Consider the following 57,671-nt stretch of genomic DNA (forward strand, 5'->3'; position numbering starts at 1 on the left):
GGGCCGCCCCCGAGGCTTATTTCTGGATGCGGTAGATGTCCTTGGCATACCAGTCGTTCATCACGTTCTCGGTCGGCAGGCCCTTGATGTCGTCGCGGATCATGTCGACCTTGGAATATTGATAGACCGGGACCAGCGGCATGTCCTCGGCCAGGATCTTCTCGGCCGCGGTATATTGCGCGTTCGGGTCTTCCGAGGTCTTGGACTGATCCATCAGCCTGTCGAATTCCGGGTTGGAATACTTGCCGGAGTTCATGCCCGTGCTGCGGAAATAGTCGAGGAAGGTCGAGGCCTCGTTATAGTCGGCGCACCAGGCATAGCGGGCCATCTCGAAATCCTGCGACTGCATGCGGTCGGTATGCACCTTCCATTCCACGTTGTTCAGGGTCAGCTCGACGCCGATCTGCTTGTAGAACTGCTGCGCGGCGACGGCGATCTTCTTGTGGTTCTCGTCGGTATTGTATTGCAGGGTCAGCTTCAGCGGCTTGCCGGGGCCGTAGCCGGCCTCGGCCAGAAGCGCCTTGGCCTTTTCCAGCCGTTCGGCCTGGGACCAGCCCGCATAGTCGATCTCGGGCATCTGGAAGCCCTCGATGGCCCAATGCGACCAGTTATAGGCGGGCTTCTGGCCGCCCTGCAGGATCTGGTTCACCACCACGTCGCGCTGCATGGCATAGCTGAGCGCCTTGCGCACCCGCACGTCCTTCAGCGCCTCGGGGCCTTTCTCGCTGACGTTCAGCAGATAGGCATAGGTGCAGGAATAGGGAATCGAGATCGCCTGGTCGGGAAACTGCTCCTTGAGCCGCGGATATTGCCCGGCGGGGATCTGCACCCGGTCCAGCTCGCCCGCCTGATAGCGGGTCAGCGCGACGTTGTTGTCGTTCACCGTCAGGCCCTTGATCCGCTCCATCACGACATTGGCGGCGTCCCAGTATTCCGGGTTCTTCTCCATGCTGATCTGCACGCCCAGGTCGTGGCTTTTCAGCACATAGGCGCCGTTGCCGACCAGCTTGCCGGGCTGGGTCCAGTTGTCGCCCTCGGCCTCGACGACCTTCTGGTTGACCGGGAAGGTCGAGCCATGCGTGACCATCTTGGGGAAATAGGGCGTCGGCGTGGAAAGCCTGACCTCCAGCGTGTGGTCGTCCAGCGCCTTGACGGCCAGTTCCTCGGGCTGCTTCTCGCCCTTGACCACGGCGCTGGCGTTCTCGACGTTCATCAGCTCCATGAACCAGGCATATTCCGAGGCGGTCTCGGGATTGGCGAGCCGCCGCCAGGCATAGACGAAATCGCCCGCTACGACCGGATCGCCATTCGACCATTTCGCCTCGGGGCGCAGGTGGAAGGTATAGGTCAGCTTGTCCTCGGACAGGTCGAACCCGCTCGCGACGCCGGGGACCGGCGCGCCCTTGTCGTCCTCGTTCAGCAGGCCCTCGAACAGCTGGCGGATGATGTCCGAGCCCTCGACATCGGTGTTCTTCTGCGGGTCGGCGGTCTTGATCGCGTCCAGCAGCCAGAAGGTATAGGACTGGTTCTCGGCCAGCTTCTCGCCCTCGGCGGGCTGGACCGCCAGTGCGGGCAGGGCCAGGCCTGCAACCAATGCGGTCGTCAGGAACAGTCGGGTCATGGGGCACCTCTCTGATGATGCATAGCGCGGTTCTTGTCGTCCGTGCCGCGCGGATGATCGAAATTGAGCACAAAACCTGTAAGACAGCAAGTGCGATTTCCGGCTTTCGCAGCGCCCGCCCATGTGAAACAAGATCGACATGAGCAGCGATCCGTGCATCACCCTGGTCACCGGCGGCGCCCGTTCGGGCAAGTCCGCGCTGGCCGAAACCATCGCGGCCCGGCACGAGGGCGCGCGGATCTACATCGCCACGGCCGAGGCCCGGGACGACGAAATGACGCAGCGCATCGGCCTGCACCGCGACCGGCGGGGCAGCGGCTGGCGCACGGTCGAGGAGCCGCGCGATCTGGCGGGCGCTCTGGCGCGCACGGACGGGCAGGGCGCGCGGCTGGTCGATTGCCTGACGCTGTGGCTGTCGAACCTGATGGCCGACGGCGACGATCCCGGCCCGCGGGTCCGCCGGCTTTGCGAGGTGCTGGGCACGCAGGACAGCCCCGTGGTGCTGGTGACGAACGAGCTGGGTCTGGGCATCGTGCCCGAAAATGCGCTTGCCCGCCGCTTCCGCGACGAGCATGGCTGGATGAACCAGGCGGTGGCCCGGGTCGCTGACGAGGTCTGGATGGCCGTCAGCGGCCTGCCGCTATGCCTGAAACCGCAAAGAGGGACACCGTGAAAGAGTTCGACCAAACCGCCGCCGCCGCCGCCCGCGACCGTCAGGACCAGTTGACCAAGCCCCCGGGATCGCTGGGCCGGCTCGAGGAACTGGCCGTGTTCATGGCCGGCTGGCAGGGCCGCGAGCGGCCAAAGATCGAGCGCGCGCAGGCGCTGGTCTTTGCCGGCAATCACGGCGTCACCGCGCAAGGCGTGAACCCGTTCCCGGTCGAGGTCACGGCCCAGATGGTCGAGAATTTCCGCAAGGGCGGCGCGGCGATCAACCAGCTTTGCCGGCTGGCGGGCGCCGAGTTGCAGGTCATCGCGCTGGACCTCGACCGGCCGACCGGCGATTTCACCCAGGGGATGGCGATGGAGATCGACGACCTGGTCGCCGCCATCCAGACCGGTAAGAACGCCGTCGACGCGCAGGCCGACGTCATCCTGCTGGGCGAGATGGGGATCGGCAATTCCACCGTCGCGGCGGCGCTGGCGGCGGCGACCTTCGGCGGCACGGCCGAGGATTGGGTCGGGCCGGGCACCGGCGCCGACGACGAGGTGCTGGCCCGCAAGATCGGCGCCGTCGAGGCCGGGCTCAAGCGCCACAAGGGCGCGGCGACGGCGGCCTCGATCCTGGGCTCCTATGGCGGGCGCGAGCAGGCGGCGATCTGCGGCGCGGTGATCCGCGCGCGCGAGTTGGGAATCCCGGTGATCCTGGACGGCTTCATCTGTTCGGCGGCGGCGGGTGTCCTGCTGGTCAACGACCGCAACGCGCTGGACCATTGCCTGATCGGCCATGAAAGCGCCGAGCCGGGCCACCGCCGCCTGATCGCGGTGATGCGCAAGGAGCCGGTGGTGACGCTGGACATGCGGCTGGGCGAGGGCACGGGCGCGGCGGTGGCGCTGATGATCCTGCGCGCGGCGCTGGAATGCCACGACGGCATGGCCACCTTCGCCGAGGCCGGGATTGGCTAGGCCGCTGGCCGAGACGGCGCTGGCGCTGGTCTGGCTGACCCGGCTGCCCGTGGGGCGGCTGTTGCCCGTCCCGACGCCGGCGCTGGCGCAGGCGGCATGGGCCTTTCCGCTGGTCGGGCTGGCCGTCGGGCTGATCGGCGCCGCCGTGCTGGGGCTGGCCGCCCTTGCCGGGTTGCCGGCGCTGGTCGCGGCGCTGCTGGCGGTGGGCGCCATGATCCTTGCCACCGGCGGGCTGCACGAGGACGGTCTGGCCGATTGCGCCGACGGCAGCGGCGGCGGGACGCGAGAGCGGCGGCTGGAAATCATGCGCGATTCCCGCATCGGCAGCTATGGCGTGCTGGCGCTGGTGCTGACGGTCGGGTTGCGCGTGGCGGCCATCGCGGCGCTTGCCGGCGATCCGTGGCTGGCGGCGGCGGCCGTGACCGGGCTGGCGGCGGCGTCGCGGGCCGGCATGGCGGCGGGGTTGGGGCTGATGCCGCCGGCGCGGCCCGACGGCCTTGGCCATGCGGCGGGGCGGCCGACGCGCGGCGTGGTCCTGGCCGCGCTGGCACTGGGGGGTGCGGCGCTGCTGCTGCCGGCGCTTTGCCTGCCGCTTCCGGTCGCCGGCTGGGCGGTGCCGGTCGCGGCGGTGGCGACGGCGCAGCTGTGGCTTGCCCGCCGGGCCATGCGGGCGCTTGGCGGCCAGACCGGCGACGTGCTGGGCGCCATGCAGCAGGCGGGCGAGACGGCCGGGCTGGTCGTGCTGACGGCGCTCGTCTAGCCGCCGTTACGTCGCGTCGCGTTTTTCTTGACGGGTTTTTGCGGTTCACTCATACCCAACGGCTACATGAAGAGGTCTGGGACCATCTGCCGCGCGCCGTCGCATGAGGCGGTCATGGATTTAGGGAGGTTTGTCATATGGGTGCCCTGTTGGGGCTTTCTCGCGGCATTGACCGCGTCAATTCGGCCATCGGCCGAAGCGTGAGCTGGCTGATCCTGGTCGCCGTGCTGGTCAGCGCCGGGAATGCGGTCATCCGCAAGGTGCTGAACACCTCGTCCAACGCCTGGCTGGAACTGCAATGGTATCTTTTCGGTGCCGCCTTCCTCGGCGCGGCGGCCTATACGGTGAAGGAGAACGAGCATATCCGCATCGACATCATCTATGGCATCTGGAGTCGCCGCCGCCAGCACTGGATCGACCTGATCGGGCATGTCTTCTTCCTGATGCCCTTCGTCACGCTGATGATCTGGTATCTCTACCCCTGGGCGATGCGCTCCTATTACCGGGGCGAGGTCTCGACCAATGCCGGGGGACTGGTGCTGTGGCCCGCCAAGATGCTTCTGCTGGCCGGCTTCATCATGCTGTTCTTCCAGGGTATTTCCGAGATCATCAAGAAGATCGCCGTCATGCGCGGCATCATCGAAGACCCCAACCCCTTCGTCTCGGCGCATGAGGCCGCGGCGATGGAGGGCGACATCATGGTCCGCGAAATGGCCGCCGCGATCGAGGAAGACACCCAGGACGGAGAGACCCGCAAATGATGGTCTTCATCGCGCAGAACATGGCGCCGATCATGTTCGCCTCGCTGGTGCTGTTTCTGCTCTTCGGCTATCCGGTCGCCTTCGCGCTGGCCGCGAACGGGCTGTTGTTCTTCGTCATCGGCGTCGAGCTTGCGCCGCTTTCGGGCGGCAACATCAACCTCAGCTGGCCATTGCTGAACGCCATGCCCGAACGGTTATGGGGGGTGATGTCGAACGAGACATTGCTGGCCATTCCATTCTTCACCTTCATGGGCATCGTGCTGGAGAAATCCGGCATGGCCGAGGATCTGCTGGACACGGTGGGCCAGCTTTTCGGCCCGATCCGCGGCGGCCTGGCCTATGCGGTTATCATCGTCGGCGCGCTGCTGGCGGCGACGACCGGCGTGGTCGCGGCCTCGGTCATCGCCATGGGCCTGATCTCGCTGCCGATCATGCTGCGCTATGGCTATGACCGGCGCATCGCCTCGGGGACCATCGCGGCCTCGGGGACGCTGGCGCAGATCATCCCGCCCTCGCTGGTGCTGATCGTGCTGGCCGACCAGCTCGGCCGTTCGGTGGGCGACATGTACAAGGGCGCGCTGATCCCCGGCCTGGTGCTGACCGGGATGTACATGGTCTACATCTTCGTCATGTCGATCATCCGGCCGAACAGCCTGCCGGCCTTGCCGAAAGAGGCGCGGACGCTGGGCTCGGGCGTGACCTCGCTTTTCGTGGCGTTGGCGCTGACCGTCGGCATGGCTTGGCTGGCGTTCCGCTGGCTCTATCCGACGCATGGGCGGGATGCCGACATCCTGGCCCCGGCGCTGGCGGTGATCGTGATCTATGTCGCCGCGCTGCTGGACCGGGCGCTGAAGATCAACGTGATGTCGCGGCTGGCACAACAGGTCGTCATCGTGCTGATCCCGCCGCTGGCGCTGATCTTCCTGGTGCTGGGCACGATCTTCCTGGGCATCGCCACCCCGACCGAGGGCGGCGCCATGGGCGCTGTCGGCGCGCTGCTGCTGGCCGGGGTCAAGAACCGGCTCAGCTATGACGTGATCCGGCAGGCGCTGCTGGCCACGACGCGGCTGTCGGCCTTTGTCATGTTCATCCTGATCGGGGCGCGGGTGTTCTCGCTGACCTTCTACGGCGTGAACGGGCATATCTGGGTCGAGCATCTGCTGACCTCGCTGCCCGGCGGCGAATACGGTTTCCTGATCGCGGTCTCGGTGCTGGTCTTCCTGCTGGCCTTCTTTCTCGACTTCTTCGAGCTGGCCTTCATCATCGTGCCGCTGCTGGCACCGGCGGCCGAGGCGATGGGCATCGACCTGATCTGGTTCGGCGTGCTTCTGGGCGTGAACATGCAGACCAGCTTCATGCACCCGCCCTTCGGGTTCTCGCTGTTCTTCCTGCGCTCGGTGGCGCCGAAATCGCCTTATGTCGACAAGGTGACCGGCCAGACCATGCAGCCGGTGACCACCGGGCAGATCTATTGGGGCGCGGTGCCCTATGTCTGCATCCAGCTGGTGATGGTGGCCGTCGTCATGGCCTTCCCCGGGCTGGTCATGCATTACAAGGGCGCGCCCATCGACACCTCGAACGTCCGCTTCGAGATCCCCTCGGGCGGTGGCTTGGGTGGCTTGGGCGGTCTTGGCGGGCTGGGCGATCCCTTCGGCCAGCCGGCTGCGCCGGGAACCGCGGCGCCGAATGCGCAGGGCGGCATTCCCGCGCCGGGCGGGTTGGACAGTCCGCCGAATTTCGGCACGCCCGCAACCCCGGCTCCGGCTACGCCCGCCCCGGCGGATGGCGCCACGACGCCCGCCCCCGCCGCGCCCGACCTGGGCGGGCTGGGCGGCCTCTCCGGTCCGCCGCCGGGCCTGACGGCCCCGCAGCAACCGGCAGGGAACTGACAAGGGAAAGGCGGCCTTCCGGTCGCCTTTTTCCGTTGTCGCCGCCTGAAACGAAAAGGGCCGCCGCGATTTCTCGCGGCGGCCCCGATGCAATCCGGCACCGGCTCAGAGCGTGCCGTTGCGCTGCTGGATCATCATGAAGGTGTCATAGGTATATTCAGCGGTCTGGTTGTAGAGATACCAGTCGCCCCGTGCCACCTTGATCGAATCCCAGATCTTCTTGAAGGGTTCGTTCGAGGCTTCCAGCTCGGCATAGACCTCGTTCGCGGCCTTGTAGCAGGCATCCAGGATCTCGGCGCTGAACGGGCGCAGCTGCGCCCCCGAGGCCACCAGTTCCTTCAGGGCGATCGGGTTCAGGTGGTCGTATTTCTGCAGCATGTTGGCGTCGACCGCCTGGCAGGCGGTGCGCAGCAGCGACTTGTAGTTCTCGGGCAGCGATTCGTATTTCTCCTTGGCAAAGAAGAAATGCACCGTCGGTCCGCCTTCCCACCAGCCGGGATAGTAGTAATAGGGCGCGACCTTGTAGAAGCCCAGCTTCAGGTCGTCATAGGGACCGACCCATTCCGAAGCGTCGATGGTGCCCTTTTCCAAGGCCGGATAGATGTCGCCGCCGGCGATCTGCTGCGGCACCGCGCCCAGGCGCTCCAGCACCCGGCCGGCAAAGCCGCCGACGCGGATCTTGAGGCCCTGGAGGTCGCCCACGGCGTTGATTTCCTTGCGGAACCAGCCGCCCATCTGCACGCCGGTATTGCCTCCCGGCAGGCCAAAGATGTTATGGTTGGCGAGGAATTCGTTGTAAAGGTCGATGCCGCCGCCATGGTATTGCCAGGCATTCATCGCCCGGGCCGACAGCGCGAAGGGCACGGCCGAACCCAGTGCAAAGGTCGGGTCCTTGCCCCAGCTGTAATAGCCGACGGTGTGGCAGGCCTCGACCGTGCCGTCGGTGACGGCGTCCTGGGCCTGCAGGCCGGGGACGATCTCGCCGCCCGCAAAGACCTGAAGCTGGAACTTGCCGTCGGTGGCCTCGGCCAGCTGTTTCGACAGCACCTCGGCCCCGCCATAGATGGTGTCCAGCGACTTCGGGAAGGCCGAGGTCAGGCGCCATTTCACCTCGGGCATTTCCTGCGCGATGGCGGGCGCGGCCAGAGCGGCCCCGGCAGCCGCCGTGGCGCCGCCGACCGTGGCGCGGGTCAGAAAGGCGCGCCGGTCGAACTGGTTGGTTTTCTTCATGAGTTCCTCCGCATTGATCGACCGTTTCCCGGCGGTCGACGACAGGAATGTTGCACGCCCCCGCCACTCTGTCGAGACGGCAGCGCGGGTTTCGCGACCGATCCCGGCGCCGGACCAGGATGCCGTTGCGTCACCCGGATAACAGGCATGGCCGATCTTGTGGCTGCATCATCGGGCTACCCAAGCGGTTTGGGCTTGCCTATACTGGCAGGGGTCCGGGGCTTTGGGGGAACAAGGGATGCGCTGTCCTTTCTGTGGAAATGTCGATACGCAGGTCAAGGATTCGCGTCCGGCCGAAGACAACGTGGCCATCCGCCGCCGCCGCTTCTGCCCGGCCTGCGGCGGTCGTTTCACCACCTATGAACGCGTGCAGCTGCGCGATCTGGTCGTGGTCAAGTCCAGCGGCCGGCGCGAGGATTTCGACCGCACCAAGCTGGAGCGCTCGATCCGCATCGCCATGCAGAAACGCCCCATCGAGCCCGAGCGCATCGACCAGATGATCTCGGGCATCGTGCGCCGGCTGGAAAGCATGGGCGACACCGACATCCCCTCGAAGGTCATCGGCGAGATCGTGATGGAGACGCTGGCCCGGATCGATACCGTGGCCTATGTGCGTTTCGCCAGCGTCTACAAGAACTTCCAGGCGGCGGACGATTTCGACAAGTTCGTCTCGGAGCTGCGCCCGGGCCTGGTCGAGGAGTGACCGACCGGCATCACATGCGGCACGCGCTGGCGCTGGCGCGGCGCGGGTTGGGCAATGTCTGGCCCAATCCGGCGGTGGGCTGCGTGCTGGTGCGCGACGGCGTGGTGGTCGGGCGCGGCTGGACCCAGCCGGGTGGGCGTCCCCATGCCGAGGCGATGGCGCTGGCCCAGGCCGGCGAGGCCGCGCGGGGCGCCACCGCCTATGTCACGCTGGAGCCCTGCGCCCATCACGGCAAGACCCCGCCTTGCGCCGAGGCGCTGGTGCGTTCGGGCATGGCGCGCGTAGTGACCGCGCTGACCGATCCCGACCCGCGCGTGACCGGTCGCGGCCATGCCATCTTGCGTGCCGCCGGTATCGAGGTTGCCGAGGGCGTCTGCGAGGCCGAGGCGCGCGAGGTCCAGCGCGGCTTTCTAAGCCGCATCCAGCGCGGCCGGCCGATGCTGACGCTGAAACTGGCCGCCAGCTTCGACGGCCGCATCGCCACCGCCTCGGGCGAAAGCCAGTGGATCACCGGCGCGCAGGCCCGGCGCCATGTCCACGCCCTGCGCCTGGGCCACGACGCGGTGATGGTCGGCGCCGAGACCGCGCGTGCCGACCGGCCGGGGCTGAACGTGCGCGGTTTCGGCCCGGTGCGGCAGCCGGTGCGGATCGTCGTCTCGTCGCGACGCTTGCCCGACCTGCCGGGCGAGGGGCCGGAACACGGCCCGCTCTGGCAGGTCGCGGGCGAACCCGAGGCGTTCATGGCGGAACTTGGCACCCGTGGCCTGACCCGGGTGCTGTGCGAGGGCGGCGGGGTGCTGGCGGCAAGCCTCTTGCGGGCCGGCATGGTCGATCAGCTGATCGGCTATGGCGCCGGGGTGGTTCTTGGCGGCGACGGCCGGGCCGGGATCGGCGCGCTGGAACTGGAGCATCTGGCCGACGCACCGCGCTTCCGGCTGGTCGAGACGCGCCGGATCGGGTCCGACATCATGCATCGCTGGCTGCGCGACTAGCGCCGCCAGAGCCAGGCATGGCCGGTCAGCGCGCCCTGCGCCTTGGCCAGCCAGCGCAGCCCCGGGCCGCCTGCGGCGAATGCCGGATCGCGCAGCCGTTCCACGGCGATCTCGGGCGGGCAGGGCAGGCCGCTTGCCGGGTCGAAATAACGCGGATAGGCGATCAGGGCGCAATGGATCAGTCTTGCCAGATCGGCCCGGGCCTGCCGCCGTGCCGGCACCGGCCCAAGGTCGCGCGTCAGCCCCCAGCCGGCATAGAAGGGGGCGCCCAGCGTGGTCACCGGCAGGCCGCGCAAAAGGGCCTCGAAACCCAGGGTCGAGGTCATGGTCCAGACCTCGTCCACCTGACCCATCAGCGCATCGGCGGCGGTGTTGCGGGCCACGACATCCGCCAGCCGGCTCAGTTCGGCTTGGGGGATCAGGCCGGGGCGCAGCCCGGCCTCGACATCGGGATGCGGCTTGTAGATCAGCACGGCCTGAGGATTTTCCGCGCGGGCGCGTTCCAGCAGGGCAAGGTTCGTGCGCACATCCCCGGCGCCGAGGCGGATCGAGGCATCGTCCTCGACCTGGCCCGGCACCAGGATGCGATGACCCGGAGGCAGCACGGGCGGCGGGCCGGCAAGGTTGTATTTGGTGATGCCGGATTCGACGAGATGGCGGCCAAGCCGCAGCGCGCGCGCGTGCCCGCCGGGGGGCAGCGGCTGGGTCATCAGCCGCTCGAACCGGCTTTCGCGGCCGGGGTCGTAATAGATGCCCAGATCGTCGGCGACCAGCGACAGCGGCGGCACCAGTGCGGCGCCCAGCCCGCGCGAACGCAGGAAGCCGTCCTCGATGCGCAGCGCGCCGGAGGTTTCGGCCGCGCGGTTGGCCCAGGCCATGGTCACGCCCGGCCCGGGTTTCGCAGCGAAACGCACCCCGCCGCCGCAGCCGAAGAACCGCGCCATGAAGGGGCGTTTCCACAGCCGGATGCCATAGGCCAGATGCCCGGCATGATCCTGGCACCAGGCGCGGGCCTCGGCCTCGATCTGGTCCAGCGCGCCCTCGAAATCGGTCAGCCGGTCGCGGCACGGATCATACCAGACCGGCGCGAGCAGGTGGCTGGCGGCGAAAAGCTGCTCGATGCCGGCCGGGCTGCGGCGCGGCAGGGGGTGCTGGTCGTCCGAAAGCCCCCAGCCGGCATAGAAGGGGCGGCCGAAGACACGCGGCCGGTGGCCGGCCAGCATCGCCTCGTAGCCGAGTTGCGAGGACAGCGCATAGACCCGCGCCGCCCCGCGCAGCAGCGCCCAGGGCGAGACGGCACCGTCGCAGAACGTCTCGCCCGGGCGCAGGTCCTGCTGGGTGAAATGACCGGGGCGCAGGCCGCGCGCCGTTTCTGGATGGCTGCGGAGCACCAGCGGCAGGCCGGGGTTTTCGTCGCGCGCCGCGGCCAGCATTTCCAGGAAATCAGCGCGGCCGGCCCCCAGCAGCGAGGCGTCGCCGCGGGTCTGGTCGATGACCAGAACATAGCCGGGTGCGGGCGGCGCGACCTGCGGCAGATGCGCATTGTATTTCGACAGGTCCGCGGCGATCAGCCGCGCAATCCCCTGCCGGGCCCGGTCCAGATGCGAGCGGGTTTCGGTCGCGTGGACAAGGGTTTCGATCAGCGAGGGCGCCTCGGGGTCGAAATGCAGCCCGACGGGATCGATCAGCAACCCGATGGGACCACGCCGGGCCACCGGCCCGCGCGCCCGCCCCGGCAGGATCGAGCGCAGGAAGGCATCCTCGACCCGCACCAGCCCGGCACCGCGCCGGGCGGCAAGGGCCTTGCCGCGCCAGGCGACAGGGCTGTTGCCCCAGATGCCGACATGATCGCCGGGGCCGGGCAGGCCGATGCGCGGCGACCAACCGGCCAGTTGCAGGATGCGGCGCAAGCGCGGGCGGGTCAGGAAACCGGCGCTGCATATGAAAAGCCGCCGGGAATCCCCGGCGGCCCTGTCCTTGGGATGCATGCCTTTACTCGAAGGCGCTGTTGGCCGAGCCGACTTCGGCGGCGGTGCCCAGGATCGACTGCAAGGTCTTGCGCCATTGCACGAAGGGTGCCTCGGTCACATAGACCGTGTCGCCGTCGCGGATGATGAAATCGCGCGCCAGGAACATGCCGTCGGGCTTGGTCAGGTCCAGAACATAGGCGACGCGCTGGTTGCCATGGATGTCGCCGCGGCCCAGCACGGCGCGGGCCACGGTCTGCGGCTCTTCGCGCAGAACGAAGACGCCCTTGGGATCGGCCAGCGAGGTGCTGAGGCCGCCGACCATGGCCACGGCTTCGATGGCGTTGATCTGTTCGTTGCCCAGCGGCACCTTGGTCTGGCCGCCAAGCGCGCCGAGCGCGGTAAAGCTGCGCTCGTCCTCTTCGACCAGGATCACGTCGCCGGGGCGCAGCGCGATGTCGTTGCGCGCGCTGGAATACAGGTCGCGCAGCCAGACCTTGCCGCTGGAATTGCCGCGCTTGACGGTGATCACGGCGATCTCGGGCTCGATGGTGACGCCGCCCGAACGCGACAGCATCGCCGAAAGGGTGCGGGTCGGACGCTCGATCGGATAGACGCCTTGCGAGTTCACCTTGCCCATGACCGAGACGGTGGCGCCGTCGCCGGCGACGCGGGTCACCATGACCTGCGGGTCGGGGGTCTGGGTTTCCAGCTTCTGGGTGATGATGCGGCGCAGTTCCTCGGGGCTGTTGCCCGCCGCCAGCACCCGGCCGGCATAGGGCACGAAGATGTAGCCCTGGCTGTCGACCTGCAATTCGGTCAGCTGGGTCGAGCTCGACCCCATCGAGGCCAGCAGCCCGTCATCGACGTTTTCCCAGATCGACAGCCCCAGCACGTCGCCGGGGCGGATATCGTCGGCGGCCACCGTGCTGGCTGCGCGGAAATCGGCCGAGAAGCCGTAGGCGGGGGTATAGCTGGCGGCCCGGTTCACCCGGTCGTCGACATTGACGATATGGGTGGTGCCGCCCTTGGTCACCGAACTGGAAAGGATCTGGCCCTTGGTGGGACCAGAGCGCGGCAGCCCGCAGGCCGAAACCAGAAGCATCCCCCCCAGAATCATCGCCCGCGTCAGACGAGCGGCAAGGCTGCGCGTACGAATGGGTGTCGCGCCGGATCGAAGGGGCGAAAAAAGTGCTTGCGTCAAATTGTACTCCTGTCCTCTCGCGCGATTCCCCGATCGCAGGCCTTGTTTTGCGGGCACGTTACTCCAACGTCCGGTTGTTTTCCATATTTTTGCCCGGTTCAATCGTCATTGCCGCCCATCTGTTGCCGATATTTGCCACGTCCGGCGAAAAGCGCCTGATAGGGGTCCTCGGGCGCCAGGATCATGTCCACCACGATGCGCAGCGCATGGGCCCGCGAACGCGTGGCATAAAAGCCGCCGGGCACCTGGCTGCTTTCCAGCAGGAAGTCGCGATAGCGGCGATAGGCCAGCGCATGCGGCGGGCGCGGATCGCGCAGGAATTCGCAAAGGCTCTGGTCCGAGACGAGGCCGGGCTTGTCGAAGACGGCGCGGCCCATGGCCTTGACCGGCAGCCCGCGCCACAGCGCCTGCTGGGCGGCGGTGGAATTCACCGTCACGGCCGCATGGGCCTGGTTCAGCAACCGCGCCAGCTTGCCGCCGCGCACGAAATACACCCGGTGCTCGATCCCCAGTTCGCGGGCCTTTTCAAGGATGGCCTGGCGGATGCCGCCGCGCCCGTCCTCGAGAGGATGGGCCTTGAACACGATGCGGTGGTGGCAGGGCGCCGAAGCGGCAAAGGCCGCCAGCACCTCGTCGGTGAATTCCGACATGCGGCGATACGGCGAATGGGCGAGGAAGTTGGAATCGTGCTCCAGCTGCATCAGCACCAGCACATAGGGAAAGCCGCCGCGCCGCACCGCGCCCGCCTCGCGCATCCGCGCCAGCGCGTTGAGGGGCGTCAGCAGGAAGCGGCGCAGGTTCAGGCGGAACTCCTCGAACACGCCGATCTGGCGATGGGTGCGATAGCCGGGATAGCCGCCATTCGCCACCAGCACCAGGAAATGATAGAGCGCGCCGTAGAACTTGTGCTGGCGCATGTCGCCCCAGCGCGCCGGCGGGCGGTGCATCTCGGCGATGCGGTTGCGCAGCGCGTTGCGCATCTCGCCCACGGGGATGCGCATCAGCGCCGAATGGCCGTTCGAGCCGCCGCGCTCATAGGTGATCCAGAACGGGCGCAGATAGCCTTCCTCGAAGACATGCAGCACCAGGTCGTGGCGCTGCGCGGCCCGGCGCGCTGCGGCATGGATGGGGCGCACGTCGCCGTAAAGCATGATGTCGGTCACGCCCTTTTCGGCGATGATGCGGTCGAGATGTTCGGGCCAGTCCTCGGGGCCGCTGCCATGGCGGATGAACCGGGCCTTGTCGGACCAGAAGAATTCGTCGCCCGCGTTGAAGCCGACGCGCCAGACCTGCGCCCCGGTATCGCGCAAGAGCTGTCCGATCCGGTCGAAGAACGGGCCATGCGGACCTTGCAGCAACAGGAACACCCGTTTTGCGGCGGGCAGGGCGGTCGTGGCGGCCACCGGCGCAAGCGGGCGCATGGTGGCGCCCGGCACTGGTGCGGCCGCCGCCGGCGACGGCAGCATGGCGCCAGAATCACGAAGATGGCGGGTTCCGGTCAGGGAATGGTGCATCGGGACCTTGGTGTCGGATTCCTGTAGGATTTGGGCTTTTCGCTACAGGCGGGCCCTGCCACCGAGGTCTGGTTGCTCTAATTGCACAAAAGATCTGCCGCTGTCACGGGCTTTCCGGCATTCTTGTCCCAAAGGACGTTCGCGACTGTTGCGGCTTTGCTTGAAGATCGGTTGCCGAGGCTCTAGTTCTCGGGCAGCCAAGGAAAGGGAAGGTCCATGTTTACCGGCATCATCACCGATATCGGCGAGGTCTCCCGCGTCGAGATGCGCGGCGACATGCGGGCGCGGATCTCGTGCCATTACGAGATGGCGGGGGTCGACCTGGGCGCCTCGATCGCCTGCGACGGCATCTGCCTGACCGTGGTCGAGAAAGGGTCGGACTGGTTCGACGTCGACATCTCGGCCGAGACCATCTCCAAGACCAATATCGGCGCAAACGGCTGGGCGCCGGGCAGGCGGCTGAACCTGGAGCGCGCGCTGCGCGTCGGCGACGAGCTGGGCGGGCATATCGTCTCGGGCCATGTCGATGGCGTCGCGGTGATCGAGGAGATGCGCGACGAAGGCGACAGCACCCGCATCACCCTGCGCGCGCCCGAGGCGCTGGCGCGCTTCATCGCGCCCAAGGGCTCGGTGGCGCTGAACGGCACCTCGCTGACCGTGAACGAGGTCGAGGGCGACCGCTTCGGCGTGAACGTCATCCCGCATACCCAGGCGGCGACCACCTGGGGCGAGGTGCAGGCCGGCGACGAGGTGAACCTGGAAATCGACACGCTGGCGCGCTATGTCGCGCGGCTGGCCGAAGCGGGCTGATGGCCGGGATCGGCCATAACCGCGGCCCTGCGCTGGTCCCCGAGGCGGGTCGCGACTTTCGCGCCCATGCCTGGAGCGTCGCGCGGCGCGAGTTGCTGGGCGCGCGGCTGCCGGTCGAGGTGGTGCGCATGCAGGTCCGCCGGGCCAGGCAGCTGGGGCTGGACTACAAGACCTATGCCGGGGTGCGGGCGACGACGGGGCGCGACCTGGTGGCCTTTCTCTATTCGACGAACGCGCTGGGGGTGTTTCGCGACGGCCAGCCGGTCGGCGCGACCGAACGCCGGCGCATCGCGGAAAGTGCCGCCGCGCCGCATCTGGGCTGTGCGCCGGGGCTTGCGCCCGAGGCGATCGCGGTGCAGATCGGGGCTGTCTCGGCCGGACGCCTGCCGCCCTTTGGCGACAGCTGGTCGGCGATGCGGGACAGGATGAAGGGCTGGCTGCGGGCACAGGGCCTGCCCGGCGATGCGGTGCTGATGATCGGCGAGACCGAGCATGAGCGGGAAATGATGACGGCGGGCGGTCTGGCGGGTTTCGTCACCGGCCAGAGGTTCTTTGCAGGAGCGGCGGATGCAGTATGAAAAGCCGGGGCCGGTCGAGCGCGACTGGTCCGACGCGATCTCTCCCATCGAGGAGATCATCAACGAGGCCCGCAACGGCCGCATGTTCATCCTGGTCGATCACGAGGACCGCGAGAACGAGGGCGACCTGGTCATCCCGGCGCAGATGGCCACGCCCGAGGCGATCAACTTCATGGCCACCCACGGCCGCGGGCTGATCTGCCTGTCGCTGCCGGGCGCGCGCATCGACGCGCTTGGCCTGCAACTGATGAGCCCCAAGAACTCCAGCCGGCACGAAACCGCCTTCACCATGTCGATCGAGGCGCGCGAGGGCGTGACCACCGGCATCTCGGCCCATGACCGCGCCCATACGGTCGCGGTGGCCATCGACCCCAGCAAGGGCGCGGCCGACATCGCCACGCCCGGTCACGTGTTTCCGCTGCGCGCCCGCGACGGCGGCGTGCTGGTGCGCGCCGGCCATACCGAGGCGGCGGTCGACGTGGCGCGGCTGGCGGGGCTGAACCCCTCGGGCGTGATCTGCGAGATCATGAACGAGGACGGCTCGATGGCGCGCCTGCCGGATCTGATCGCCTTTGCCCAGAGGCACGGGCTGAAGATCGGCACCATCAGCGACCTGATCGCCTATCGCCGCCGCCACGACAACCTGATCGCCGAGCGCGGCCAGCGCGCCGTGCATTCGATCTTTGGCGGCGACTGGATGATGCGCATCTTTGCCGACGAGACTACGGGCGCCGAGCATATCGTGCTGACCAGGGGCGACCTGACCGAGCCCGGCCCGGTGGCGGTGCGCATGCATGTGCTGGACCCGCTGCACGACGTGCTGGGCATCGGCCGCGAGAACGCCGGCACGCTGGGTGCCGCCATGCGCGTCATCGCCGAGGAGGGCAGGGGCGTCGTGGTGCTGTTTCGCGACCTGGAACCGCGCCTGCCGCGCCAGGACGAAGTGTCCTCGCATGTGCTGCGCCAATACGGGCTTGGCGCGCAGATCCTCTCGGCGCTCGGCCTGTCGGAACTGGTGGTGCTGACCAATTCGGCGCCGGTCAAGGCGGTCGGGCTTGACGCCTACGGTCTTTCGATCCATTCCACCCGTCCGATTCCCAAAGAGTGACGACATGGCCGCCAGCATCGAACATGACCAATTGCCGCTGCCCAGGATCGAGGGCGGTGCGCGCCTGCTGATCGTGGTCGCGCCCTATTACCGGCAGATCGCCGACGGGCTGATCGCCGGCGCGCGCGGCGTGGCCGAAGCCGCAGGCGTCGCGGTCGATCTGGTCGAGGTTCCCGGCGCGCTGGAGATCCCCAGCGCCATCGCGCTGGCCGCCGGCCGCGACCTTTACGACGGCTATGTCGCGCTTGGCTGCGTGATCCGCGGCGAGACGACGCATTACGACACCGTCTGCAACGACAGCTCTCGCGGGCTGACGCTGCTGGGCCTGCAAGGGCATTGCATCGGCAACGGCATCCTGACGGTCGAGAATTACCAGCAGGCCGAGGTTCGCGCCGATCCGCAGGGCCAGAACAAGGGCGGCGGCGCCGCGGCGGCGGCGGTGCACCTGATCGCGCTCAAGCGCGGCTGGGAGACGCGGGCGCCGCGCGACAAGGCGACACCGCCCCGGGACGTGATCCGGCTGGCGGGCGAGATCGACGGGCCGGGCAGCGCATGAGCGGGGCGGGCGACAAGCAGGGCCGTTCCGGCGACCGGCAGGCGCGGCAGGCCCGGGCAGCGGCCGCGCGGCTTTATGCCGTGCAGGCGCTGTTCCAGATGGAGGCGGCGGGCCAGTCGGCCGACCGCGTGCAGCGTGAATTCCTGAACTGGCGCATCGGCCGCGAGGACGAGGACGATGACATCGTCTCGGCCGAGGCGGACCAGGCACTGTTCACCCGCATCGTGGACGATGCCGTCACCTGGCAGTCGAAAATCGACCAGATGACCGACCGCGCGCTGGTGGCGAAATGGCCCATCGACCGCATCGACCCGGTGCTGCGCTCGGTCTTTCGCGCGGCGGGCGCCGAACTGGTGACGCCCAAGACCCCGCCCAAGGTGGTCATCACCGAATATGTCCGCCTGGCGCAGACCTTCTTCGCCGAGGGGCGCGAGTCGAAATTCGTCAATGCCGTGCTGGACCATATGGCGCGCGAGGCCCGACCCGAGGCGTTCTGAACCCGAGCTTCCTGGGCCGAGGCATCCTGACGCGGGGCGCGGGGCGGCATTTTCCTTTGGGGTTGCCATCGACCGCGCTAGGATGGGCTGGTTCATCTGTTTTCGGGGACGCTCATGCCGCAACTCGTCCGGCTGTATATCGTCAGCATCGCCATCGGCTTTGCGCTGGCGCTGCTGTTCACCGCGCTGCTGCTGGCGCTGGACGTGGCGACGCTGCGGCATCTGGTGACCGCCACGCGCGGCGGCTGGATCGCAGTGCTGATGCTGGTCGTCTTTCACACCATCCTCTTTTCAGGGGTGCAGTTCGGCATCCGCGTCATGCTGATGGCCCGCAGGGACGGCCCGAGTGGCGGGTTGCGGCAGCGGATTCGCCGCCGCCCCGCGCCCGCCCTGGCCTCCGCCGCCACGCGCCGGCGCTGATCGCCGCGCCGGTTCGTGACCGGCGCTGCATTTTTGCGTCGCCACTGTGGACCTTTCGCAACAATTTTATCCTGCAAAAGGCAGTGATCGGCTGCCTTTTTTTTGTGCAATAGGCTTTCGTCATCCGCATGTTTCCAAACGCTCATCTTTCGTGAGCGATGTGGTGCCTTATTTCCAGCTGACCTCGCGCCGAAAATTCCCGTGCAACCTCCGGGTGAAATGGTTTCATCACGATTTCGCATGATCCGATTTCCGCCGATGCGTTGGTTCCCGGGGAATTTCACGTTTTTGCGAGTTCGAGCGCAGTTTTGCCGCCCCCTTTATCGGCGGGCGGACGGGTTCTACCTCTGGGCCAGCAGAGATGCTCGTGGCCTCGGAAGGCCGGCGCCACGGACACGAAACGGTTCGGAAAAGGACTGACAAAGATGAAGACGCTTGCTTACCTCGCCGGTGCCACGGCTCTGGCCGCCGCATTCTCGGCCCCCGCCTTCGCGCAATCCGAAATCGCCACGGGCGCCAACGCCACCGGCATTTCCTCGGTCAACGAACAGATGAAGGATGTCGAAGAATCGGTTCGCGACGATTTCGACCGCTCGTCCGACGCCTATCGCTTCGGCAATCCCGAGCGCCGCGAAGGCCTGTTCGGTTCGGTCGCGCTGAGCTATGTCGGCCGCACCGGCAACAGCGAGAACCAGGACTTCAGCCTGGCCGGCCGCCTGTCGTCGAACCAGGGCCGCTTCTCGCAGTCGGTCGGTATCCTGCTTGAATACGGCGAGAACAACGCCGGCGACACGGATACCGAAAAGACCTATGTCATCTACGAAGGCATGTATGACATCAACGACCGCTTCTACGGCTTCGCCCTGGGTCGTCTGACGACCGACGCGCTGGCCAACGATCCGGTCAGCCTGGGCACCGACGAAAGCTTCGCCGATCTGGACGGCCGCCTGAAGCGTGACGCCTATTTCGGCGTCGGTCCGGGTTACCGCGTGATCAACACCGACACCACCGCCTGGCGCGTGCAGGCTGCCGTCGGCGTGCGCTACACCAAGGCCGTGGACGTGATCGACCCGGTCGCCGAGTCCTATGAATACAACACGGAAACCGAAGTCGGCTACCTGCTGTCGTCGCGTTTCTACCACCGGATCAACGACCAGTTCTTCATCACCAACGACACCGACTACCTGACCTCGGACGCGAACGATACCGCGACCAACGAGCTGGGTCTGAACTTCAAGATGACGGACGCCTTCGCGACCCGGATCTCCTACAAGACGGAATATGTCTCGGATCGGGCGACCCGCACCGACAACACGCTGGGCGTGTCGCTGGTCTACGGCTTCTGATCGAGCAGAATATCCCTCCTCTCTCCAGGGCGGCCTTCGGGTCGCCCTTTTTTTATCGGTGGGTGAGGGGGAAAGCGGTGGCGGGAACCGCAGCGACCGTGGCGGCGCAGGTTTCCCCGAAAGCCTGGATGTCCAGGTGGGAGCCGGATAACGGGACCAGGGCCCCGACAGAGCCAGCCCCCTCGGTGAAATTATAGGCCAGTGAGAAAAATGGCCGCACACGAGAAGAGCAGAAACCCGCCAGCTCCCTAGATAGGACGGCGGCCGCTGCGCCGCAAGGGCGGCGCGGGCTTGCAAGATGTTTCCGTTTCGTTCATGGTCGGGGCATGAACAGCGCCGCCGATCAACCTGGTGACCTGCTGCCCGTCCTGCCGGGCCAACGGCTGGCGCGCGGCGTGGCGCGGCTGCTGGCCGGGCTCGGCCATGCGGCGCTGCCGGAATTCGTGCCGACGGGCGGGTTGCGGGTCGATGTCATCTCGGTCTCGCCCAAGGGCGAGATCTGGGTCGTCGAATGCAAGAGCTGCCGGGCCGATTTCGTCTCGGATCGGAAATGGCAGGGCTATCTGGAGTTCTGCGACCGCTTCTTCTGGGCGGTGGATGCCGATTTTCCCGAGGAACTGCTGCCCGCGGGCTCGGGCCTGATCCGCGCCGATTCCTGGGGGGGCGAGTTGATCCGCATGGCGCCCGAAACCCGGCTGGCCGGGGCGCGGCGCACACGGCTCTTGCGCGACATCGCCCGGGTCTCGACGGCGCGGCTCTTGGCGCTGACCGATCCGATGGGGATCAGCGGCGCGGCTTCTTGACGCCCTTGCCCGGCTTGGCGGGACCGCCGATGCTGCGCGCGGCCTCGGCGGCGGCCAGCAGTTCCTCGGCGATCTCCTCGGCCTCCTCGGGGTCGAAATCCAGCGGCAGCTCGATATTCTCGGCCTCGACATAGATCCGGACCATGCCGTGGTCGGTGGGGCCGATCTGAAGATTGGCGGCGATGTCGCTTTGGCTGTTGATGCTCATGCTGGTTCTCCTGGCGCCTGGCCGGTGGATCTGGGGATTTTCCTTAACCCGCATGCGAAAATCCGGCAAGACGGGCTTGCACAGGCCGGTGGCTGGCGCTAGATACCCGCCTGTGCCGCCTTAGCTCAGTTGGTTAGAGCGCTAGATTGTGGATCTAGAGGTCCCCCGTTCGAGCCGGGGAGGCGGTACCACCGTAATCAGGCAGTCGGAACCCATGGCCACGGTCCAGAACAATGGCATCGCGGATGCGGCGCGGCTTTCCGTCGCGCCGATGATGGATAAGGTGGATTGTTGTTGTAAATCAAATGTTTGATGGGTTTTGTGTGCAGTATTTGCACACGAGTTTTCGTGCTTTGTTTCCTTCTCATTCGCGCGATACGTCGCGATTCAGCCGCCGTAGCCGCGATCTTCATGCAACCCGCGCAGGCTGAATGAATTTCGTCTGAATGGAGTGTCCGTCCCGCCATTAGGTTGGACCGATTGTCACTGCCGATATGGCTTGCCGATCCACGATCACCAACTGGGGCTTGTCTGGAAATTCCCGACTTCGGTCGCCCGGTCACCCGACCAGAATGGCCGTCATCGTCCGGACATGGGCGTCGATGCGCTCCAGGACCGCGCCGGGTACGACGGCGCGTTCGGGCAGATCCCACCAATGCGCGTCGACCGCCTGAACGGTTTCGGCAACCGCCTTCAAAACGGCGGGTTCGGGGAGCTTGGCGCGGTTAGCGAAAGTCTTCCAGCGCGCCGAGGTCAGTGCTTTGAAGGCGCGCTCGCCGCCGAGCGATAGGGCTAGGTCGTCCGCAGGAAGATAAGGGATGGTCGAGAGCAGGTCGTAGACGGGCGCGAGGGCAGGGGCGTTGCCGTCCCCGGGGTAGATCAGCGACCAGTTTTTCAGGTGCATGTCGCCGTTGCCCATGATCACCGAGAGCGCAAGACGCCGGACGAACTCCAGCGCCGCCAACGGAGAAATGGCGATGCTGAGCGCTGATGCGATGTCGTGATAGGCTGCACCTTCGTATTTGCGCGCGGGAGGAATGCCGAACACCTGGGCGAAATCCTCGATATGGATGCGCTGGCCGCCCGGCCCGCGATCGAAGCGGCGCAGCAGCAGGACCCGCCCCTCGGTCATGGTCTCGAATTCCGCCGGGATGCCGTCGAACTGGTCGCGGGTGACAAGCTCGCGCTCGAGCACCTCCATGCCGATCGCTTCGGCCAGTGCGAGGTTGGCAAATTCGTTCTCCGACACCGCCGGAAACGCCGTGGAGGGGAACTTGGCGATATATTGTCCGTCGCCGTCGCCGAGCGGCACGGTCAGCCCGCCGCCCTTGCCGGTATTCTTCATCACCGAGAGCTTCATCTGGACGCCGGCCAGAGAGAAACGAGCTTTCGGCGCCGTCTGCGTGGGCTTCGCCGGGGCCAGGACAGGGCCGTCGCCCGGAAGGGCGCGCACCGCGCCGGGCAGATCGGCCCCGAGCGCTGCGAGCAGGTCGAAGTCATTCCCGGGACGGACGCGCCCGGCGTGATGCTTCTCCATCGCGTCGCGCAGCTTGTCCTCGGGAAGCAGGTTGGCGAAGAAGGCCGGCAGGGCACCTGCGATCGGCCGCGGATCCTTGCGCAGCCCGCCATTCGCCGCCCGGAAGGATAGACTGAGGATGGGGTATCCACCTGTCGCACGATAGGCAGCATCGAAGCTGAAAGCGTTGAAATCGCCCGGGGTTCGGACGATGGTGCCGACCTTGTGCTGGTTCAGGAAGATATCCAGCGCCTGAACGTTGGCGGCGGTGCGTTCAGCGCTCATCGTCAGGCTCCGGCTGGGGGATGAAAGCCGGGGCATCCTCGCCTGTCTCGGGGCTGAGCAAGGTGTTGACTGCCGGCACCAGGAACTGCGGAATCAACATCATCTCGAGCCCGAGCGCGCGCGCAACATTCATCAGAGTAGTGGCGCGCGCGGCGGCAGCGCCCGTCTCGATGTCGCGGTAGCGCGGGCGGGAAATGCCAGCCAACTCGGCGACCTGTTCCTGGGTCAACCCGGCGGCCAGCCGCGCCCGGCGAAGCTGTGCGCCGATCGTGTGAAGAGAGGTTGTTTCGGGCACCAAGGATACCTTTGCGATTCATGCGATCGATATTGATCTGAAAACATATCATCATCCCGCTAAAACAGCAAGAATATGATCTGTATCCATATCTTCATGTTGTCTGAAGATACGTATAGGTAACATTGATGTGGGAGCCAAGGAACGACGGCAAAACGCGCAATCCGGTCGCACATAAGGAGCGTATCTGATGGGGGGCGACCTTCAGACGTAGGCGACGATCTGTTTTACGATGGGATGCATCCAGGCGGGCACAGGGGCGATGCCAGAAATCTGAACAGCCGGGAGGAGGGTCATCCAGGCCCGCAGCACCGCCTTGAGGGCCAAGCCCTCTGCGCTCACCGACCAGAAGGCTTTGGCTTGGGCTGATGCAGGCGTCGGCTGGTGTTCTTGCGGAAGGTGTTGCGGAGATCCTTGTTGATCAGGTCGATGTCGAACCAGTCCGGATCGAAATGCCCGCCGGCCCAGTGAAGGTTGGAGCTGTGGTCCTCATGGTTCGGATCGCGGATGGTCTCGAGGAAATCGGCATAGGACCAGGGGCCGCCGACGTCCCCGGGCGGCCGAGCACGGGCCCCTTCGGTGCATTCTGCTTGGCGGGGCAGGGGATCGAGGGACAGCCACTCCTCGATCCGGATCACATGGGTCCAGTCATCGCCAAAGTCGTAGAGATAAGTGAAGGTCAGATCCTGGCCGGTGAAATCCGCCAGCCTGACCCCGGTGTAGTCGAAGGTCTGCGGGCCCCCGAAACCATCCTCCAGCTGATCGGGGTCGCCATATCGCAGCCCGCCGATCCGGAACTCATGCAGATGGCTGTCGGTCCAGCTGAACGCGGCCTGCAGCACCAGATGCAGCCTGTCGAGCGTCCAGTCCGACGGCACGACAAGTCGCCGCCAGATCGGCGGGTCAATCTCCGCCAGAGAGACATGCAGGCGGACGGCATTCGCGGGCTGGTACAAGGCAGGTCCTCCTGATCAGATCGCAAAATCCTCGAGCGATTTTCCCGAAGCCAGCGCCTCGGCGATCCATGCCGGTTTGCGCCCACGACCGGACCAGGTGATTTCGGCGTTTTCCGGGTGGCGGTACTTGGGCGCAGACGCCGTGCGTTTCCGGGTGGGAGCGGCTTCCGCAAGCTCGTCGAAACTGAAACCGAGTTCGCGGGCCAATTCGTCAACCTTGGCGCGGGCCTCGGCCTTGCGACGGTTCTCGAAACTGGCGATGGCCTTCGCAACATTCTTTTCCAGTTGCTTCAACTCGGCGAGCGACAAGGCGTTAAGATCGATATCCGTCATTTGGTCCTCTTTTATTGGCCGTTGGCTTTGATCCCGAGCTCTCGGGAAGGAAGGGGTCAGGCGCTGGAAAGCACGCACCGCGATTGCGTGTCAGATAAGCGCAGATATCCTGGGGATTACAACACGTCGGGGATTGGGGCTCGCGAGTGTTGGCTTTTGCCTTTTTCACGCTTGGCTCGGCTGAATGCGAGGATCGTCTGGGGGAAAGCCTTCCCCCTGGTCGTCACTGGCATTGCCGACACACCCCCATCAGCGGGGAGACCCCGCAACGCCCCCCGAGAGTGAAAGTGCGGGCGGGTTTTCCGTGACGGGTTGAGGGCTGGAGGAGAGGCCTCCGGCGCCTGTCGCGGAGATCATCCCGATGACCAGAGAACATCGCGCGGCCCGCAAGAGCGGCCCGCGTACCAACCTTTATGACGACATCACCGACAAGATCATCGCCGAGCTGGAGGGAGGCCGGCTGCCCTGGGTCCAGCCCTGGGGGACTGCGGCGGTGCAGGCGCCGCTCGCCATGCCGCGCAACGCCAGCACGGGTCGGCAATACTCCGGGATCAATGTCCTGATCCTCTGGGGCGCCGTCATCCAGCAGGGCTATCCAACCCAGCACTGGCTGACCTTCCGCCAGGCGCTCTCGCTTGGCGGCAATGTCCGCAAGGGCGAGCGCGGCACGACCGTTGTCTATGCCGACCGATTCACGCCTGAAGACGAGAAGCGCCGCGCCCGGGAGACCGGGGAAGACGCAAACAGCATCCCGTTTCTGAAGCGCTTTACCGTGTTCAACGCGGCGCAATGCGAGGGTCTGCACGACGGCATCGCCGTCGAGGCACCGCCACCGCTGCCCGGGCTGATTGAGCCGCAGGTCGAGGCATTGATCGCGGCGACCGGTATCGACTTCCGGATCGGCGGCAACCGCGCCTTCTATGTACCCGCGCTCGACTATGTGCAGGTGCCACCTCCGCAGGCCTATTTCGAGCCGATCAACTGGCACCGCACGGCGCTGCACGAGATGGGGCACGCGACAGGACATGCCTCACGGTTGGGGCGGGACTTCTCGGGGAATTTCGGCACGAGGAAATATGCTTTCGAGGAACTGATCGCCGAGATTTCGAGCGCGTTCTGTTGCGCCTCGCTCGGGATTCTCCCGACGGTGCGCCACGCCGATTACGTGGGCGCGTGGCTGGAGGTGATGCGCGAGGATTCCCGCGCCATCGTGCGTGCCGCCTCGCAGGCCAGCAAGGCTGCCGACTGGCTTCTGGCCCATCTGCCCGACGACAGCACCGATGTTGAGCGGCAGACCCCGACGGAAGGGAGGGCCGCGGCATGATCCTCCTGACCGACACACAGCGTGACCGTTTGCTGGCGAATGGCCGCGATCGCGATCAGGATCACATTCCGGTCGTGAAGTTCTTCAATCCCTTCGGCGCCGGTGTCTGGCTTGCGACCGAGCTCGACCTGGACGGCGACATCATGTTTGGCCTGGCCGACATTGGCTACCCGGAGCTTGGCTCCTGGAGCCTTAACGAACTGCGTTCCATTCGATTGCCCTTCGGCATGGGTATCGAGCGGGATCTGCTGTTCACGGGGGACTTCCCGATCTCGGTTTGGGCCGGCGCCGCCCGCGAAACCGGCAGCATTCGCGATGCCGAGCGCCTGCTTTATCGCTCGGGCCGCCTGTCAGGTGGGACACGACCCGACACGGAGCCTCCGCGTTCCTGAGGGGTTCTGCAGCTTCGGCGCCGCTCTCTTCGCAGGAAGAGGGCGGCGCTTCTTCTCGTGACGCGGTGAAAGCTCCGGCGCCCGGCCGGCTGCCCGTCGGAGAACAGCGCCATGACACGAAACACGAGAACACCCGCCATCGAAGCACAGCCGCACCGGTTCTCCGCTCAGGAGCAGGCCGTAGTCTACGAGGCCCGGCAGATCCTGCTGCGCCACCTCAATCAGAACCCTGTCCTGACGTCCTGGCAGGCGGTGCTCGACTATTGCGCGCTCACCATCAGGGGCGATGTGGAGCGTTTCCATGTCCTCTATCTCGATCGCAGGAACCGGCTGATCTCTGACGAATGCCTCGCCATCGGCACGGTCGATCATGTCCCGGTCTATCCCCGGGAGGTGCTGCGGCGCTGCCTGGCGCTCAATGCCTCGGCGCTGATCATCGTCCACAATCATCCGGCCGGCGATCCCGAGCCCTCAGCCGCCGACTTCGCGATGACGAAAGAAATCCGAAACGCCTCTGCGTCCCTGGGGGTGATACTGCACGACCACATCATCACCGGGGCTGGACGGGAGACAAGCCTGCGCGCCCGCGGCGAGCTTTGATGGGTATTCGGGATCATACTCGGCTCGGCCATGAGAGGGAAAGGAGGGTGGGGGTTTCGTGACGGGCTGGTTGCCGGAGAGAGAGGCTCCCCGGCGTCCGTCACGGAGACCCTGACATGGCCACTGCCACGCAGAAAATCACCCTGTCGTCCTCGCGCGACATCCCCTTCAACAAGCTGATGCTCAGCCAGTCCAACGTCCGTCGCGTGAAAGCCGGTATCTCGGTCGAGGAACTGGCCGAGTCCATCGCCCGGCGCGGGCTGATCCAGTCCCTGCATGTCCGGCCCGAGCTCGACGCCGACGGTCAGGAAACCGGCCTTTTCGAGGTGCCGGCTGGCGGCCGCCGCTATCGCGCGCTGGAGCTTTTGGTCAAACAGAAGCGCCTGAACAAGACCACGCCGGTGCCCTGTATCGTCTCGGAGGCCAGTGACGACATCCTGATCGATGAGGTCTCGCTGGCCGAGAATATCGAGCGTGCGCCGCTTCATCCGCTCGACCAGTTCCGCGCCTTCCAGGTCCTTCGTGAAAAGGGCATGAGCGAGGAGGAAATCGCCGCGGCTTTTTTCGTCGACGCCAAGGTGGTGAAGCAGCGTCTGCGCCTCGTTTCGGTCTCGCCGGCGCTGCTCGAGACCTATGCCGAGGACGGCATGACGCTGGAACAGCTCATGGCCTTCACCGTTTCTGACGACCACGCCCGCCAAGAACAGGTCTGGGAGGCGATCAAGGATAGTTGGCAGAAGGAGCCATACACCATCCGGCGCATGCTGACCGAGACCACGGTGCGCGCTTCCGACAAGCGGGCGCTCTTCGTCGGCATTGAGGCCTATGAGGCGGCGGGCGGCTATGTGCTGCGCGATCTCTTCCAGCAGGACGATGGCGGCTGGCTCCAGGACCCGGTGCTGCTCGACCGGCTGGCGGGCGAGAAGCTGAAGGCCGAGGCGGAGACCATCGCCGCCGAGGGCTGGAAATGGATCGAGGTCGCGGTGGATTTCCCCTATGGCCATACCAGCGGCATGCGCCGTCTGGCCGGCACCACCATCGACCTGACCGATCAGGAGCGTGCCGAGCGTGAGAAGCTCCGTGATGAGTTCGACGAGCTGGAGGCGCAGTATGCCGAGGCCGAGGAATTGCCCGACCAAGTGGATGCGCGGCTCGGGGAGATCGAGGAGGCGCTGGAGGTCTTCGAGGCCCGGCCGATGCGCTATGGCGCGGACCAGATGGCGAGGACCGGTGTCTTCGTCAGCATCCGCTACGACGGCCAGCTCGCGGTCGAGCGCGGCTATGTCCGCGCCGACGATGAGGCTGTGGAAGGTCAGGACGGGAAGGGGGGCGATGGTTGTTCTCCCGTGGGTTGCGAGTCTGCTGGTATGCAGCGCGCTGTCATCACGGTGGGCGGCACGGCGACCGAAGCCGAGGAGGACGAAGAGCTTGAGAGCATCCGGCCTCTGCCCGATCGGCTCGTCAGCGAGCTGACCGCGCATCGCACGCTGGCGCTCCGCGATGCCGTGGCGGCGAACCCGCATGTCGCCATGACGGCGCTGCTGCATCGGCTGGTCACCGATTGCTTCCTGCCGCATTCCACCAGGGGGTGCCTCGAGGCTCATGTCCGGGAGGTTCACTTCCCGGCGCAGGCCGACGACCTCGCCGAAAGCGTCTCGGCGCGCGCCATCGCCGAGCGGCACGAACGCTGGGGTGATCATATCCCGGCTGACGATGCGGCGCTCTGGGACTGGCTCACGGATCAGGACGACGACACCCGCATGGAGTTGCTCGCCCATTGCGTTAGCTTCGGCGTCAACGCCCTGCACGAGAAGCCCAACCCCTATGGCGGCATGGGCGTCAGCCAGCACGGGCTCGACGTGCGCCTGTCCCAGGCCGACCGGCTGGCGCGGGCAGCTGGCCTCGACATGGTGGCGGTGGGGTGGCGGCCGACCGTCGGCAACTATCTCGGTCGCGTGACCAAGCCCCGGATCATCGAGGCGGTGCGCGAGGGCGCTGACGAGCGGGCCGCCCAGCTCATCGACCACCTCAAGAAGGGCGATATGGCCAAAGAGGCCGAGCGGCTACTGGCAGAAACCGGCTGGTTGCCGGCGCCACTGCGCATGGTGGATCGCGATGCCGATATCGCGGTGGATGCCGGGGTCGACATGGAGGCGGACGATTTGCCTGAATTCCTTGCCGGCGATGGCGAGGATGAAGACGCCACGGAGGACGAAGAGCAGTCGATGGTCGCCGCCGAATGATGCTCAGGCGGGGTGGCCTTCGCTGCCCCGCCTCATCCCTTCCGTTTCCGCAACACGCCCGGTCCTCGTGGGAGCCATTCCGTACCGTAGGACACACGCCCTACTTGCCTGCCGACCAAGAGGTCGGCAGGCTTTTGTTTTTCCGTCTTAATTTCGTCTGATTTTTCCGCCATCAGGGTCGGAATGGCGGGAAGTTCGAACTTCCCGCGGCGTGGCGCTTTGGCGTCCATCTGATTTCGTCATTGGCCAGACTGGCCAATCTTGGAGGCGTGCGAGCTCTTGACACAGAAACGGACGAAAGGACCGAACAAGGTGAAGAGCCTGAAAAACCTCACGCTTGCGCAAATATACCCCCGCGTCTCGGGCGATACAAATTTCAACTGCTGTGGTGATCCCGACTGCGGGAACTATGGGATCGAACCGGCGCCTACGAGGCATGCCTTTGTCGGGCGCGGCGCGTCCGAGAAGCGGTTGAGGGCCGCCATGGCTGATCCCAAGATCGCGCGCGGCGTCGGTCGCTACAAGATCGAGGCGGAAAGCGGCGACAACCTCCATCGCGTGACCGATGCGTTCGAGTTCGCTGGCGATCCGTGCGCGTGGAATGACGGTCGGGTCCTGGTCTGTCAGCACCTCCGAGGCAACTCAGAATGCGGGGTCCGGACCCGGCTGATTTCGAACGAGGCCTACGAGGAAGAACGAAATCGACTTTGGGTCCAGAACGGTGCCCTGGAGGGACCAATCTGCGGCAACTGCGGCACTGCCTATCTGGAAAAGCCTGAGGAGTTCATCTTCAACGGCGCCAACGGCAAACCGTCGCGAAAGGTCGGCCACAAAAAGGGTTCTGTGCCCCGCGCGCGCTCCGTCAGAGTGATCCACAAGCCCTGCAAGGGGCTGCCTGGCGCCCGTTTCACGGTATCGAGCGAACATCGTCGCCAGAAGAAGCGCGACGAGAACATCGAGATCTTGTCCCTGCTGGCCAACGGCACCGGTCTTCACGACATCCGCCGTATCCTCCGGACGCCGAGAGGCGAAACGGAGCCGGGGATGTCCAGGCTCTACGATCGCATCTTCTGGTTGGAGCGGACCCTCCTCGCCTACGAACAGGCGCAACTCGCGGAATGGCGAAAGCGCGTCGAACGGCAGCGCATCAAGGACGGCAAGCCATACATCCATACCCGCATCGCCCACGACGACATCGTCGTCGGCGTGAACTGGCAGACGAAGATCGACCGTAAGATTACGCAGCTGAACTGCTCGGTCAGCGCCGACATTCGGTCAGGCTATGTCTTTCGCTGCGATGTGGATTTCGATCCGACCATCGACCCGCTTGAAGTGATCGAGGACGCCTATTTCGGCGTCGCTCGGGACTCGGCCCTCCGAAAGCAATACCGGAACTCGGACGGCATCTTCACCGCGCCACTGCTCCACTTTCAAAGGCCGACAGCGCGGTTCGACGAGCCGGCGCTCTTCACCGCTGCCGAGATGCGCCTGCACCACTTTGTGTGGCGGACCGCCAAAGCATTCGAGGCTGCAGGAGAGGCACTTTCGCCTGAGGCCCACATGGCGACGCAGGCCGCCAGCACTCGGGCAGACGAGATCGAACACCTGCGCGAGCACTGGTTCAACTTCGTGAAGCACGAGCGCGACAGCCGAAACGCCTTCGATGGGGTTATGACCCGTGATACCTACACGAAGGCGGCGTCCCTCGCGTGCCTCAAGTGGATGATCCCCAGCGGTAAGCTCACGCTCGTCGGCGAAAGGGAGGGGCAGATGGCCCGCGTGGTGCCGCATATTTTCCGTGAGGAGATCCTGGCGGACAGATTCGAATGGGCCATCATTGGGTTCACGAAGGATGCGTCGATCGACCATATCCGGGAAAAGCAGGCGGAGTTTTCGGAGAGCCTCGCGGAGTGGCGCAAGATACACCCCGACCTGACACCGTGGGACGCACTACAAAGCTGGACTTCCGCGAACCTGAGGCCTGCCTACCGCACCGACCCGAACGACCAGTCGAAAAGCCCGATCGTGGGGCCGAACCTTGCCTCCGCCGCGTTCCCGCGCTTGTGGGTCAAAAGCCCCATCCAGACGGCCAATGAGATCGACAAGACCGTGGGCTTCCCGATCCTGTCGCCGCGTTATCGCGCCGCCTATCGACGGCTGGGCATCGACGATGAGATAGACGATCCAGACCTTCGCGCTGCCATCACCCGAAGGGTCATCCACGCAACGATCCAGCCGACTTCTACCTTTATGAACGCCATCCGCGAGCGGGTCAGTATCATCCAGCGGGCGGGTGGCCGCAGTTCTCGTGTAGGCGCAAAATACATCAACGGTGCCGCCTACAATCCGCGCGTCCTGATCGCCCTGATGAACATATGGCGCGTGCACTACAACTTCTTCGACTGGCGGCCCTACCAGCAGCCTCTGGAAGAGGAGGCATCATCGCCAGAAGGTGCAGGGTCCGACGCAGGCGACGAGAATGTTGGTGTGGCAGAGAATGGCGAGCAGTTCAGGCGTCTCGCGGTGCCGGGGACAGACAAGGCGATCCTTGTTCCAAAAAGGCGAACCAATAAGATCGTCCGGACTACCCCTGCGATGCGGATGGGTGTCCATCAACCGTCGAAACCGAAGGACCCGGAGCAGGAAGCAGGCATTACCGAAGAGGCGGAAGCCCCGGGTGGAGCCAGCCAGAAAAAGCAAGACCGCCGACGGGACGACCGTCCTCACCTGCCCGACCTCGCCCGGATTCTCTACCAACCTTGGCTGTTTCACGGCACGCCGATGTGGGCAAAACTTCAGGGTCGATGACCGCTTCAAACAGAAAACGGGCGACAGTTTCCTGCCGCCCGTGTCCTACATCTCGGAATGGCTCCGTCCTCGTGACCGGGCTTTTTCTTTGGAGAAATCCGATGTCCGCACATGTTGATATCGACCAGGTCTTCCGCGAGGACAGTGCCAACCCGCCATCCGAACGCACGCTGCCCTGGGAGGAAACCTGCGACGGCATCACCGTAGTGGTGGAGCCGAAGCCGCATTGGGCGGACGACATGCGCGCCTTCCGTCTCGAAGCCCGCGAATATTGCCGCTATGCCGATTGGACCGCGAACGGCGGTCATGCCCGGTTCTACGGTCATATCGACACCAGCGGTGACGCCGTGATGATGAGCGCGCGCGCCATGATCGCCCGCGAGATTGCCGATGGGCTCTGGGACTGAAGGCCCGCTCATGTCTGACGGTAGCCGCCCCCGTCGTCCTGTCATCGGCCTGTATGGCTCCAGTTCCAGCTTCACCACGGTGCCGCTCATCATGTTCGGCATCGGTGTCCGCCCCCGTCCTCGAACACGCTCCTGATGCCAGCGCGGCGGCAAGGCTGGCCGGGCGGGGCATCTGCAAGGGGGTATCCGGCGCCTGTCGGATGCAAGACACCACCCCCGCTTCCATTCGCTAACCTTGGTCTGATCCGTCTCTTTGACATTCAACCCCGGAGGGGTCGGCTTACGCATACGTGCCGCCCTCGGGGATTCGGAGCTAGTCCGAATGCCCGAGGGTGAGTGCAGATCCGGTCAGACACGTCGGGCGCCTGTCGCGCGGGGGATGGTCCCCCGCCTCCAGAGACAGGAGCCAATCCCGATGTCCTATGCAGATGCCACCGCTTTCGCTGCCAGCCTCGCCACCACGCTGATGGTCGTGATCGTCGTGTTCCAGGCCGGGGACGGAACCCACGGCGCCATGCCCGCCGACGAGTTTGACGGCGATGAGGACATGGTGAAGCTGGAACTTGATCCATGGGCCTGAGGCGCGAAAGCGCCTCACCCCAAACGGCCCGAACGCGGAGACCCGCGCTTCGGGCTTCCAGTGCCTCTCGATGGTCCCCCGTCGTCGGCAGCGGAACCGGGAACAAGCCCGGTCAGAGAGGAAGAGTGCGGGCCTTTCGGCCGTGACGGGTTGAGGGCCGGAGAGAGAGGCTCACCGGCGCCCGTCATGGAGTGATCCCGATGACCTTTGCCCGTTCCGAAACCTTCTGCTCCATCGGCCAGATTCTGGCGGCCGATGTTCTGCCCGCGCTTTTTCGGTCGCATAAGCTGCCGCTACGCATCTCTTGCCTCGGCACCGCCAGCTATGACGCCAGTGACGCGGCGAATAGCTTTGATCGCGTGATCCCGCTTGGGGAATGCCCGTCACCGGAGGAGGCCATCGAGGCCGCAGCCTTGCGCCTGTCGCGCGGTGATATTTGCACGGGGCCGGACAGTTTTCCGTATTTCCAGCCGCGCATCATGCTCATTCAGGACCGCGATCAGCGTCTGGTCCTGGGCGGCGAAATCCGCGCCGGCATTATCCTCTGGCAACAGCCGGTCGCATCCGATGGCGAGGCACGCAGGATTGTGACCGAGGCCAGCCGACTGCGCGGTATGGCATTCCGAGCCACGGAGCCCGGTGATGCGAGACGGCTGCGTTACCGCGCCGCTGCGCTGGAGGCACGGTTGGTTGATCCCTTTTGGCGCGAGACCGCGGCCGATCTGCTCCGCCTGCCGCAGGCCGCCTGAGCTTCACCCTTTCCATCCCATCCGGCCCGGTTTCACGCCGGGCCATGTCATGCCCGGAGACCATCATGGCCGACTATTTCACCCATTTCTCCTGCCTGCTTGACGTGGGCACCCCCGAGCAGGCCGCCCGCGCGCTCGATCTCTACAATGCGCTCTCGGATGAAAATGGCGCTGAGGATCCCCCTTCGGACGGGTTTCAGCTTTCCATTCAACCCGAGCATGGTGGCACTCAGCTCTGGATGCGTGATGACGTCACCGGCGATCCCGAGCATGTCATCCAGTTCGTCAAACGCTGCGCCAGGGAGTTCGGGCTGACGGGTCTATGGGGAATGCAATACGCCAACACCTGCTCGAAGCCGCGTGTGGACGGGTTCGGCGGCGGGGCGCACGTCCTCGATCTCGCCACCGGCGAGACGGTGGACTGGATCTACACGGACGGCTGGCTTTCCACCGTGCTGGGGGGAGGCAATCCCTATGAGTGAGGTCATCGAGATCACTGTCTATCGCCTCGACGAGCTTTCCGATGCAGCCAGGGACAAAGCCCGCGTCTGGTATCGTGAGGGTGGCTTCGACGATGACTGGTACGATGCCGTCTATGAGGATTTCCAGCGCGTCGCCGAAATCCTCGGGCTGAACCTCAAGACCCGAACCGTCCGGTTGATGGGCGGCGGGACTCGGCAGGAACCCTGCATCTGGTTCCGAGGCTTCTGGAGCCAAGACGATGGCGCCTGCTTCGAAACTTTCTATGCCTACCGCAAGGGTGCCCCACGTCTGATCCGGGAATATGCGCCTAAGGACACCGAACTGCACCGCATCGCCGATGCCCTGCAGGCGATCCAGCGGCGCAATTTCTACCAGCTTCGCGCCGAGGCCGGCCATCGCGGCCATTATTGTCACGAATATTGCATGGGGATCTCGGTCGAGCGTGACAGTCCGACATATCAGGACATGACCGCCGATGCCGAGGAAGGCGTGATCGAGGCGTTGCGCGATCTAGCTCGCTGGCTCTACCGCCAGCTCGAGCGCGAATACTACTATCTGTCCTCGGATGAGGTCGTCGATGAGGCCATCATCGCCAACGGTTACACCTTCACCGAAGCCGGCCACCGGTTCGGGTGAGGAGTCTCGTCTCAGAACTTCTCCCGCAACTCCGCATAGATGGCTTCGATCCGGTCGGCCTCTTCGTCGGCCAGAGCGGCGAATTCCTTCGCTCTGGCGCGTCCGGAAAGCCTGCCACCGTTCTGGTGCAGGAAGCGAAACAGCAGGTCGAGCACGCGGTCCGGCATGTCGATCAGGCCCGAGACGCGGGACTTGAACCCGTCATAGGCACGCAGGAACCGGGTCTCTGCTGGCAGGTCATGGTCGATTGTCTGGGCCACGCAGGCGAAGAGGAATTCGGCATGGGGCGTGGCATCGAAGAAGCGATAGAAATCGCCGGTGTCGTTCAGCACCTCGACGTTACCGCGATCGGTTGGGCGCCAGCTGACATGGGTCAGTAGTCGACGCGAATAACTCTCGAGCACCTGTCGGTAGGCCTCGATCCGTTCGAGGATCACCGCCGACACCGGGAAGACTAGCCCGGGCGGATTGAAGCCGCGTGCAGCAAGCACGTGGTGGATCAAGTAGCGATGGAGGCGCCCGTTGCCGTCCTCGAACGGGTGGATATAGACGAAGCCGAAGGCGAGGCCGGCGGCCGCCAGAACAGGGTCGAGCCCCGGGGCGACGTCGCGGTCGAACGCTTCGAGCCCGGCGATCAGCACAGGCAGGTCTTCATGCCGGGCGCTGACGTGATCGGGGAGGGGCGCGCCGGTCGCGCGGTCGTGCTCGCCAATGAAGCCGCCCTCCTGCCGCAGGCCCAGATGGACGAAGCGGGCATCGCCGATGACGATGCGTTGCAGGCGTTCCAGCTCTGCCCGGTCAATCGGATGCCGCCCGGCTTCGCCGATGATCTGGCCCCAGCGCCGGATGCGATCCTGGGGCGGGTTCTCGCCTTCGATCTGGAAACTCGACCGTGAATCCTTGAGCAGCAGGAAGGCCGCCGTGCGCGCCAGCAGATCGGCGGGCACCTCGGCCAGCACCGCGCGGGCCTCGGCTGCCAGATCACGGGCGATGAACGCCTCGATTGCCGCTGTGCGGAAGATCATCGGGCAGAAATCCGGGTTGCCGGGCAGGTTGTTGCGGACCCGGTGGCGCGGCGAGGGGGCGCCCTCTGCATCCCATTGGAGCCTGGCATCGACCACGGGCGCGTAATTGCCGCGTGTGGCGTCGGGCAAATCCAATTCCCCGCCGAGGAGCCATTCGTAGAGGAACCAGATCCTGCGCGCGTAACTGCCCGTCGGGGCAGCCTCGACAATGGCCTGGATCGGCTCTGGCCCGGTTGCCTTGAACAGCCGCTTGAGAACTGCCAGATCCAGCCCCTCGTAGCGCAGCGCGAAGGTCAGATGACCGATGAGGCTCGCCTCGGGTTCATGGCGGGGCGTGTAGAGGCGCCAGCCGTCGGCCGCGTAGACCTTGTGACGTGGGCCGATGGCGGAAAGTGTCCGGGGCAGGGGCGTTGCGAGCGCATAGGCATCGATCAGCGCAGCATAGCCCGCAGGTGTGGCCTCCTCGGGGAGCCAGCGCTCGTGAAAAACGGTTACGGCACCTGAAAACGGATTCCTTTGCGCCTGTTCCATGAAATTCAGTTCTTGGCCCCGATGATTGATCTTAAGTCGGTGTATTTCATGAATATCGATTACGATCAATGAGGCCTTGCGAAAGTTGATGGCGGAGCGCTGTCGCCCCCCGCATGGGCGGGGCGATGGGGCTTGTGATGAAGAGTCAGAGAGGGGCCGGGACGGGTTGAGTCCGGGTGGTCGAGAGAGAGCACTGTCCGGGCTTGTCCCTCCCGCTCTCCGAGGATCCCCGACATGAACATCTCGTCTCCCGTGACCGATCCGGTCACGCCGCTCGGCGCCGCACCCGCGATCCTGGCCGCCGCCAATCTCCTCCTTCCCCATCTCGAACGCGGTCAACGCGTCGATGCTGCGATCCTGCGCAGCGCCATGGAAACCGCTTTCGGTGCGTCCGACGCCAGTGGTGCCTGGGACTGGAAGCTGGCCTACGAGGCCTGCGAAGTCGCCACGGTGCTGTTCCTGCGCAAATACGGAAAGGCGCTTTTCCGCAAAGCCGCCTCTCCGGTTTCCCGGCTCGCGCTGCTGGAGAAGATCGCGGGGTTGCTGCCCACGCAGACCCGTCGCTCCGACGAAAGCCAGAGCTTCCAGCAGTTCAGCACGCCTCTGCCTCTCGGCCTTGCTGCGCTGTCGGCGGCCGGGATCAGGCCTGATGACGTGGTGCTGGAACCCTCGGCCGGCACCGGCCTGATGGCGATCCTGGCGCAGGCTGTCGGCGGCTCGCTGATCCTCAACGAGCTTGCCGAGACCCGCGCCGATCTTCTCTCTTCCCTCTTTCCGGCCCTTCCCGTCACCCGGTTCGACGCCGCCCAGATCGACGATCACCTGGCCACGAACGCCGTGCCGTCGGTGGTGCTGATGAACCCGCCTTTCTCGGTCATGGCCAATGTCGAAGGGCGGATGGCGGATGCTTCCCTTCGCCATGTTACCTCGGCGCTGGCCCGGCTCGTCACCGGCGGCCGCCTGGTGACGATTACCGGGGCAAACTTCGGACCGGAAGCTCCAGCCTGGCGCGATGCCTTCATGCGCCTGCAGGACCGCGGCCGCGTGGTCTTCACCGCGGCGATCGATGGCGCGGTCTTCGCCAGACATGGCACCCGCATCGACACGCGGCTGACGGTGATCGACAAGCTGCCCGCCGACGATCCGTCCCGCTTCCCGGGCTCTCCGGGGATCGCGCCTGATGTTACCACGCTGATGGGTTGGATCGAGGCGCATGTCCCGAAGCGTTCGCCGGTATCATTGCCGAAGATCGTCGTGCCCGCTTCGACCATCGCACCGAAAACCGTGCGAGGCTATTTGGCCCGCGCGACAGCGGCGCGGCCTGCCGCTGCTCCTGCCAACGATCCCGAGGGCGTCGAACTCGCCTATGAGACCGTGGACTGGACGCCACCGGAGGGCGCTCGCCTGTCCGATGCCATCTATGAGGAATATGCGCTGCAATCGCTTCGCATTCCCGGCGCCGCGCCGCACCCGACCAAGCTGGTGCAGTCCGCCGCCATGGCCTCCGTCGCACCTCCGAAGCCCTCCTACCGGCCGATGCTGCCCGCCGACATCCGTACCCGACTCTCCAACGCCCAACTTGAAACGGTGATCTATGCCGGTGAAGCCCATGTCGATCATCTCGCGGGTGCCTGGATGGTGGATGAGCATCTCGACAACGTGAGCGCCGCCGCCGAGGATGCTGCCAGCGCTGTCCGTTTCCGCCGGGGCTTCATGCTCGGTGACGGCACCGGTGCCGGCAAGGGCCGCCAGTCGGCCGGCATCATCCTCGACAACTGGCTGCGCGGGCGGCGCAAGGCGGTCTGGATCTCCAAATCCGACAAGCTGATCGAGGACGCGCAACGCGACTGGTCGGCGCTCGGCATGGAGAGGCTGCTGGTCACGCCGCTCTCGCGCTTTCCTCAAGGCGCAAAGATCACGCTCACGGAAGGCATCCTTTTTACCACCTATGCCACGCTACGCTCCGACGACCGGGGCGAGAAGGTTTCCCGCGTCAAGCAGATCGTCGAATGGTTGGGGTCCGATTTCGATGGAGCCATTATATTCGAGGAAAGCCATTCCATGCAGAATGCCGGTGGCGGAAAAGGCGAACGCGGTGATGTCGCCGCCTCGCAGCAGGGACGTGCGGGCCTGCGGCTTCAGCACGCGCTGCCCGATGCCCGTGTGGTCTATGTCTCTGCGACCGGCGCCACCACGGTCCACAATCTCGCCTATGCGCAGCGCCTCGGCCTCTGGGGCGGTGAGGATTTTCCGTTCCAGACCCGCGCAGAGTTCGTCGAGGCGATTGAGGCCGGCGGTGTGGCGGCCATGGAAGTGCTGGCCCGCGATCTGCGATCTCTCGGCCTCTATACCGCCCGCTCACTCTCCTATGATGGCGTCGAGTATGAACTGATCGAGCATCAGCTCACGGATGAACAGCGGCGCATTTATGATGCCTATGCCGGAGCTTTCGCCGTCATTCACAACAATCTCGATGCGGCAATGCAGGCCGCCAATATCACCGGCAGTGAAGGCACGCTAAACCGGCAGGCCAAATCCGCCGCGCGCTCGGCCTTCGAGAGCACCAAGCAGCGTTTCTTCGGCCATCTGCTGACCTCGATGAAAACCCCGACGCTGATCCGTTCGATCGAAGCCGATCTGGCGGCGGGCCATGCGGCCGTCATCCAGATCGTCTCGACCGGCGAGGCGCTGATGGAACGGCGGCTGGCCGAGATCCCTGCCGACGAATGGAACGATATTTCCGTCGATGTCACGCCGCGGGAGTATGTCGGCTCGTACTTGCAGCATTCCTTCCCGGTGCAGCTTTATGAGCCCTTCACCGACAGCGAAGGCAATTTGTCCTCGCGGCCGGTGTTCCGGGACGGTCAGCCAGTCGAGAGCCGCGAGGCCGTCGCCCGGCGCGACGAGATGCTCGAACAGCTCGGCTCGCTGCCGCCGGTTCCGGGCGCGCTCGACCAGCTCGTGCAGCGCTTCGGCACCGACCTGGTGGCGGAGGTCACAGGGCGGTCCCGGCGGATCGTGCGCAAGGGCGATGGTCCATCGGCACGCCTGGCCGTCGAGAACCGCGCGCCCTCCGCAAACCTGGCAGAGACCTCGGCCTTCATGGATGACCAGAAGCGCGTTCTGGTCTTCTCTGATGCCGGTGGCACGGGGCGCAGCTATCACGCGGACCTTTTGGCGCGGAACCAGCGCCTGCGGGTGCACTACCTGCTGGAGCCGGGCTGGAAGGCCGATGCCGCCATTCAGGGGCTGGGCCGCACGAACCGGACCAATCAGGCGCAGCCACCGCTCTTCCGGCCCATCGCCACGGATGTGAAGGCCGAGAAGCGGTTCCTCAGCACGATCGCCCGTCGTCTCGACACGCTGGGTGCGATCACGCGCGGGCAGCGCCAGACCGGCGGCCAAGGCCTGTTCCGGCCCGAGGATAATCTGGAATCCGCATATGCCCGCGATGCGTTGCGCCAGCTCTATCTGCTTATCGTGCGCGGCAAGGTGGAGGGCTGCTCGCTTGAACGGTTTGAAACCGCCACCGGGCTGAAGCTGATGGATGCGAACGGCATCAAGGACGAGTTGCCGCCGATCACCACCTTCCTGAACCGTCTGCTGGCGCTGACCATCGAGTTGCAGGGCATCCTGTTCTCGGCCTTCGAGCAGCTTCTGCAGGCTCGGATCAACGGGGCAATTGCATCCGGCACCTATGACATGGGGCTGGAAACGTTGAAGGCAGAAAGTTTTATCGTCACCGACCGGCAGGTCATCCACACCCATCCGGGCACCGGCGCGGAAACGCGGCTCCTGACTCTGACCGAACGCAAGCGCAACCAGCCGGTGACGCTGGATGCGGCACTGGCGGAACTCGACGATCCGTGGGCGAAGCTGCTCATCAACGAGCGGTCAGGACGGGCGGCGGTGCAGATCCCGACCACCAGCGTCATGCTCGACGATGGCGAGATCGAACGTCGCGTCCGGTTGATCCGGCCGATGGAAGCGATGAACATCCCCGTGCGGGCGATGGGCGAGACCCATTGGGTCGAGGCCGAGCGCGCTGCCTTCGCCTCGGCATGGCAGGCCGAGATGGACGAAGTGCCGGAGTTCACCGACAGCATCCTGCATATGGTGACCGGACTTCTGCTGCCGATCTGGAAGCGCCTGCCGCAGGAGTCCTCCCGGGTCTACCGGTTCCAGACCGACGAGGGCGAACGCATCATCGGTCGCCGTGTCTCGCCGGCTTGGGCGGCGAGCGCCTCGGCCAGCGGCGTCAGCAGCAGCCTGACACCAGATGCGGCCTATGCCGCACTGATCGAAGGTCGCACGATCCTCGATCTTGCCGAGGGTCTGCAACTGCGACGCGTCCGCGTCATGGGTGCGAACCGGATCGAACTGACCGGCTTTACCGACACGATGCGCGACCGACTGCGGACCTATGGCCTCTTCAGTGAAATCACCTCGTGGAAACTGCGCTTCTTCGTGCCCGTCGATGCAACGGGACCGGCGATTATCGGCAAACTGCTCGACCGTTTCCCGATCGAGCGCATTTCCGAGCGGGAGGCCGCGTGATGGCACGTCTCAACGCTTCCGAGCTGGCGCAGCGTCTTGGTCTCCAGGCCGAGGCGGTGTGCCGCCACTATCTCTCGAATGGGCGCAAACAGGGCAATTACTGGCAGGTTGGGGATGTGCGAAACACGCCCGGTCGTTCGATGTTCGTCCGTCTGACCGGGCCGGAGGCCGGTAAGGGTGCGGCTGGAAAATGGACCGATGCCCAGAGCGGTGAGCATGGCGATCTGCTCGACGTGATCGGTGAAAGCCTTGGCCTCATTGACTTCGCCGACATTGCCGAAGAAGCGCGCCGCTTCCTCAGTCTACCGGATCCTGAACCGGTGCTGCAATCCCGCAGGGCCCAAACACCGCCAGTACCATCGGGATCGTCCGAAGCCGCCCGTCGCCTCTGGCGCATGACGCAGCCGCTCACCGGCGGTCTCGCAGAGACTTATTTACGGACACGCGGCATTGCGGATTTACGCGGAACCGCAAGTCTGCGGTTCCATCCCAACAGTTACTGGCGGCCCGAGGACGATGGCCCGACCGAAACCTGGCCGGCCATGATCGCCGCCGTCACCGACCTCGACGGCAGGATCACCGGTGCGCATCGCACCTGGCTCATGCGCGACGGTTCCGGCAAGGCACCTGTCGATCCGCCGAGGAAGGCGATGGGAGACCTGCTGGGAAACGCCGTCCGGTTTGGCGGGGCGCAGGATGTTATGGCGGCAGGCGAGGGGATCGAAACCATCCTCTCGCTGCGGCAGGCATTGCCCAGGATGCCGATGGCCTCCGCACTTTCGGCCGGGCATCTCTCCGCCATCCAGTTCTCCCCGCATCTGCGCAGGCTCTACATCGTCCGCGACAACGATCCGGCAGGTGACGCCGCGCGGGACAGCCTGGTGGACCAGGCCATCGGAGCCGGGATCGAGGCCATCACGCTCTCGCCCATGCTGGGAGATTTCAACGACGATCTCGTCAGCTTCGGCCTGGAGGCGCTTCGGGCGCAGATCCGGGTGCAGATTGCCCCTGAGGACGTCAGCCGTTTCATATAGCGCGCACAATAGCCAGAGAGGGCCGTGCTCGGGGATGACCGATCCCGCCATGGGCAAGGGGTTGGGGCACCTCGGCAAGGGGACCGCGCCTTGGCCTTCTTGAGAGGGCGAGCAGCCCACAAACGCTCCGGCCCGGCAATGGCGGCGCCCGACTGATTTCCGTCGGCGGCCCGCCACCCCACGCGACAGGTCGCGTGGGGACCCCGTCTCCCCCGCCTTTACAGCGCGAAGCAAATCAGCCGGGCTTTGCCATCAAGGCCCTCGCAAAGAGCTCGGGCTGCCAGACCGGAGCGCCCGTGGGCTTGTCGTCGCCATGAAGGCCGCGACGGTCGCGGTCCAGCCGAAGGACACATCCCATGTATGCCCATGACGAATTCGAACCCGATCACAGCACGTCTCCCACTGCCCATGTCATCGAAGAGCTCGAACTCTATGGCTATCGTCCCGCCGAGGGCGAGGCTGATCCCCGGATCACGCCCGAGGACACCGCCATCCAGGGCGCGGTTGCCGACATCTTCGATGCTCTGATTTCCACCATGGCCGACACCAGCCTCGATTTCGACCTAGACGAGATCATGTGGTCCACGGTCAACACCTTCCACCGCGCCGTCGAGCGGATCGAACGCAAACTCGATGACAACGAGCAGGCCCAGAAGCGCCTTCAGCGCGAACAGGACGGAAGCGAGGTCAAATCCGTCCAGTTGGAGACCCTGATCGGTATCGGCCAGAGCCTGATCGAGCGCCGCGACAGCATCGAGACCTTCCGCGACACTGCCGCCGACCTCTTCCTGCGCAGCACCGGCACGCCCTGGTCGCCGCGCTCCGGTTCACGGGTCAACCATCGCCAGATGACCTCGGCCATGATCGACAGCCGCGACTTCCTCGCGGCCAAGCGCAGGGTCGACAATGAGGTGCTCTTGCCCGCAGGGCCGAAGATTGCCTTCTCGGGCGGGGACACCACTGATCACCGGCTGATCTGGGACAGGCTCGATCAGGTTCATGCCAAGCACCCCGATATGGTCCTTCTGCACGGTGGATCGCCGAAAGGTGCCGAACGCATCGCGGCCACCTGGGCCGACAATCGCAAGGTGCCGCAGGTCGCTTTCAAACCGGACTGGGCGAAACACGCCAAGGCTGCGCCGTTCAAGCGCAACGACCGGATGCTCGACACGATGCCGATCGGGGTCATCGTCTTCCCCGGCACCGGCATTCAGGAAAACCTCGCCGACAAGGCCCGCAAGATGGGCATCCCGGTCTACCGACTCGCAAAGGGCAGCGCGTGAGCGCTGCACCGATTCAAAATGGCCGCGCAGCTTCCTGCATACGTTACGGTGGGCGGTGAGCCGACATTCTCTGCCTGTGCGAACATGCCCTTGTCAGGACATGGAAGCGGACATTCCGCCAGGATCACCCCGCCCGGCCCGGCGCGACCTGCACGGAGGACGGCGTCCGGACATTCTCTGCGGGCGCGAACGAAAAAGCCCGTGCGCAGAAAGCCGACATTCAGAGGAGGCCGAACTCTGACACTTTACTGCACAGATTATCGCCATGCTTCAGTGTCCCAAGGAGGCTACAGTCGCCGAGATGGTCGAGGCCACCGTATGCTTGACCCCTACCGCCCACGGTTCGATCTCAGGTGACCTGAAGACGAAGCTGGGCCTGCACATCGCCGCCGAGAAGGTCGAGAGCAGTTCCACTCATAGAAGCTGGTCCGGTTCAGCCCCCGCTGACGACAGGCCTCGGCGACGTTGCCAAGCTCCTTCGCCAGTTCCAGCATGCTCAGGCGGCTCTGCGCCAGCTTCGTGTCCGCGTCCCGTTTCTGCGGCGTCGCAGCGGTCGATGTGCGTCCCATGATCGAACCCTCCTATCCATGAATAGCACGGAAAGAAGGTTAAGTGGACACGTCATCCGTTCTTTCTCCACTGGCTCAAAGCTCGCCTTGAAGAGACCAACTGATACGACCGTTACTTCTGGCAATTTTTTGCCAGAAGTAACATGCTTCCTGAAGGGGAAGGCAAGAGGCAAGTAGTCCGATGACAGTGAAGATTGCAGTGCCTCGGATCGGAGGGAGGGCTGAGTTCGCTGTACGTCGAGCAGCTCTCTGAGCCGGAGGCTGGCCCGCCAGGAAGAAATCAGTGTCAGCCAAGGGTATGTAGCGCAGTTACCCGCAATTTCGATTGCCCGCTTTCCTCCCCTCAGTTAGCGTCATCGAGAGCACAGAAAATGGGTCCGCATAGTTTGCGGGTCCACCGATCTGGCCCGGAGGTGATTTTTGGAGAGCGACCGGTCGGAACTTCGCTGGGGTGTCGAGAAGCGCCTCGAGTTCATAGAGTTCCGCCTGTTCTGGGAGGGACATGTGAACCGCAGCGATCTGATGGACCAGTTCGGGGTATCGGTGAACCAGGCGTCCACCGACCTGAACCGCTACATCGGCTTCGCGCCGGACAACATGGTCTACGACAAGAGTGCGCGAACCTATGTACGCGGCTCCGAGTTCAAGCCGCAGTTCCTCGAGCCCGACGCGAGCCGCTACCTTGCACAACTCCGATCAGTCGCTGACGGGCTCCTCGACCGCGAGGACGCTTGGATCGCCAACCTCCCGCCCTACGCGGCCGCCCCTACGCCAGTTCGTGGGGTCAATCCGGCGACGCTTCGTTCGGTCGTTGGCGCAATCCGTCGGTCCGAGGCGATCGAGGTAAAGTACCAGTCCCTGTCCAGCCCCGAGCCGCGCTGGCGCTGGATCGCCCCCCATGCCATCGCGTTTGACGGTTTCCGCTGGCACACTCGGGCGTTCTGCCAAACCGACGATTGCTTCAAGGGCTTCCTGTTGTCTCGAATGCTTGAGGTTCGAGGCTCGGGCGAAAGCGACAAATCGGCCGGCGACGATCACGACTGGCTTGCCGAGGTCACGCTGGAGGTTGGGCCACACCCCGATCTCTCGGAAACACAAGCGAAGGTTATTGCCCTCGATTATGGCATGCGCGGCGGCAAGGCGAAGATCAAGGTGAGACGTGCGCTCCTCTACTATGCGCTCAAACGCCTCGGTCTAGATACCGCCCCCGAAGCGCGCGCGCCCCAGGACCAGCAGATCGTGCTGATCAATCGCGACGAGATTTTCAGTGGCATTCGAGCAGCTGGCGCTCCGGAGGGTTCGAAATGAAGCCTTCTTCGGACATCGCGTCCAGTTGCCAGAAGCCAGCAAGTTCATTTGAGGAGAGCCAGATTGGGTAAACAAGCGGCATTCAAGACCAACCCGGTCAGCTTGGAGGAGCTTCTCCGTCAGTGTGGGAACGGCAAAATTCAGTTGCCGGATTTCCAGCGCAGCTGGGTGTGGGACGAGGAACGGATCAAGGGGCTGATCGCCTCGATCTCGCAGGCGTTTCCGGTCGGCGCCTTGATGACGCTCGAGGTGAAGCCTGGTGCGGCTGATACCTTCGCACGCCGACCAATCCAGGGGGCGGATGCCGCAGTTGGCGACGACGCACCGGATCAGCTCGTGCTGGATGGCCAGCAGCGCATGACCTCGCTTTATCAGACCTGCTTGCGCCGCGAGGTGGTGCAAACGGTCACGCCTCGCCTCAAGCTCGTGAAGCGCTGGTTTTACACCGACATTCGAAAAGCAATGAACCCGGCCGAGGACCGCGAAAACGCCATTGTCTCAGTACCGGAGGATCGGCGGATCAAGTCGGACTTCGACCGGAAGATCGACCTCGATCTCTCCACGCCGGAACTCGAATACCAAAACCTCATGTTCCCGCTGAACCAGGTTTTTGACTGGGACGAATGGCAAGACGGCTTCAACGAATACTGGCTGGAAAACGACCCGGAGACACGCAAGCTCTTCAAGCCGTTCAAGGATGAGGTCCTTCAGAACTTCAAGGCCTACCAGCTGCCCGTAATCGCATTGAGCCCCGACACCTCCCACGAGGCCGTCTGTCTGGTCTTTGAGAAGGTGAATACCGGCGGCAAGCCGCTCGACGCATTCGAGCTTGTGACAGCGATGTATGCAGCCCGCGGCCATCGCCTGCGGGACGACTGGCTCGGCGCCGACGGCCAGCCGGGGCTGCAGACCCGGCTTCAGCTCTTTGGGCGGGCGGCCGAACAGAAGTTTGGCGTGCTGGAGAAGGTCGCTGCCACCGACGTGCTGCAGGCCATCGCCCTCCTGCATGGGGTCGAGACCCGTGCGGCCGAAATCGCCGCCGGGCGCAAAGAGACGGAGCTGTCCGCAGTCCGGGCCACGCGTCAGTCGCTCCTAGACCTGCCGCTGGAGGCGTATCTGAAACACCGTGCTGCGGTCGAAGAAGGGTTCAAGACTGCGGCAAAGTTCCTCCGGCAGAACCACATCTATCGGGTCATCGATCTGCCCTATCAGGGCCAGCTTGTCCCCTTTGCCGCGATCCTCGCCATCATCGGGCCGAGGTTCGACCACGCTGCAGTGAAAGACCAGCTCGCCCGCTGGTTCTGGTGCGGCATTTTTGGCGAACTCTATGGCTCGGCCATCGAGTCCCGATTTGCCAAGGACGTGCTCGAGGTGCCCGCATGGCTGGACGGTGGCCCCGAACCCAGCACGATCACCGATGGCCGTTTCCGACCGGAACGCCTGCGCACCCTGCGCACCCGCCTGTCGGCCGCCTACAAGGGTATCCACGCCCTTCTGATGGCCGAAGGCGCGAGAGATCTTCGCTCCGGCCAGCACTTCAAGGACACGGTATTCTTTGACGAGTACGTCGATATCCACCACATCTTCCCGCAGGACTGGTGCAAGAAGCAGAAAATCGAGCCGAAGGTCTTTGACACCGTCGTCAACAAGACGCCGCTCAGCTACAAGACCAACCGCATTCTTGGCGGCGTAGCTCCATCGGTCTACCTGGAACGACTGGAAACAGGCGGAAAGGACAACCCGCCGATCGCCCGCGAAGCGCTTGACGATTATCTGGCGTCTCACGGACTGGATCCATCCTTGCTGAGGGCGGATGACTTCGAGGGATTCATGGCGGATCGGGAGACGCGGCTCCTTGCCATGATTTCAAAGGCAACCGGGCATGCGATCGTCAGGGCAGATTCCGTGCCGGAGGAAGGCGAGGACGTTCTCCAGGACGACGAAGGCTTCGATGTTCCAAGCCCGGACACCGAGGAGGCCGCCTGAATGAAAGCGTTTGAGTTCGACCATCAATTGATCCGTGCTTACGAGCACTTTTCGCGTTCATTCAGCGCAATTCGGGCACCCGACCTGAAATCCGAGATCGATGCCCAGTACGACGCCGGAAAATTCTGGCCGGATGCCCTCTTGTCTCTAAACCCACGCTTCATGGCGGGGCCGACGGTCGATGAACTTGTCGCCACGGGTGATCTCGACGACGGCACGGGCAAGGTTTTCCGGTTTGGCACCACGCCTCTTCGCTTTCACCGGCACCAAGCCGAGGCGATCGCGAAGGCGAAGCAAGGAAAGAGTTATGTCGTCACAACCGGTACGGGTTCGGGGAAATCCCTTTGCTTCTTCGTGCCGGTTGTCGACTCGATCATCCGAGCGCGGCGCGCAGGAAAGCCGCGTCGCACGACGGCAATCATCGTTTACCCCATGAACGCACTGGCAAACAGCCAGATGAAGGAGATCGACAAGTTCATCGCTGGTTCCGGTTTGCCCGATGAGCTCAAGCCGGTGGTCAAACGTTACACCGGTCAGGAAAGCCGTGAAGAGCGGGAGCGCATCGCTGCCAATCCGCCCGACATTCTCCTGACTAACTACATGATGGCAGAATTGCTTCTGACGCGTCAGGACGACCTGGACTCGAAGGTCGTCTCGAACGCGTCCGGTCTCGAGTTCATCATTCTCGACGAACTCCATACCTATCGCGGGCGCCAAGGTGCCGATGTCGCGGTCCTCGTTCGACGCCTGCGGGACAGGTGCTCGCCGGACAAGGAGCCAATCTGCATTGGGACCTCGGCAACGATGGCCTCCGAGGGATCGGACGAGAGCCGCGCACTTGCTGTCGCGAAGGTAGCGTCTCGTCTGTTTGGCACCGACATTGGCCCGGACGCGGTCATCGACGAGTCCTTGCAGCGCGCGACCGATGACGCCCTGAAGACCGAGCACGTCCTTGGCGCTTTGAAGACGGCCCTGACGCAGCCTTTGCCGGACGCACTCGATGACGAAACCCTAAAGCGCCATCCGCTCTCGGTTTGGGCCGAACTCGAACTCGGATTGGACGATGGGCTTGAGCTTCGCAGGAAGAAGCCGATCCCTTTTGAAGAAGCCGTTGAAAAGCTTTCTCTGGCCAGTGCGGTCGATGCAGAAACCTGCCGAGACTATCTCGAAAAATTCCTGACCCGGGTAAGCCTGCCGGAGATTGAGCGCGGCGGCATGAAGGACGGAGCCTTTCTCGCCTTCAAACTCCACCGGTTCATCTCCGGTGCCGGTGAAGTCTTTACGACGCTCACGGCCAGGCCGCGTCGGATCCTCCTTGAAGGGCAGCTCGAGGACCCCGAAGCCCCTGGAAACCGCCTCTACCCCACGCGGTTCTGCCGAAACTGTGGCCAAGAATACCATGTCGTGACCAAGGTCGACGATGATGGGAGCTTGCGCTTTCTGCCTCGAAGCATCGACGACACGCCGCTCGACACTGAAGAAGACGAGGTCGCGGGGTATCTCTGTCCGGTGACGCCCGGCGATACTGACTTCCAGTTCACAGGCGAGCTTGAGGGTTACCCCGAAAGCTGGCGAGAAGAGAAAAACGGCATTGAACGGCTGAGAGGGTATCGCAAGAAGCGTATGCCGGTGTCCTACGTCGTCGGTGCTGATGGTCGCCACGGAGCGGGCGGAAACGATTTCTGGTTCATCCCGGGAAAGTTCGCGTTCTGCCTGTGCTGCCATGACGAACCGACGCAGGGGATGCGTGAGCGCAGCAAGTTGGCGGGTCTGTCCGGCGAAGGGCGAAGCTCGGCAACAACCTTGCTGGTCGCCAGCGCCCTGGAGTGGATGAACAAACCTGGCAGCGGCGTACCCGAGACGAAGCGGAAGCTTTTGGGGTTCACGGATAACCGTCAGGATGCAGCCCTGCAGTCTGGCCATTTCAATGACTTCCTGTTCGTAAGCCTGTTGCGCGGAGCCATCCTTCGCGCGGTCATTGCTGCTGGCTCAGGTGGGCTCGCAGAAGATGAGTTCGGCCTGCAGGTGGTGAAGGCGCTCGGCTTTACTGCCGCCAACAAAGAGGCGCGCCAGCATTGGCTGCTGGATTCGAATGCTGGTGCCATCATTCGCGAAGACGCCCAGCGATCGCTCGCGAAGGTACTCGCCCACCGTGTCTGGACGGACCTGCGTCGCGGTTGGCGCTTCACCAACCCCAGCTTGTCTGTCCTGAACCTGATCGACGTGAACTTCCTCGGCCTCGAGGAAATCTCTGAAGATCGCGAGCGCTTCATGGCCATCCATCCAGCGCTGGGAGACCTCAGCCTCGAACAGCGGCAGGCAATTCTAAAGGCGATTTTGTCCGCGATGCTTGAGGGCCTGGCTGTTCAGACCGAAGCCTTGGACCTGACTGTCCTCGACGGCGTGGCCCAGAAATCCCGAATGCTGCTTCAGGCACCTTGGGCCATTGACCAAAAGGAAAATCCGCGAGCGCGGTCCTCGCTTGTCCTGCGCGCGGGCAGCAAAAACGTCGTCACGCTGCGTGAAGAACAAACGCTTCTTCGGGCAGGTCCCAATTCGCGGATCGCACGGCTCGTGAACCGGAAGTCGGTTCTAGGCATGAAGCTGAACAAGGATGAGTACTACGAGTTCATGGAAGGGATGCTTGTCTTCCTGAGCGAGGAAGGGCTGCTGGTGCCTGTTGAACTCGATAGCGATGTGACGGGCTGGCGCCTGTCACCATCTGCGGTTCGGCTTGTGCCTGGACCGGCTCTCGATGATGAAACCCACTGCGGCAACCGATATTTCCACGACCTTTACACCGCGATTGCCAGTGACCTTGGCGACGGGCGTAGTTCCTACTGGGGGCTGGAGGGACGCGAGCACACGGCTCAGGTTTCGCAAAAGCAGAGAGAATGGCGTGAATGGCGGTTCCGTTTCGAGCAGGACGACATGGACCATCTCGCGACCTCGGAGTACCGAACAGAAATTCGGGCGACCGGCGAGTCAGACCGGTTCCTGCCAGCGCTGTTCTGCTCTCCGACTATGGAACTCGGCGTTGATATTTCCGCCTTGAACGCCGTCTACCTCCGCAACGTACCTCCTACACCGGCGAATTACGCGCAGCGCGCTGGCCGTGCCGGTCGCTCGGGCCAGGCCGCGGTTGTCGTGACATACTGCGCCTCGGGATCACCGCATGATCAGTATTTCTTTGAACGGCGCAACGATATGGTGGCCGGTGTCGTGCGGCCGCCAGCACTCGACATCACGAATGAAGAGCTGGTCCGATCGCACCTGCACGCGGTGTGGCTGGCGGAAGCGAAACTGGCGCTTTCTCCCGACATCCCAGAGATTCTGGACCTTCACGGGGACAAATTCCCGCTGAAAGAAGACGTTCTGGAGGTCATCTCGAAACCCGCTCTGGTCTCGCAGGCACGGGGACCGATGGCGCGTGTCTTGAAGCAGATTCTGGCGTCCGACGGAGGGCAAACCCCGATCTGGATGGACGATCCAGACGAGTTCGTTCTTCACACGGCCATGAATGCCCCAAAGGAGTTTGACCGCGCCTTCGACCGTTGGCGGGAGCTTTATAGCTCTGCCAGGACGCAATTGGCTGAGGCCAACAAGCGTTCGGAGATTACGGGGCTATCGGGAGCCGACCGGCGCAAGATCAAGGCTGCGCAAATGCAGGCCCAGGATCAGATCGCCATCCTCGAACAAGGCAAAGCCTCGAATGGGTCCGATTTCTATTCATATCGGTATCTGGCGACTGAGGGCTTCCTGCCCGGGTACAACTTCCCGCGCCTGCCGCTCTACGCGTTTGTACCAGGCGAAGGCAAGACGGGGTCATTCCTTTCCAGAGCCCGCTTCCTCGCCATTTCCGAATTCGGCCCGCGCAGTCTGATCTATCATGAGGGCCGCGCCTACCGGGTCATGAAAGCCAAATTGCCGCCCGAGGTGCGTCAGGGCGACGGGTCGGAGTTGGCGACCAAGGATATCTACATCTGCTCCAACTGTGGTGCATCGCATGAGGGCGAGGTCGAGCGTTGCCATGGGTGCAACAACCATATGGCGGGTGAGGTCCCCATTAAGAAGACCCTGCGCATCGACAACGTCGAGGCCGCCCCGACTGAGCGCATCACGGCGAACGATGAAGAGCGCGTTCGGCAGGGCTTTGACATCCAGACCGTCTTCTCCTGGCCGAAGAAGGATGGGCAGGTCCAAGTGACCAACGCCAAATTCGTCTGTGGCGAGACCTCCCTCTTGGCCCTGCAATACGCCAATAGCGCAGAAATCAGCCGACTGAACAAGGGCTTGAAGCGCCGAAAGGACCAGACGGTTTTCGGTTTCCACATCGATCCGAGGTCCGGATACTGGGCGAAATCCGACGACGAGGACAGCGACACGGACGTTCCGCCGGACGTGGTCAAGCCGGTTCGCATTGTTCCGATTGTCCGCGACAGAAAGAATGCCCTGCTGTTCCGCTTCGAAAAGCCGGAGCAGTATGAGCCCGAGACAATCGCGACGGTTCAGCATGCGTTGCTGCGCGGAATCGAGGTGGTTTTCCAATTGGAAGAAGGCGAAATCCTCGGTGAACCGCTGCCCGCGAGGGACAACCGTCGCGCAATCCTTGCCTACGAGGCAACGGAAGGCGGCGCCGGCGTGCTCACGCGCCTGATTGATGAAGGAAAGGCAATCAACGAGGTGGCGAAGACCGCACTGGGTTTGATGCACTTCGAGAATGTCGATGCTGCGATTGCGGCGGGTGATGCGGATCTGTTGCAGGAGAAGAAAGACGGAAGCTGTGTTCGCGGCTGCTACCGTTGCCTGCTGTCCTATTTCAACCAACCGGACCATGAACTGATCGACCGCTCGAGCTCGGAAGTGACGCAATTCCTGATCGATCTTGCACGCGGCACGATTTCCCGTGCTGCGAAGCCGACCGCTGGAACGGTGGCATCACCATGGATTGAGGCATTCAGCGCCGCGGGCATCCCCCAAATTGATACGATGCCCGCGAGCTTTGGTGGACGCGAATTCGAGTTTGTTTGGCGCGCATTCGCGGTTGCCGCGACGACCGCTGACCTGACAGCGGAAGCTGAGGCAGACGCGATGAACAAGGGCTGGGTCGTTTTTGGATTGCCTTCGGCGCCGTCGGAAGGACTGCCGGATGGCTTCATGAAGAATTTTGAAGGTTGATATGACTGTGAATTTTACTCCTGGAGATCTTGTCAGAGCGCGCGGCCGTGAATGGGTTGCCTTGCCGACATCCGGCGAGGGCCTGCTCGCCCTGCGCCCCCTCTCGGGCAATGAAAACGACATCGTGGTTCTTGCCCCGGATCTCGAGCTTACACCGGTCGAAGCCGCTCGTTTCGACCTGCCTGACGATGCGCGCACTACCGTGCAGTCCAAGGCTGCCCTTCTTGCCGACGCGTTGCGACTGACTCTCCGCCGAGGGGCAGGTCCCTTCCGATCCGCCGCACAGCTCGCGTTCGAACCTCGGACGTACCAGCTGGTCCCGCTTCTCATGGCCCTTCGGCTTCAGGTCCCGCGGCTGTTGATTGCCGACGACGTTGGCATCGGCAAGACCATCGAAGCGGGCCTGATCCTCCGAGAGCTGATGGATCGCGGAGAAGTCGATGCGTTTTCGGTGCTCTGCCCTCCGCACCTCGTGGACCAGTGGATCACCGAATTGAAGGATCGCTTCGGGATCGATGCTGTTGCCGTCACCTCCGGGACTGCCGCACGTTTGGAGCGCAACCTCCCATTGGCGCAAACCCTTTTCGATGCCTATCCCTTCACGGTGGTCAGCCTTGACTATATCAAAGCCGAGAAACGCCGGGATGGGTTCGCCAGGGCCTGCCCGGATTTCGTTATCGTAGACGAAGCACACGCCTGCGTCGGGACGCACAAAGGAAAGCAGCAGCGTTTTGACCTGCTCCAAGGCCTTGCACGCGACCCTGAGCGTCGGTTGATCCTGCTGACAGCCACGCCGCACTCCGGGGACGAGGATGCGTTCGCTCGGCTACTGTCGCTGATCGACAAGGAATTCGGGACCGTCAACTTCGACAACCAGAAATACCGCGAGCGCCTTGTCAGGCACTTTGTTCAGCGGCGGCGCGTCGACCTGGTCGAGGGCGACTGGGATGAGAACCGCTCGTTCCCCAAGCACGAGACGACCGAATACTCGTATCGCCTGAACGACGAGCATCGGGCCTTCCAAGAGGCCGTGCTTGATTACTGCTTCTCGGTCGTGTCTCGGGCTGGAGACGCGCAGAAGGATCGCCGGCTTGCCTTCTGGGGCACTCTGGCGCTGATGCGCTGTGTCGGATCGTCACCCGCAGCCGCCATGAGCGCGTTGCGAAACCGGGCTTCCAATGAAGACGAGCGCCTCGAGCCGCAGATCTACGACGAAGATGGTGATGATGAAGACGCCGTGGACATCGAGCCAAACACCGTCTTCTCAAATGATCCCGCTCTCCAAGGGCTTCTCGACAAGGCCAGCGAACTTCTGACGGCCGAAGATCCCAAACTGAACGCCCTCATCAAGGCCCTCAAACCCTTGATCAAAGATGGTGCCAATCCCGTCGTCTTCTGCCGCTACCTCGCCACTGCCGAACATGTGAAGGAAAGGCTTCGTAAGGCCTTCACCAAGCTGAATGTACAAGCCGTGACAGGTGAACTGACGCCGGACGAACGTCGCGATCGCGTTGCCGAAATGGCGGCGGAAGAAGGTTCCACCAAAGATCAGCGCATCCTTGTCGCCACGGACTGCCTGTCGGAAGGGATCAACCTTCAACAGCTGTTCGACACCGTGATCCACTACGACCTTTCCTGGAACCCGACGCGCCATCAACAGCGCGAAGGTCGCGTGGATCGTTTCGGACAACCCGCCGAACTCGTTCGCTCGATCATGATGTTTTCGCCCGACAGCGCCATCGACGGCGCCGTGTTGGACGTCATTCTCCGCAAGGCAGAAGAAATCCGTAAGGCGACGGGCGTGACTGTGCCTCTGCCCGAGGAGCGGGGACCGGTCACCGATGCGCTGATGGCGGCAATGATGCTCCGCCGTGGTGGTGGCAGTCACAAGCAGCTGACGTTGGACCTGCAACTCGGCGACGGTATCCAGGTGATGGAGACCCGCTGGCGCGACGCAAGCGAGAATGAAAAACGGTCACGTGCCCGGTTTGCACAAAATGCCATGAAGCCGATTGAAGTCGCTCCTGAATGGGACAAGGTGAAGACCCTCCTTGGATCGCCAGCGGAAGCGCTCGAATTTCTCGAGCGCGCGATGTCTCGGTTTGGGGTGCCCCTCGAGAAAAAGAAGTCGCTGCAGTTCGCTCACGTGCATGCCCTTCAGGATAGCCTCAAGGAAAAGCTGGAGCAGCGTGGGCTGAAGGGCTCTCTGAAACTGGCCACGCAGGAACCCGTGCCCTCAGGCGCTTCGCTTCTGACCAGAACCCATCCGCTGACGTCGTCCCTGGCAGAAAGCCTGCTTGAAGCCTCTCTCGACACCGAAGCGCTGCCGGATCTGGGCATCGGTCGTGTCGGGGCTTGGCCGTGTGCCGCCGTCACTCAGATGACGCGTGTCGCTCTCTTGCGTATTCGCTACAAGCTCACCGTTCATGCTCGGCGTGAGCGCCTCCTGCTGGCAGAGGAAGCCGCCCTTGTTGCCCTCGACAGTAACTCGGTGATTGCCTCTGGCAGCGAGGCGCGCACGCTGCTTGCCTCTCCCGCGACTGCTGATTTCGCGTCTGTCGCCCGCGACCGGATGATCAATACGGCGAAGGCGGCCCTTCCTGACCTGCTGGGCGGCCCGATTGCCGATTTCGTCCAAAAGCGTGCCGCGGAGCTGGTTGAAGACCACGCCCGCCTTCGTGCTGCCGCCGGTTCCGCGTCGCGTGTCAGTGTCGAGCCGATAATTCCCCCAGACGTCATCGGCCTCTTCGTTCTTGTTCCGGGGGAGGTGTAATCATGGCCCGCAAACCAATTACCGATATGTCCGCGTGGCCGTCGCTGAGCCTCGAAGGCAACCTGATCGCGCCTGCAATGATCGCAAAGATCGATCAGCGCCAGGCACCCGAGCAATCCCCCGAGGAATACGGGGTTCGCAAAGGCCTACAGATCCGCGAGGAAATCGCCACCGCCTTCCGCGTAGGCCAATCGCATTTCGATGCCTTTGCGAAGATCGAACACCCCTCGGCCGCCGCCACCTCGCGTTTCATCGCCGACTTCTTCAAGGAAACCTTCGGGTACACAGACCTCACGGTGGCAGCGGCACCGATCGCCCTGATCGCGTCCGATCGTGTGCCTGTCGTCGTCGTCCCGCCGTCCGAGCTACTTGACCGCCGCAGCCCGACGCTCTCGACGGACAGGTCGCGCTCTCCGGCCTTTGCCCTTCAGGACCACCTGAATGATCGGGACGAGGCCCTTTGGGGCATAGTCACCAATGGGATGCAGTTGCGCCTCATGCGCGACAATGCCTCGCTGACCCGTCCGGCCTATGTCGAGGCCGATCTGGCGCAGATGTTTACCAACGAAGACATTGCGTCCTTCGCGGTGCTCTGGCTCATGATCCACCGCACCCGCTTCGGCGCGGCAGAGACCACCGCCACCGATTGCCCCATCGAACGCTGGCGCGATGCCGGCTCCAAGGAGGGCGAAGCCGCGCGAGATCGCCTGGCCGGTCAGGTCCAACTGGCCCTCAAACTGCTCGGCTCGGGCTTCCTCGAGGCTAACCCCGACCTCGCCGCGAAACTGCGGTCCGGCGAAGTGAACCTGACCGAGTGGTTCAACGAACTCCTGCGTCTCGTCTACCGGCTGATCTTCCTGATGGTGGCCGAGGACCGGAACCTCCTCCACCCCGAAAAGGCCAAGCCCGAGGCGCGCGCCCTTTACGCCCAAGGCTATTCGCTCCAGTCGCTGCGCAAGCAATGCTACCGCGCCGCCACCTGGGACAAGCACCATGACCGCTACGAGGGGGTGAAGATCGTCTTCCGCGCCCTCACACATGGCCAACCCGCCCTTGCGCTGCCCGCGCTCGGCGGCCTCTTTGCCGAGGACAGGCTGCCCCACTTGGAGACCGCCCGCCTGCGCAACCGCGCCTTCATGGAAGCGCTCTATCGCCTCTCCTGGCTCGCGGACAAGACCGGCATGGTCCCCGTCAACTGGCGCGCGATGGAGACCGAGGAACTGGGCTCGGTCTACGAATCCCTCCTCGAACTCCAGCCGCAGCTGTGTGACGACGGCAAGACGCTGGTCTTCGCCTCCGAGGCGGCCGAGCAGAAGGGCAACCAGCGCAAGACCACCGGCTCCTACTACACGCCCGACAGTCTCGTGCAGGCGCTGCTCGACACCGCGCTCGATCCCGTGCTCGACAAGACTGAGGCCGAGGCGGACGATCCCGCCAAGGCGCTGCTGAAGCTTTCGGTCATCGACCCCGCCTGCGGCTCGGGTCACTTCCTGCTGGCCGCTGCCCGCCGCATCGCAACGCGGCTTGCCCGCATTCGTGAGGGCGGCACTCCGGGACTCGAACACTTCCGCCATGCGCTGCGCGATGTCGCGCGCTGCTGCATCCACGGGGTGGACCGCAACCCTATGGCGGTGGAGCTGACCAAAGTCGCGCTGTGGATCGAGACGGTGGACCCGGGCCTTCCCCTCGGCTTCTTCGACGCGCAGATCCGCTGCGGCGATGCGCTGCTCGGCGTGTTCGACCTGCAGGTGTTGCAGGACGGCATTCCCGATGCCGCCTACAAGCCGCTCACCGGCGATGATCGAAACACGGCGCGCTACTACCTTCAAGCGAACCGCGCCGCGACGTCTGGGCAAGGCGGGTTCGACTTCGGCACCGGTCAGGCGTCGATGCCCGCGATGAAGCCGCTGGCACTGGATTTCTCGGGTTTCCGCGACCTGCCCGAGGATACGGTCGAGCAGATCGGCGCCAAGGCCAAGCGGTTCAAGGAGCTGCGCAAGGGGCAGACCTTCGTCCGCGCCAAGGCGGCGGCGGACCTCTATGTGGCGGCCTTCCTGCTGCCAAAAGTGGGCGGCGCACCGGCGGGAGCGTCGGAGCGGACAGTACCGACGACCGAAGAGATGTGGATGGCCCTCAATCAGGGCAAGATGCGCCAGGCGATGGTCGAGGCCCCCAAGGCCGCCCGCAACGCCCGCGCCCTGCATTGGCCGCTGGAGTTCCCTGATGTGATGCAACGCGGCGGCTTCGACGTGGTGCTGGGAAATCCGCCTTGGGAAGTCATTCAGCTATCAGAGAAGGAGTTCTTTGCGTCCGTGGCACCGGAAGTTGCCACCTTGGCCGGAGCAAAACGGAAGGCCAAAATCGCAAAGCTTGAAGAGATCAATCCCGCCCTCTTCATGTCGTATGTTCTTGGGAAGCGCGAATTTGATGCCGCCAATGAATTTGCTCGCGCATCAAATCGCTTTTCCTATTCTGCCGAAGGCAAGCTAAATACATACTCTCTGTTTGCCGAGCTCTTTCTTTCCCTAATGGGGAGCGGTGGAGGCGCTGGCCTGATCGTGCCGACAGGTATCGCGACCGATAAGTTCAATGCAAAGTTCTTCGCTCATATCAGCGGAGAAAAGATGGTGCGCTCGCTGTTTTCGTTCGAGAATGAAGAGTTCGTCTTTCCCGCGATTCACCACTCAATACGGTTTTGCCTACTGACGCTATCCCGCGCTAATATTGACCGGGCCGAGTTTGCATTTTTCCTAAGAAGGATATCGCAGCTCGAAGATCCAACGCGAGTTTACCATCTCTCGCCCGAGGAAATTCAGCTCATCAACCCGATAACTTCAACAGCTCCAATTTTCCGAACGAGAGACGATGCGGACCTCACCGCTGCAGTGTATAATCGATTGCCAGTTCTCGGGGAGGCGCTTACTTGGGAGACTTGGCGGGTTGACCTAATTCAAAATTTCTTCTCGACTTCGAACGCAGCAGACTCGGAAATTATAGTTCGCGCCGAGGACATGGGGGCAACAACCGGATTTGTTCCGGTGCTCAGGGGAACAATGGTTGACCAGTTCAATCACGGCGCCGCTGCGTATGACCTCACAGCCGACGAATTCATCGAAACGACGCCGCTTGATCTGCCTGAGAGCTGGGCGGACGTTCGGTCAGATAAGTACGTTCCCATTGACGAACTCGAGAAGAAACTTCGCGCCCTCGATTGGGAAGATGGATGG

General features: G+C 64.3%; 44 protein-coding genes, 1 tRNA gene and 2 pseudogenes (1 of these 47 running past the window's edge). 35 read left to right on the forward strand and 12 right to left on the reverse strand.

The window, feature by feature from the left end; translation table 11 throughout:
• Window positions 1-16 precede the first annotated feature (16 nt).
• On the reverse strand, window positions 17-1,621 hold the full coding sequence (locus BLT64_RS02500) for a peptide ABC transporter substrate-binding protein (protein ID WP_011747651.1): 1,605 nt from the start codon (window positions 1,619-1,621) through the stop codon (window positions 17-19).
• Between the two features lie 139 nt (window positions 1,622-1,760).
• Between BLT64_RS02500 and cobU the strand changes: the two genes are divergently transcribed.
• The 5 genes from cobU to BLT64_RS02525 all read left to right on the forward strand — a co-directional run bounded on the left by cobU (window position 1,761) and on the right by BLT64_RS02525 (window position 6,657).
• A complete protein-coding gene (gene cobU / locus BLT64_RS02505) occupies window positions 1,761-2,294 on the forward strand; it encodes a bifunctional adenosylcobinamide kinase/adenosylcobinamide-phosphate guanylyltransferase (RefSeq protein WP_011747886.1) in 534 nt (177 codons plus the stop codon).
• On the forward strand, window positions 2,264-3,247 hold the full coding sequence (gene cobT / locus BLT64_RS02510; RefSeq protein ID WP_041529862.1) for a nicotinate-nucleotide--dimethylbenzimidazole phosphoribosyltransferase: 984 nt from the start codon (window positions 2,264-2,266) through the stop codon (window positions 3,245-3,247). Before cobU ends, cobT begins: the two co-directional genes overlap by 31 nt.
• On the forward strand, window positions 3,240-4,007 hold the full coding sequence (gene cobS, locus BLT64_RS02515) for an adenosylcobinamide-GDP ribazoletransferase (protein WP_011747884.1): 768 nt from the start codon (window positions 3,240-3,242) through the stop codon (window positions 4,005-4,007). The genes cobT and cobS overlap by 8 nt, the downstream gene beginning before the upstream one ends.
• A 137-nt stretch (window positions 4,008-4,144) precedes the next feature.
• Window positions 4,145-4,768, forward strand: coding sequence for a TRAP transporter small permease subunit (locus tag BLT64_RS02520; protein ID WP_011747883.1), 624 nt, complete (start codon window positions 4,145-4,147; stop codon window positions 4,766-4,768).
• A complete protein-coding gene (locus tag BLT64_RS02525) occupies window positions 4,765-6,657 on the forward strand; it encodes a TRAP transporter large permease (RefSeq protein ID WP_074810297.1) in 1,893 nt (630 codons plus the stop codon). Before BLT64_RS02520 ends, BLT64_RS02525 begins: the two co-directional genes overlap by 4 nt.
• A gap of 105 nt (window positions 6,658-6,762) precedes the next feature.
• On the opposite strand, the gene BLT64_RS02530 is transcribed toward BLT64_RS02525, so the two are convergent.
• Window positions 6,763-7,887, reverse strand: coding sequence for a TRAP transporter substrate-binding protein (locus BLT64_RS02530; protein ID WP_011747881.1), 1,125 nt, complete (start codon window positions 7,885-7,887; stop codon window positions 6,763-6,765).
• A gap of 238 nt (window positions 7,888-8,125) precedes the next feature.
• Here BLT64_RS02530 and nrdR point away from each other — a divergent pair, with 238 nt between their 5' ends.
• Both nrdR and ribD read left to right on the forward strand, forming a co-directional pair.
• Entirely contained in the window at window positions 8,126-8,590 is a 465-nt protein-coding gene (gene nrdR, locus BLT64_RS02535) for a transcriptional regulator NrdR (protein WP_011747880.1), read from the forward strand.
• Between the two features lie 14 nt (window positions 8,591-8,604).
• Window positions 8,605-9,582: a bifunctional diaminohydroxyphosphoribosylaminopyrimidine deaminase/5-amino-6-(5-phosphoribosylamino)uracil reductase RibD gene (gene ribD, locus BLT64_RS02540; RefSeq protein ID WP_011747879.1), complete on the forward strand. Its 978-nt coding sequence runs from the start codon at window positions 8,605-8,607 to the stop codon at window positions 9,580-9,582.
• Here the strand turns inward: ribD and BLT64_RS02545 are convergent.
• From BLT64_RS02545 to BLT64_RS02555, 3 genes are all read right to left on the reverse strand, one after another.
• A complete protein-coding gene (locus BLT64_RS02545; protein WP_011747878.1) occupies window positions 9,579-11,570 on the reverse strand; it encodes a capsule polysaccharide biogenesis protein in 1,992 nt (663 codons plus the stop codon). The genes ribD and BLT64_RS02545 overlap by 4 nt on opposite strands.
• 4 nt (window positions 11,571-11,574) lie before the next feature.
• On the reverse strand, window positions 11,575-12,654 hold the full coding sequence (locus BLT64_RS02550) for a polysaccharide biosynthesis/export family protein (RefSeq protein ID WP_041529861.1): 1,080 nt from the start codon (window positions 12,652-12,654) through the stop codon (window positions 11,575-11,577).
• A 197-nt stretch (window positions 12,655-12,851) separates the two neighbouring features.
• Window positions 12,852-14,174, reverse strand: a complete 1,323-nt coding sequence (locus tag BLT64_RS02555) for a capsule polysaccharide biogenesis protein (RefSeq protein ID WP_011747876.1) — start codon at window positions 14,172-14,174, stop codon at window positions 12,852-12,854.
• Between the two features lie 309 nt (window positions 14,175-14,483).
• Between BLT64_RS02555 and BLT64_RS02560 the strand changes: the two genes are divergently transcribed.
• From BLT64_RS02560 to BLT64_RS02595, 8 genes are all read left to right on the forward strand, one after another.
• Window positions 14,484-15,077 carry a riboflavin synthase gene (locus BLT64_RS02560; protein ID WP_011747875.1) on the forward strand — a complete coding sequence of 198 codons (594 nt, stop codon included), beginning with the start codon at window positions 14,484-14,486 and terminating at the stop codon, window positions 15,075-15,077.
• Complete coding sequence (locus BLT64_RS02565; protein ID WP_011747874.1) at window positions 15,077-15,655, forward strand: hypothetical protein; 579 nt, start codon at window positions 15,077-15,079, stop codon at window positions 15,653-15,655. Before BLT64_RS02560 ends, BLT64_RS02565 begins: the two co-directional genes overlap by 1 nt.
• On the forward strand, window positions 15,645-16,763 hold the full coding sequence (gene ribB, locus BLT64_RS02570) for a 3,4-dihydroxy-2-butanone-4-phosphate synthase (protein ID WP_011747873.1): 1,119 nt from the start codon (window positions 15,645-15,647) through the stop codon (window positions 16,761-16,763). The genes BLT64_RS02565 and ribB overlap by 11 nt, the downstream gene beginning before the upstream one ends.
• A gap of 4 nt (window positions 16,764-16,767) precedes the next feature.
• Window positions 16,768-17,319 (forward strand): 6,7-dimethyl-8-ribityllumazine synthase, encoded by a 552-nt coding sequence (locus tag BLT64_RS02575; RefSeq protein WP_011747872.1) that lies wholly within the window; start codon window positions 16,768-16,770, stop codon window positions 17,317-17,319.
• Entirely contained in the window at window positions 17,316-17,816 is a 501-nt protein-coding gene (gene nusB, locus BLT64_RS02580; RefSeq protein WP_011747871.1) for a transcription antitermination factor NusB, read from the forward strand. Before BLT64_RS02575 ends, nusB begins: the two co-directional genes overlap by 4 nt.
• Window positions 17,817-17,930: 114 nt before the next feature.
• A complete protein-coding gene (locus tag BLT64_RS02585) occupies window positions 17,931-18,236 on the forward strand; it encodes a hypothetical protein (RefSeq protein ID WP_011747870.1) in 306 nt (101 codons plus the stop codon).
• Between the two features lie 425 nt (window positions 18,237-18,661).
• On the forward strand, window positions 18,662-19,582 hold the full coding sequence (locus BLT64_RS02590; RefSeq protein WP_011747869.1) for a DUF481 domain-containing protein: 921 nt from the start codon (window positions 18,662-18,664) through the stop codon (window positions 19,580-19,582).
• A gap of 326 nt (window positions 19,583-19,908) precedes the next feature.
• A complete protein-coding gene (locus BLT64_RS02595; RefSeq protein ID WP_011747868.1) occupies window positions 19,909-20,385 on the forward strand; it encodes an MmcB family DNA repair protein in 477 nt (158 codons plus the stop codon).
• Here BLT64_RS02595 and BLT64_RS02600 read toward each other — a convergent pair.
• Window positions 20,366-20,593: a DUF6324 family protein gene (locus BLT64_RS02600; protein WP_011747867.1), complete on the reverse strand. Its 228-nt coding sequence runs from the start codon at window positions 20,591-20,593 to the stop codon at window positions 20,366-20,368. The two genes, BLT64_RS02595 and BLT64_RS02600, sit on opposite strands and share 20 nt — an antisense overlap.
• A 114-nt stretch (window positions 20,594-20,707) precedes the next feature.
• Here BLT64_RS02600 and BLT64_RS02605 point away from each other — a divergent pair.
• Window positions 20,708-20,784 (forward strand) — tRNA-His (locus BLT64_RS02605).
• A 368-nt stretch (window positions 20,785-21,152) separates the two neighbouring features.
• On the opposite strand, the gene BLT64_RS02610 is transcribed toward BLT64_RS02605, so the two are convergent.
• From BLT64_RS02610 to BLT64_RS02625, 4 genes are all read right to left on the reverse strand, one after another.
• Window positions 21,153-22,394, reverse strand: coding sequence for a type II toxin-antitoxin system HipA family toxin (locus BLT64_RS02610; RefSeq protein ID WP_074810300.1), 1,242 nt, complete (start codon window positions 22,392-22,394; stop codon window positions 21,153-21,155).
• On the reverse strand, window positions 22,384-22,689 hold the full coding sequence (locus BLT64_RS02615; protein WP_232290444.1) for a helix-turn-helix domain-containing protein: 306 nt from the start codon (window positions 22,687-22,689) through the stop codon (window positions 22,384-22,386). The genes BLT64_RS02610 and BLT64_RS02615 overlap by 11 nt, the downstream gene beginning before the upstream one ends.
• Window positions 22,690-23,027: 338 nt before the next feature.
• Complete coding sequence (locus BLT64_RS02620; protein ID WP_011747864.1) at window positions 23,028-23,645, reverse strand: plasmid pRiA4b ORF-3 family protein; 618 nt, start codon at window positions 23,643-23,645, stop codon at window positions 23,028-23,030.
• 15 nt (window positions 23,646-23,660) lie between these two features.
• Window positions 23,661-23,978 (reverse strand): H-NS histone family protein, encoded by a 318-nt coding sequence (locus BLT64_RS02625; RefSeq protein WP_011747863.1) that lies wholly within the window; start codon window positions 23,976-23,978, stop codon window positions 23,661-23,663.
• A 361-nt stretch (window positions 23,979-24,339) separates the two neighbouring features.
• On the opposite strand from BLT64_RS02625, the gene BLT64_RS02630 reads away from it, so the two are divergent.
• The 10 genes from BLT64_RS02630 (at window position 24,340) to BLT64_RS02670 (ending at window position 34,200) form a co-directional block, all read left to right on the forward strand.
• Entirely contained in the window at window positions 24,340-25,302 is a 963-nt protein-coding gene (locus tag BLT64_RS02630) for an ArdC family protein (RefSeq protein ID WP_011747862.1), read from the forward strand.
• Window positions 25,299-25,694: a DUF2958 domain-containing protein gene (locus BLT64_RS02635; protein ID WP_011747861.1), complete on the forward strand. Its 396-nt coding sequence runs from the start codon at window positions 25,299-25,301 to the stop codon at window positions 25,692-25,694. The genes BLT64_RS02630 and BLT64_RS02635 overlap by 4 nt, the downstream gene beginning before the upstream one ends.
• A 111-nt stretch (window positions 25,695-25,805) precedes the next feature.
• Complete coding sequence (gene radC / locus BLT64_RS02640; RefSeq protein ID WP_011747860.1) at window positions 25,806-26,294, forward strand: RadC family protein; 489 nt, start codon at window positions 25,806-25,808, stop codon at window positions 26,292-26,294.
• 116 nt (window positions 26,295-26,410) lie between these two features.
• The gene (locus BLT64_RS02645) at window positions 26,411-28,537 is read left to right on the forward strand and encodes a ParB/RepB/Spo0J family partition protein (RefSeq protein WP_011747859.1); all 2,127 of its coding nucleotides are present in this window, start codon (window positions 26,411-26,413) and stop codon (window positions 28,535-28,537) included.
• Between the two features lie 312 nt (window positions 28,538-28,849).
• Window positions 28,850-31,345 (forward strand): hypothetical protein, encoded by a 2,496-nt coding sequence (locus tag BLT64_RS02650; RefSeq protein WP_139171632.1) that lies wholly within the window; start codon window positions 28,850-28,852, stop codon window positions 31,343-31,345.
• 101 nt (window positions 31,346-31,446) lie between these two features.
• A complete protein-coding gene (locus tag BLT64_RS02655; protein WP_011747857.1) occupies window positions 31,447-31,752 on the forward strand; it encodes a hypothetical protein in 306 nt (101 codons plus the stop codon).
• 415 nt (window positions 31,753-32,167) lie between these two features.
• Window positions 32,168-32,332, forward strand: coding sequence for a hypothetical protein (locus BLT64_RS26190; protein ID WP_156876264.1), 165 nt, complete (start codon window positions 32,168-32,170; stop codon window positions 32,330-32,332).
• Between the two features lie 200 nt (window positions 32,333-32,532).
• Window positions 32,533-33,081, forward strand: coding sequence for a hypothetical protein (locus BLT64_RS02660; protein ID WP_041529860.1), 549 nt, complete (start codon window positions 32,533-32,535; stop codon window positions 33,079-33,081).
• 65 nt (window positions 33,082-33,146) lie between these two features.
• Complete coding sequence (locus BLT64_RS02665) at window positions 33,147-33,563, forward strand: hypothetical protein (RefSeq protein ID WP_011747854.1); 417 nt, start codon at window positions 33,147-33,149, stop codon at window positions 33,561-33,563.
• The gene (locus BLT64_RS02670) at window positions 33,556-34,200 is read left to right on the forward strand and encodes a DUF8835 domain-containing pootine (RefSeq protein ID WP_074810303.1); all 645 of its coding nucleotides are present in this window, start codon (window positions 33,556-33,558) and stop codon (window positions 34,198-34,200) included. Before BLT64_RS02665 ends, BLT64_RS02670 begins: the two co-directional genes overlap by 8 nt.
• Window positions 34,201-34,211: 11 nt before the next feature.
• Here BLT64_RS02670 and BLT64_RS02675 read toward each other — a convergent pair whose 3' ends face one another.
• A complete protein-coding gene (locus BLT64_RS02675) occupies window positions 34,212-35,756 on the reverse strand; it encodes a Fic family protein (RefSeq protein ID WP_041529859.1) in 1,545 nt (514 codons plus the stop codon).
• A 234-nt stretch (window positions 35,757-35,990) separates the two neighbouring features.
• Between BLT64_RS02675 and BLT64_RS02680 the strand changes: the two genes are divergently transcribed.
• The 4 genes and pseudogenes from BLT64_RS02680 to BLT64_RS27710 form a co-directional block, all read left to right on the forward strand.
• Window positions 35,991-40,313 (forward strand): strawberry notch family protein, encoded by a 4,323-nt coding sequence (locus BLT64_RS02680; protein WP_011747851.1) that lies wholly within the window; start codon window positions 35,991-35,993, stop codon window positions 40,311-40,313.
• Window positions 40,313-41,347, forward strand: coding sequence for a DUF7146 domain-containing protein (locus tag BLT64_RS02685; protein ID WP_011747850.1), 1,035 nt, complete (start codon window positions 40,313-40,315; stop codon window positions 41,345-41,347). The genes BLT64_RS02680 and BLT64_RS02685 overlap by 1 nt, the downstream gene beginning before the upstream one ends.
• A gap of 356 nt (window positions 41,348-41,703) precedes the next feature.
• A complete protein-coding gene (locus BLT64_RS02690) occupies window positions 41,704-42,630 on the forward strand; it encodes a DUF2493 domain-containing protein (protein WP_011747849.1) in 927 nt (308 codons plus the stop codon).
• Window positions 42,631-42,931: 301 nt separating this feature from the next.
• Window positions 42,932-42,982: pseudogene (locus tag BLT64_RS27710) on the forward strand (hypothetical protein); the annotation flags it as partial.
• 58 nt (window positions 42,983-43,040) lie between these two features.
• On the opposite strand, the pseudogene BLT64_RS26195 reads toward BLT64_RS27710, so the two are convergent.
• Window positions 43,041-43,199: pseudogene (locus BLT64_RS26195) on the reverse strand (IS481 family transposase); the annotation flags it as partial.
• 420 nt (window positions 43,200-43,619) lie between these two features.
• Between BLT64_RS26195 and BLT64_RS02705 the strand changes: the two are divergent.
• The 5 genes from BLT64_RS02705 to BLT64_RS02725 all read left to right on the forward strand — a co-directional run.
• Complete coding sequence (locus BLT64_RS02705) at window positions 43,620-44,507, forward strand: BrxR family helix-turn-helix transcriptional regulator (protein ID WP_011747847.1); 888 nt, start codon at window positions 43,620-43,622, stop codon at window positions 44,505-44,507.
• Window positions 44,508-44,570: 63 nt separating this feature from the next.
• The gene (locus BLT64_RS02710; protein WP_011747846.1) at window positions 44,571-46,493 is read left to right on the forward strand and encodes a GmrSD restriction endonuclease domain-containing protein; all 1,923 of its coding nucleotides are present in this window, start codon (window positions 44,571-44,573) and stop codon (window positions 46,491-46,493) included.
• Window positions 46,494-51,671 carry a DEAD/DEAH box helicase gene (locus BLT64_RS02715; protein ID WP_074810305.1) on the forward strand — a complete coding sequence of 1,726 codons (5,178 nt, stop codon included), beginning with the start codon at window positions 46,494-46,496 and terminating at the stop codon, window positions 51,669-51,671.
• Window position 51,672: 1 nt separating this feature from the next.
• Complete coding sequence (locus BLT64_RS02720) at window positions 51,673-54,444, forward strand: DEAD/DEAH box helicase (RefSeq protein WP_074810308.1); 2,772 nt, start codon at window positions 51,673-51,675, stop codon at window positions 54,442-54,444.
• Between the two features lie 2 nt (window positions 54,445-54,446).
• A protein-coding gene (locus BLT64_RS02725) for an Eco57I restriction-modification methylase domain-containing protein (RefSeq protein WP_011747843.1) crosses the window boundary here: on the forward strand, window positions 54,447-57,671 show its 5' portion. 1,155 nt of this gene lie beyond the right edge of the window; the window shows 3,225 of its 4,380 coding nt (coding positions 1-3,225); its start codon is at window positions 54,447-54,449; its stop codon lies off the right edge, out of view.

Source organism: Paracoccus denitrificans, from assembly GCF_900100045.1.
In the GTDB taxonomy this organism is placed as follows: domain Bacteria; phylum Pseudomonadota; class Alphaproteobacteria; order Rhodobacterales; family Rhodobacteraceae; genus Paracoccus; species Paracoccus denitrificans.

Coding starts and splice junctions, on each gene's coding strand:
- BLT64_RS02590 (WP_011747869.1), top strand. CDS start 18,662: ATGAAGACGCTTGCTTACCTCGCCGGTGCCACGGCTCTGGCCGCCGCA.
- BLT64_RS02500 (WP_011747651.1), bottom strand. CDS start 1,621: ATGACCCGACTGTTCCTGACGACCGCATTGGTTGCAGGCCTGGCCCTG.
- BLT64_RS02645 (WP_011747859.1), top strand. CDS start 26,411: ATGGCCACTGCCACGCAGAAAATCACCCTGTCGTCCTCGCGCGACATC.
- nusB (WP_011747871.1), top strand. CDS start 17,316: ATGAGCGGGGCGGGCGACAAGCAGGGCCGTTCCGGCGACCGGCAGGCG.
- BLT64_RS02600 (WP_011747867.1), bottom strand. CDS start 20,593: ATGAGCATCAACAGCCAAAGCGACATCGCCGCCAATCTTCAGATCGGC.
- BLT64_RS02680 (WP_011747851.1), top strand. CDS start 35,991: ATGAACATCTCGTCTCCCGTGACCGATCCGGTCACGCCGCTCGGCGCC.
- BLT64_RS02625 (WP_011747863.1), bottom strand. CDS start 23,978: ATGACGGATATCGATCTTAACGCCTTGTCGCTCGCCGAGTTGAAGCAA.
- BLT64_RS02545 (WP_011747878.1), bottom strand. CDS start 11,570: ATGCATCCCAAGGACAGGGCCGCCGGGGATTCCCGGCGGCTTTTCATA.
- radC (WP_011747860.1), top strand. CDS start 25,806: ATGACACGAAACACGAGAACACCCGCCATCGAAGCACAGCCGCACCGG.
- BLT64_RS02610 (WP_074810300.1), bottom strand. CDS start 22,394: ATGAGCGCTGAACGCACCGCCGCCAACGTTCAGGCGCTGGATATCTTC.
- BLT64_RS02530 (WP_011747881.1), bottom strand. CDS start 7,887: ATGAAGAAAACCAACCAGTTCGACCGGCGCGCCTTTCTGACCCGCGCC.
- BLT64_RS02585 (WP_011747870.1), top strand. CDS start 17,931: ATGCCGCAACTCGTCCGGCTGTATATCGTCAGCATCGCCATCGGCTTT.
- BLT64_RS02715 (WP_074810305.1), top strand. CDS start 46,494: ATGAAAGCGTTTGAGTTCGACCATCAATTGATCCGTGCTTACGAGCAC.
- ribB (WP_011747873.1), top strand. CDS start 15,645: ATGCAGTATGAAAAGCCGGGGCCGGTCGAGCGCGACTGGTCCGACGCG.
- BLT64_RS02630 (WP_011747862.1), top strand. CDS start 24,340: ATGACCAGAGAACATCGCGCGGCCCGCAAGAGCGGCCCGCGTACCAAC.
- BLT64_RS02720 (WP_074810308.1), top strand. CDS start 51,673: ATGACTGTGAATTTTACTCCTGGAGATCTTGTCAGAGCGCGCGGCCGT.
- BLT64_RS02685 (WP_011747850.1), top strand. CDS start 40,313: ATGGCACGTCTCAACGCTTCCGAGCTGGCGCAGCGTCTTGGTCTCCAG.
- BLT64_RS02575 (WP_011747872.1), top strand. CDS start 16,768: ATGGCCGCCAGCATCGAACATGACCAATTGCCGCTGCCCAGGATCGAG.
- BLT64_RS26190 (WP_156876264.1), top strand. CDS start 32,168: ATGTCCTATGCAGATGCCACCGCTTTCGCTGCCAGCCTCGCCACCACG.
- BLT64_RS02675 (WP_041529859.1), bottom strand. CDS start 35,756: ATGGAACAGGCGCAAAGGAATCCGTTTTCAGGTGCCGTAACCGTTTTT.
- BLT64_RS02525 (WP_074810297.1), top strand. CDS start 4,765: ATGATGGTCTTCATCGCGCAGAACATGGCGCCGATCATGTTCGCCTCG.
- BLT64_RS02595 (WP_011747868.1), top strand. CDS start 19,909: ATGAACAGCGCCGCCGATCAACCTGGTGACCTGCTGCCCGTCCTGCCG.
- BLT64_RS02550 (WP_041529861.1), bottom strand. CDS start 12,654: ATGCTTCTGGTTTCGGCCTGCGGGCTGCCGCGCTCTGGTCCCACCAAG.
- BLT64_RS02660 (WP_041529860.1), top strand. CDS start 32,533: ATGACCTTTGCCCGTTCCGAAACCTTCTGCTCCATCGGCCAGATTCTG.
- BLT64_RS02670 (WP_074810303.1), top strand. CDS start 33,556: ATGAGTGAGGTCATCGAGATCACTGTCTATCGCCTCGACGAGCTTTCC.
- cobT (WP_041529862.1), top strand. CDS start 2,264: ATGCCTGAAACCGCAAAGAGGGACACCGTGAAAGAGTTCGACCAAACC.
- cobU (WP_011747886.1), top strand. CDS start 1,761: ATGAGCAGCGATCCGTGCATCACCCTGGTCACCGGCGGCGCCCGTTCG.
- BLT64_RS02555 (WP_011747876.1), bottom strand. CDS start 14,174: ATGCGCCCGCTTGCGCCGGTGGCCGCCACGACCGCCCTGCCCGCCGCA.
- BLT64_RS02635 (WP_011747861.1), top strand. CDS start 25,299: ATGATCCTCCTGACCGACACACAGCGTGACCGTTTGCTGGCGAATGGC.
- BLT64_RS02520 (WP_011747883.1), top strand. CDS start 4,145: ATGGGTGCCCTGTTGGGGCTTTCTCGCGGCATTGACCGCGTCAATTCG.
- BLT64_RS02665 (WP_011747854.1), top strand. CDS start 33,147: ATGGCCGACTATTTCACCCATTTCTCCTGCCTGCTTGACGTGGGCACC.
- BLT64_RS02655 (WP_011747857.1), top strand. CDS start 31,447: ATGTCCGCACATGTTGATATCGACCAGGTCTTCCGCGAGGACAGTGCC.
- BLT64_RS02565 (WP_011747874.1), top strand. CDS start 15,077: ATGGCCGGGATCGGCCATAACCGCGGCCCTGCGCTGGTCCCCGAGGCG.
- nrdR (WP_011747880.1), top strand. CDS start 8,126: ATGCGCTGTCCTTTCTGTGGAAATGTCGATACGCAGGTCAAGGATTCG.
- BLT64_RS02560 (WP_011747875.1), top strand. CDS start 14,484: ATGTTTACCGGCATCATCACCGATATCGGCGAGGTCTCCCGCGTCGAG.
- ribD (WP_011747879.1), top strand. CDS start 8,605: ATGCGGCACGCGCTGGCGCTGGCGCGGCGCGGGTTGGGCAATGTCTGG.
- BLT64_RS02690 (WP_011747849.1), top strand. CDS start 41,704: ATGTATGCCCATGACGAATTCGAACCCGATCACAGCACGTCTCCCACT.